General features: G+C 48.4%; 42 protein-coding genes and 2 tRNA genes (1 of these 44 running past the window's edge). 22 read left to right on the top strand and 22 right to left on the bottom strand.

Annotated elements, in window-relative coordinates:
- The 3 genes from ABXR35_RS18675 to ABXR35_RS18665 form a co-directional block, all read left to right on the top strand.
- A protein-coding gene (locus ABXR35_RS18675) for a glutathione peroxidase (protein WP_367063554.1) crosses the window boundary here: on the top strand, positions 1–41 show its 3' end. Its footprint begins 454 nt before the window's first position; only the last 41 of its 495 coding nucleotides appear in the window; its start codon lies beyond the left edge, outside the window; it ends in the stop codon at positions 39–41.
- A gap of 89 nt (positions 42–130) precedes the next feature.
- Positions 131–526 (top strand): rhodanese-like domain-containing protein, encoded by a 396-nt coding sequence (locus ABXR35_RS18670; RefSeq protein WP_367063553.1) that lies wholly within the window; start codon positions 131–133, stop codon positions 524–526.
- Between the two features lie 542 nt (positions 527–1,068).
- A complete protein-coding gene (locus ABXR35_RS18665; RefSeq protein ID WP_367063552.1) occupies positions 1,069–2,679 on the top strand; it encodes an alpha-amylase in 1,611 nt (536 codons plus the stop codon).
- A gap of 211 nt (positions 2,680–2,890) precedes the next feature.
- Here ABXR35_RS18665 and ABXR35_RS18660 read toward each other — a convergent pair whose 3' ends face one another.
- Complete coding sequence (locus tag ABXR35_RS18660; protein WP_367063551.1) at positions 2,891–3,853, bottom strand: quinone oxidoreductase family protein; 963 nt, start codon at positions 3,851–3,853, stop codon at positions 2,891–2,893.
- Positions 3,854–4,170: 317 nt separating this feature from the next.
- Here ABXR35_RS18660 and ABXR35_RS18655 point away from each other — a divergent pair, with 317 nt between their 5' ends.
- Positions 4,171–4,605 carry a MarR family winged helix-turn-helix transcriptional regulator gene (locus ABXR35_RS18655; RefSeq protein ID WP_367063550.1) on the top strand — a complete coding sequence of 145 codons (435 nt, stop codon included), beginning with the start codon at positions 4,171–4,173 and terminating at the stop codon, positions 4,603–4,605.
- Positions 4,606–4,730: 125 nt separating this feature from the next.
- The gene (locus ABXR35_RS18650; protein ID WP_367063549.1) at positions 4,731–5,816 is read left to right on the top strand and encodes a DNA alkylation repair protein; all 1,086 of its coding nucleotides are present in this window, start codon (positions 4,731–4,733) and stop codon (positions 5,814–5,816) included.
- Positions 5,817–5,974: 158 nt separating this feature from the next.
- On the opposite strand, the gene ABXR35_RS18645 is transcribed toward ABXR35_RS18650, so the two are convergent.
- From ABXR35_RS18645 to ABXR35_RS18635, 3 genes are all read right to left on the bottom strand, one after another.
- Positions 5,975–6,577, bottom strand: coding sequence for a nitroreductase family protein (locus ABXR35_RS18645; protein WP_367063548.1), 603 nt, complete (start codon positions 6,575–6,577; stop codon positions 5,975–5,977).
- 527 nt (positions 6,578–7,104) lie between these two features.
- Entirely contained in the window at positions 7,105–10,284 is a 3,180-nt protein-coding gene (locus ABXR35_RS18640; protein WP_367063547.1) for an S-layer homology domain-containing protein, read from the bottom strand.
- A gap of 426 nt (positions 10,285–10,710) precedes the next feature.
- Positions 10,711–15,030, bottom strand: coding sequence for an InlB B-repeat-containing protein (locus tag ABXR35_RS18635; RefSeq protein ID WP_367063546.1), 4,320 nt, complete (start codon positions 15,028–15,030; stop codon positions 10,711–10,713).
- A 399-nt stretch (positions 15,031–15,429) separates the two neighbouring features.
- On the opposite strand from ABXR35_RS18635, the gene ABXR35_RS18630 reads away from it, so the two are divergent.
- A complete protein-coding gene (locus tag ABXR35_RS18630) occupies positions 15,430–16,275 on the top strand; it encodes a DUF72 domain-containing protein (RefSeq protein WP_367063545.1) in 846 nt (281 codons plus the stop codon).
- A 194-nt stretch (positions 16,276–16,469) separates the two neighbouring features.
- On the opposite strand, the gene ABXR35_RS18625 is transcribed toward ABXR35_RS18630, so the two are convergent.
- The 3 genes from ABXR35_RS18625 to ABXR35_RS18615 form a co-directional block, all read right to left on the bottom strand.
- Positions 16,470–18,101, bottom strand: a complete 1,632-nt coding sequence (locus tag ABXR35_RS18625; RefSeq protein WP_436669392.1) for an alkaline phosphatase — start codon at positions 18,099–18,101, stop codon at positions 16,470–16,472.
- 352 nt (positions 18,102–18,453) lie between these two features.
- Positions 18,454–19,785 carry a cryptochrome/photolyase family protein gene (locus tag ABXR35_RS18620; protein ID WP_367063543.1) on the bottom strand — a complete coding sequence of 444 codons (1,332 nt, stop codon included), beginning with the start codon at positions 19,783–19,785 and terminating at the stop codon, positions 18,454–18,456.
- 301 nt (positions 19,786–20,086) lie between these two features.
- Positions 20,087–20,740, bottom strand: coding sequence for an HAD family hydrolase (locus tag ABXR35_RS18615; RefSeq protein WP_367063542.1), 654 nt, complete (start codon positions 20,738–20,740; stop codon positions 20,087–20,089).
- Between the two features lie 197 nt (positions 20,741–20,937).
- Here ABXR35_RS18615 and ABXR35_RS18610 point away from each other — a divergent pair, with 197 nt between their 5' ends.
- Complete coding sequence (locus tag ABXR35_RS18610; RefSeq protein ID WP_367063541.1) at positions 20,938–21,123, top strand: CsbD family protein; 186 nt, start codon at positions 20,938–20,940, stop codon at positions 21,121–21,123.
- A gap of 183 nt (positions 21,124–21,306) precedes the next feature.
- Here ABXR35_RS18610 and ABXR35_RS18605 read toward each other — a convergent pair whose 3' ends face one another.
- Both ABXR35_RS18605 and ABXR35_RS18600 read right to left on the bottom strand, forming a co-directional pair.
- Complete coding sequence (locus tag ABXR35_RS18605; RefSeq protein WP_367063540.1) at positions 21,307–21,978, bottom strand: NAD(P)H-dependent oxidoreductase; 672 nt, start codon at positions 21,976–21,978, stop codon at positions 21,307–21,309.
- Positions 21,979–22,390: 412 nt separating this feature from the next.
- Complete coding sequence (locus ABXR35_RS18600; RefSeq protein WP_367063539.1) at positions 22,391–23,323, bottom strand: hypothetical protein; 933 nt, start codon at positions 23,321–23,323, stop codon at positions 22,391–22,393.
- A gap of 348 nt (positions 23,324–23,671) precedes the next feature.
- Here ABXR35_RS18600 and ABXR35_RS18595 point away from each other — a divergent pair, with 348 nt between their 5' ends.
- From ABXR35_RS18595 to ABXR35_RS18580, 4 genes are all read left to right on the top strand, one after another.
- Positions 23,672–24,475 carry a VLRF1 family aeRF1-type release factor gene (locus ABXR35_RS18595; protein WP_367063538.1) on the top strand — a complete coding sequence of 268 codons (804 nt, stop codon included), beginning with the start codon at positions 23,672–23,674 and terminating at the stop codon, positions 24,473–24,475.
- A gap of 352 nt (positions 24,476–24,827) precedes the next feature.
- Positions 24,828–25,247 (top strand): hypothetical protein, encoded by a 420-nt coding sequence (locus ABXR35_RS18590; RefSeq protein ID WP_367063537.1) that lies wholly within the window; start codon positions 24,828–24,830, stop codon positions 25,245–25,247.
- Between the two features lie 58 nt (positions 25,248–25,305).
- Positions 25,306–30,375 carry a DUF4132 domain-containing protein gene (locus ABXR35_RS18585; protein ID WP_367063536.1) on the top strand — a complete coding sequence of 1,690 codons (5,070 nt, stop codon included), beginning with the start codon at positions 25,306–25,308 and terminating at the stop codon, positions 30,373–30,375.
- Between the two features lie 237 nt (positions 30,376–30,612).
- Positions 30,613–31,086: a DinB family protein gene (locus ABXR35_RS18580; RefSeq protein ID WP_367063535.1), complete on the top strand. Its 474-nt coding sequence runs from the start codon at positions 30,613–30,615 to the stop codon at positions 31,084–31,086.
- 453 nt (positions 31,087–31,539) lie between these two features.
- Here the strand turns inward: ABXR35_RS18580 and ABXR35_RS18575 are convergent, their stop codons facing one another.
- From ABXR35_RS18575 to ABXR35_RS18565, 3 genes are all read right to left on the bottom strand, one after another.
- Complete coding sequence (locus ABXR35_RS18575) at positions 31,540–32,742, bottom strand: ROK family protein (RefSeq protein ID WP_367063534.1); 1,203 nt, start codon at positions 32,740–32,742, stop codon at positions 31,540–31,542.
- A gap of 115 nt (positions 32,743–32,857) precedes the next feature.
- Positions 32,858–33,283, bottom strand: coding sequence for a DUF3139 domain-containing protein (locus ABXR35_RS18570; protein WP_367063533.1), 426 nt, complete (start codon positions 33,281–33,283; stop codon positions 32,858–32,860).
- A 352-nt stretch (positions 33,284–33,635) separates the two neighbouring features.
- Positions 33,636–34,271 carry an NAD(P)-dependent oxidoreductase gene (locus ABXR35_RS18565; protein ID WP_367063532.1) on the bottom strand — a complete coding sequence of 212 codons (636 nt, stop codon included), beginning with the start codon at positions 34,269–34,271 and terminating at the stop codon, positions 33,636–33,638.
- Between the two features lie 363 nt (positions 34,272–34,634).
- Here ABXR35_RS18565 and ABXR35_RS18560 point away from each other — a divergent pair, with 363 nt between their 5' ends.
- On the top strand, positions 34,635–35,513 hold the full coding sequence (locus ABXR35_RS18560) for an NAD(P)-dependent oxidoreductase (RefSeq protein WP_367063531.1): 879 nt from the start codon (positions 34,635–34,637) through the stop codon (positions 35,511–35,513).
- A 318-nt stretch (positions 35,514–35,831) separates the two neighbouring features.
- Here the strand turns inward: ABXR35_RS18560 and ABXR35_RS18555 are convergent, their stop codons facing one another.
- The gene (locus ABXR35_RS18555) at positions 35,832–36,380 is read right to left on the bottom strand and encodes a guanylate kinase (protein ID WP_367063530.1); all 549 of its coding nucleotides are present in this window, start codon (positions 36,378–36,380) and stop codon (positions 35,832–35,834) included.
- Between the two features lie 202 nt (positions 36,381–36,582).
- Here ABXR35_RS18555 and ABXR35_RS18550 point away from each other — a divergent pair, with 202 nt between their 5' ends.
- The 3 genes from ABXR35_RS18550 (at position 36,583) to hisS (ending at position 39,862) form a co-directional block, all read left to right on the top strand.
- Positions 36,583–37,347 (top strand): ABC transporter ATP-binding protein, encoded by a 765-nt coding sequence (locus ABXR35_RS18550; RefSeq protein ID WP_367063529.1) that lies wholly within the window; start codon positions 36,583–36,585, stop codon positions 37,345–37,347.
- Positions 37,344–38,102: an ABC transporter permease gene (locus ABXR35_RS18545; RefSeq protein WP_367063528.1), complete on the top strand. Its 759-nt coding sequence runs from the start codon at positions 37,344–37,346 to the stop codon at positions 38,100–38,102. Before ABXR35_RS18550 ends, ABXR35_RS18545 begins: the two co-directional genes overlap by 4 nt.
- Positions 38,103–38,539: 437 nt before the next feature.
- Positions 38,540–39,862 carry a histidine--tRNA ligase gene (hisS, locus tag ABXR35_RS18540; RefSeq protein ID WP_367063527.1) on the top strand — a complete coding sequence of 441 codons (1,323 nt, stop codon included), beginning with the start codon at positions 38,540–38,542 and terminating at the stop codon, positions 39,860–39,862.
- Between the two features lie 173 nt (positions 39,863–40,035).
- Here hisS and ABXR35_RS18535 read toward each other — a convergent pair whose 3' ends face one another.
- Positions 40,036–40,959: a stalk domain-containing protein gene (locus ABXR35_RS18535; RefSeq protein ID WP_436669391.1), complete on the bottom strand. Its 924-nt coding sequence runs from the start codon at positions 40,957–40,959 to the stop codon at positions 40,036–40,038.
- A gap of 257 nt (positions 40,960–41,216) precedes the next feature.
- Between ABXR35_RS18535 and ABXR35_RS18530 the strand changes: the two genes are divergently transcribed.
- From ABXR35_RS18530 to ABXR35_RS18500, 7 genes are all read left to right on the top strand, one after another.
- Complete coding sequence (locus ABXR35_RS18530; protein ID WP_367063526.1) at positions 41,217–41,672, top strand: PTS sugar transporter subunit IIA; 456 nt, start codon at positions 41,217–41,219, stop codon at positions 41,670–41,672.
- Complete coding sequence (locus ABXR35_RS18525) at positions 41,672–41,989, top strand: PTS fructose transporter subunit IIB (RefSeq protein ID WP_367063525.1); 318 nt, start codon at positions 41,672–41,674, stop codon at positions 41,987–41,989. Before ABXR35_RS18530 ends, ABXR35_RS18525 begins: the two co-directional genes overlap by 1 nt.
- Before the next feature lie 55 nt (positions 41,990–42,044).
- A complete protein-coding gene (locus tag ABXR35_RS18520; RefSeq protein WP_367063524.1) occupies positions 42,045–43,160 on the top strand; it encodes a PTS fructose transporter subunit IIC in 1,116 nt (371 codons plus the stop codon).
- Positions 43,161–43,220: 60 nt separating this feature from the next.
- Positions 43,221–46,007: a mannosylglycerate hydrolase gene (gene mngB, locus ABXR35_RS18515; protein ID WP_367063523.1), complete on the top strand. Its 2,787-nt coding sequence runs from the start codon at positions 43,221–43,223 to the stop codon at positions 46,005–46,007.
- A gap of 221 nt (positions 46,008–46,228) precedes the next feature.
- The gene (locus ABXR35_RS18510; protein WP_367063522.1) at positions 46,229–48,205 is read left to right on the top strand and encodes a BglG family transcription antiterminator; all 1,977 of its coding nucleotides are present in this window, start codon (positions 46,229–46,231) and stop codon (positions 48,203–48,205) included.
- A gap of 290 nt (positions 48,206–48,495) precedes the next feature.
- A complete protein-coding gene (locus ABXR35_RS18505) occupies positions 48,496–48,786 on the top strand; it encodes a DUF6509 family protein (protein ID WP_367063521.1) in 291 nt (96 codons plus the stop codon).
- Positions 48,787–48,911: 125 nt separating this feature from the next.
- Positions 48,912–49,664 (top strand): NAD(P)-dependent oxidoreductase, encoded by a 753-nt coding sequence (locus ABXR35_RS18500; protein WP_367063520.1) that lies wholly within the window; start codon positions 48,912–48,914, stop codon positions 49,662–49,664.
- A gap of 15 nt (positions 49,665–49,679) precedes the next feature.
- On the opposite strand, the gene ABXR35_RS18495 is transcribed toward ABXR35_RS18500, so the two are convergent.
- From ABXR35_RS18495 to ABXR35_RS18460, 8 genes are all read right to left on the bottom strand, one after another.
- On the bottom strand, positions 49,680–49,841 hold the full coding sequence (locus tag ABXR35_RS18495) for a hypothetical protein (protein ID WP_367063519.1): 162 nt from the start codon (positions 49,839–49,841) through the stop codon (positions 49,680–49,682).
- A 115-nt stretch (positions 49,842–49,956) separates the two neighbouring features.
- A complete protein-coding gene (locus ABXR35_RS18490; protein WP_367063518.1) occupies positions 49,957–51,141 on the bottom strand; it encodes a response regulator in 1,185 nt (394 codons plus the stop codon).
- The gene (locus tag ABXR35_RS18485; RefSeq protein ID WP_367063517.1) at positions 51,116–53,206 is read right to left on the bottom strand and encodes a sensor histidine kinase; all 2,091 of its coding nucleotides are present in this window, start codon (positions 53,204–53,206) and stop codon (positions 51,116–51,118) included. The genes ABXR35_RS18490 and ABXR35_RS18485 overlap by 26 nt, the downstream gene beginning before the upstream one ends.
- Before the next feature lie 508 nt (positions 53,207–53,714).
- Positions 53,715–54,539 carry a carbohydrate ABC transporter permease gene (locus ABXR35_RS18480; protein ID WP_367063516.1) on the bottom strand — a complete coding sequence of 275 codons (825 nt, stop codon included), beginning with the start codon at positions 54,537–54,539 and terminating at the stop codon, positions 53,715–53,717.
- A gap of 17 nt (positions 54,540–54,556) precedes the next feature.
- The gene (locus tag ABXR35_RS18475; RefSeq protein WP_367063515.1) at positions 54,557–55,447 is read right to left on the bottom strand and encodes a carbohydrate ABC transporter permease; all 891 of its coding nucleotides are present in this window, start codon (positions 55,445–55,447) and stop codon (positions 54,557–54,559) included.
- Between the two features lie 329 nt (positions 55,448–55,776).
- Entirely contained in the window at positions 55,777–57,108 is a 1,332-nt protein-coding gene (locus ABXR35_RS18470; RefSeq protein WP_367063514.1) for a sugar ABC transporter substrate-binding protein, read from the bottom strand.
- A 353-nt stretch (positions 57,109–57,461) separates the two neighbouring features.
- Positions 57,462–57,535: transfer RNA gene (locus tag ABXR35_RS18465), tRNA-Pro, on the bottom strand.
- An 11-nt stretch (positions 57,536–57,546) separates the two neighbouring features.
- Positions 57,547–57,623 (bottom strand) — tRNA-Arg (locus tag ABXR35_RS18460).
- Positions 57,624–57,671: the final 48 nt, after the last annotated feature.

Genomic DNA, 57,671 nt, shown 5'->3' with positions numbered 1-57,671 from the left:
CTGATCTGCAAAAAGTACTCGCTGGCGAAGCCATTTCCTGACGATATTTCCCAGATTAAGGGTAAATATAAAAGGATGCACTTTACGAAATTCCCAATATAACAACCACAATTCAGGAGGATGATGAACCATGGCATTGACATTTACAGATATGGTAACGCAAGCAAGAAACAACGTACCGGGCGTAACTTCCCAAGAAGCACGCGAGAAAATCAACGCAAACCCAGACACGTTCGTTATTGACGTACAAGATGCCAAAGACGCTGGCGCATGTGGTCTGATCCCAAGCAGCGCGAACATCTCCCTTGGTATGCTGCCTATCCGTGCCGATCTTGGTCTGCCGGAAGAACTGCGTGACGAGCGTCTGAGCGATCGCAATCGTCCAATCCTCGTAACATGTGGCGCAGGTGGTCAAGCGGCACTGGGCGCATACGCGCTGAAGCTGATGGGCTTCACCGATGTAGCTTACATCGATGGCGGTACAGCAGCATGGAAACAAGCTGGCTTTGACGTAGAAGAAGCGTAAGTATTCCCCTATACTTGCGTGCGATAATTGCAACACCGCATATCCTTGTGATTACCCCTTTATACCCCAAAGCGTGATCATACTATGTAACCCTCGGAGCATGTCTCCGGGGGTTTTTGTTTGTCTATCGCTTGTGTTTGTTTATCGTGTACGCCCGCCTCTAAGCTATGCGGCTCATTCATCATCCGTACCGCTATCTGCAAACATGTAAGCCTTTTTATAAAAAGATTCCATCTTTATTTTCTGAAATTGGTTGTTATGTGCATTATATGTACCAACAAATATGTTTAGCTCCGATAACTAAATGGGTAATGTTCTTCACAGCCGCGTGCCGCTGCGACAGATGTGTATGATGAGCATAAGACTCTCCGTATCTGGCCTGATCGGCAGGTCGTTTGCTTGCATGCAGGAGGGTCATATTCGTATGGCTCTCGTTTGAATGACCAAACGCTGGAGGTCGCAATTGATTTTGCGCTGTTACAATCGCTCAGTATGAAGCCTCACGTTTGGAATTCACCATCGCTAGAAAGGGAGATGTATACATGAATCGCAATGTGACAATGATGCAATTTTTTGAGTGGCATGTGGAGGCTGACGGTTCACACTGGAAACGGCTGCAGGATCTGGCACCTGAACTGAAGCGCGCAGGGATCGGTACGCTATGGATTCCACCAGTAACCAAAGGCAATTCGCCGGAGGATACAGGATATGGCGTGTATGATCTATACGATCTGGGCGAATTTGACCAAAAAGGCTCGGTTGGCACCAAATACGGAACCAAAAAAGAGCTGCTGGATGCGATTGCCGTCTGTCATCGTCTCGGTCTGAACGTTTATATCGATCTGGTCATGAACCACAAAGCTGGTGCAGACGAAACCGAGGTATTCAAGGTGGTCGAGGTCGATCCGAACAACCGTACCGAGGAAATCTCGGATGAACCGTTTGAGATCGAGGGCTGGACCAAATTTACATTCCCCGGACGTGGTGATACCTATTCGCCGATGCAATGGAACTACCACCACTTCAACGGAACCGACTTTGATAACCGCGAAGGACGAAATGGTATTTTCCGCATTGCCGACGGGGACAAACAATGGAATGAAAATGTCGATAACGAATTTGGCAACTACGATTACCTGATGTTTGCCAATATTGATTACAATATGCCAGAAGTACGCGAGGAAATGGTCAACTGGGGCAAATGGATGATCGATACGACTCGCTGCGATGGCTTCCGTCTGGATGCGATTAAGCACATTAACTATGAGTTTGTACGCGAATTTGTGAATGAGATGATCAACAAACGCGGACAAGATTTCTATATCGTGGGCGAGTTCTGGAATCCAGAGCTGGCAGCTTCGCAGGAGTTCCTCGATACCGTCGATTACAAAATCGATCTGTTCGACGTCTCCCTGCACTACAAGCTGCATGCAGCATCCACATCGGGCAGTGCATTCGATCTGTCCACGATCTTCAACGATACACTGGTACAGACGCACCCAACACATGCCGTTACCTTCGTCGACAACCATGACTCCCAGCCGGATGAAGCGCTGGAATCGTGGATTGAAGATTGGTTTAAACCACTGGCATACAGCCTTGTTTTGCTGCGTCAGGATGGGTATCCTTGCGTCTTCTATGGCGATTACTTCGGCATCGGCGGCGAGAACCCAGTACCGGACAAGAAGGATATGCTGAACTGCCTGCTGTATGCGCGTTACCACAAATCCTATGGCGAGCAGGATGATTATTTTGACCATCCGAACACCATTGGCTGGGTACGCCGAGGCAGTGAAGATATTGAGCGTTCCGGCTGTGCGGTCGTGATGACCAACGGTGAGGAAGGCGAGAAACGCATGTTTGTCGGTGAAGAACGTGCTGGACAGATTTGGATCGACCTGACTGGCAACCGTCGTCATCATGTGCAGATTGAAGAAGATGGCTGGGCGAACTTCCCAGTTAACGGCGGCAGTGTGTCCGTCTGGACATTGCCGGAAACCGATCTGACCGAGGATGAGGTTGAGGGTTACTACGAATCCGGTCAGCCTTGTCTGGCTCTGCCGGAAGAAGGCATTTTGGAAGAGGGTTCTGACTTGCTGAATATCGAAGCAGCAGAACCAGTTGAAGAAGACAAAGAAGCGGACAAAGAGTAAGCATCCGCTGATCTTTGGACACTCCTTTCATCTTTGGATGATCCTTCTAGCTTCTAGACAGCAACATCCCACTAGCATTCACTCTGTAAACAAAACCGGTCGCCGGAAGCGATTCTCCTACGAGAATGCAGCTTCTAGCGACCGGTTTTTTTATATAACATGTCTTATCGTCGACTCATGAAATGAATAGGTACATCTGCTTCATACCAACTTACATAGGAACGAATACGATACGTTTCTGAGGATCAGTAGGTGCAGTCCAGACTTCCTCCACATCGGACAATGGACAAGCTTGCGTTGGAATGTGCAGTGTCCCAGATGCTATGCAGTCAATCAATGCCGGAAATTCCGCCAGATAACCAGCAGTTGTGATGGAACCTTGCCCACTTCCCAATAAGCGAACATTGGCAGATCGTAGCGCAGCGGAAGGAATCTGTGCATGGGCGCCTGCCATGGAGCCGATCTGAATCCAATCCAGCGCACGGCTACGATCTTGACGGCGGGTCAATAGGGGCATAATCGCTTGTTCTGTCGGTGCTCCCCACAGATAGTCAATCACGACATCCACTTCCGACGCCGCTTCACCTAGACGTTCCGCCACTTCAGCCGGCTCCCCTTCTAGCGATACGATCGTGTCAGCACCTAGCTTCGTTAGTCCATCCAATCGCTCTCGATTGCGTCCAGCGCCAATCACCTGATCCGCTCCGAGTAGCTTGGCGATTTGTACCGCCATCTGTCCCGAATTACCAGTCGCCCCCATCACCAGTACCCGACTGCCCGGACGAAAATCGATACGACTGCGCAGTGCCACCCAAGACGACATCGCAGGATTCATCGCTGCCGCAATATGCACAGGATCGGCATCTTCTGGAACGACCACGCTGCGGCGTATGTCGATAATCGTACGTTCCGCCATCGAGCCAAGTACATCATCTTCCATCGCAAAATAAATCTTACGTCCATCCTCCAATCTGCCTACGCCATCGACACCCGGAATCAGTGGCAATTGCCCCATGCTGGTATAATGCGAACCCTCTGCCTGAGAGCGAACCCGCTGATGCAATCCAGCGGCAAGTACATCCACATACGCTTCATACGGTTGCTGCACGCTACGAAGTTCAAAATGGTCATATTGTGGCGGTTTGCCAAAATCATATACAACTGCTGCTTTCATTCCAATCTCCTCCATATTGAATAGAATGATTTACTTAGATTCTATTTTTGCTTATCCATCTATTTAGTTAGTTACACAAACTATTTTAGTTTGTCATACCAACAAATTAGTTGTTGGGTATAATATAGTTTGTGACACAAACAAAGTCAATAAAAAGTTTGTACCGCGTACTACATTGTTTTTCTATGCTATACTACACACATCCATATCTGCACATATACGATCACCGATAAACATCTTCAATTCTTTTCGGCAATCGTCATCATACAGAGTTCCAACTTCATCATTACATTTTGCTATTACAGGAGTGAATAAATATGCACTATAATATGTCACCACAACCGAGTGAGACGCCGTTAGTGGATCATTTGGTTCAGCTTACATATTTGATTCAAAGTATTCTGCTAGAGGCAGGTACTGAGCATGATTTGTCCTTTGTACAGATTCGTCTGCTCGGTATATTGCGTGATCGTGAACCGGGTATGCAGGAACTGGCGCATCATCTGAATCTGGATAAATCCAGTGTGACCGGGCTGATCAATCGTGCCGAGCGCCGTGGACTCGTAGAACGCGTTGCTTCGTCCACTGACCGGAGAAGCTTCTCTGTTCGTCTCACTGACAGCGGACTGCATATTGTTCATACGGTCGGAAGTGAGATTGAGCAGCGGATCGACAAAGCCGCCGAACGACTCACACAACAAGAACGAGCGCAATTGATCAAGATTGCTGCCAAAATGATCCACCGTACATGATATTTGGCATATCGGTGTCATGCTGTACGTACAGCATGACTTCTTTTTTGCCAATGGTGACGGCAGTTGTCACCATTGTCCGTTAATCTGATAATGTACATAGCAAGCGACGGGAGTGAGTGTGAATGGAGACATTCAAGGAACGGTATAGCGAGCATTTTTTGCAGCGATTTGTAGAGATTGTGAATGAGCATACAGATGATTTTGACGAGAAGGTATTCCATGAACAGGTGTATCGCAGCGATTGGACAGAACTAGCATTCAAGCAGCGCATTCGGCGGATTAGCGAAGCGCTGACGGCTGCTCTGCCGCTGCCGTATGAGCAGGCAGTACAGCTGTTGATGCAGATTGCGCCACATTGCCGAGGCGTAGAGTATTTATTTTTCCCAGACTATGTGGAGCTGAACGGATTGGAGCAGGTGGAATGCTCCATGAAGGCGCTTGAAGTGTTGACCATGTATTCTAGCGCGGAGTTTGCAGTGCGTCCATTCATCGTGCAGGACCCCGCTGGAATGCTACAACAGATGAAGATCTGGGCGCAGGACGATAACGAGCATATCCGACGGTTAGCAAGCGAAGGCTTCCGTCCGCGCTTACCGTGGTCGTTTCAGCTCAAACAATTTATGAACGATCCAGAGCCGACCCTTGCTGTGCTGGAGCAGCTCAAGCAGGATTCGTCACTGTATGTGCGCAAAAGTGTCGCTAATCATCTGAACGACATCGCCAAGGATCACCCGGAGCGGATCGCGGAGATTGCTCGCCAGTGGTATGGGCAGCATCCGTATACGGACTGGATCGTCAAGCATGGCTGCCGAACGCTGCTCAAGCAGGATCATCCGCAGGTGATGGAGCTGTTCGGTTACATTGCCAATGAGGCGGTCCGTATCAGCGATTTGGAGATCAGTGCGCAGCAGGTAGCAATTGGCGGCGAGATCGACATTTCCTTTGTGCTGCATAATGAGGATACATCCGCTCAACATGTACGCATCGATTATGAAATGCAGTTTATGAAAGCAAACGGGCAGCAGGCGCCCAAGCGGTTCCGCTGGGTATCACGCAACTTTGCCCCCGGGCATCATCCTATGCGCAAAAAGCATTCGTTTAAGCTGATTACGACGCGAAAATATTACGCAGGAACGCATCATATTCATCTGTATGTAAATGGCGTGCAGGTGGGCGAGGTTTCCTTTGAGGTAATCGATGCACCGTAATCGCTAAACGAAAAACAACCTTCACCCTCACCGTTATCGGTGAATGTGAAGGTTGTTTTGTATGTCCTTGTATGCAGCGCATGGCATCTCCCTGTATCTGTCGATACGATTTGTCGAGGTCGCTCTCGCTGATACGGTACGGATGGTTCACTTGTGTATTAGCGCAGTGTACGGATACGCTCTTCCAGCGGCTTGAACTCTTTGTCACCCGCAGGTGCAGTCGGCTTACCAAACGGCATCTGAGCGATCAGGGTCCAGCTTTCTGGAATATCCCATTCTGCTTTGATTTTCTCGTCGATCAGCGGGTTGTAATGCTGTAGCGATGCGCCATAGCCTTCCGCTTCCAGCAGCGTCCAGATCAGATACTGGTGCATTCCGTTTGCTTGCTGCGACCATACCGGGAATTTATCCTGATAGGCTTGGAACTGATCCTGCATACCGCGGATTACTGCTTCATCCTCGAAGAACAGGATCGTTCCATACCCGGCTTTGAAGCTGTCCATTTTTTGCTGTGTTGGCTCAAAGCTGTCGGCTGGTACGATTTCTTTTAAAATATTCGTGGTGTAGTCCCACAGCTGATCATGCTTCTCACCCAACAGGATGATGATGCGCGCTGTCTGGGAGTTAAATGCGGATGGGGTGTGCAGCACAACCTGCTCCACAATTTCTTGAATTCGCTCATCCGATGTAACGGCTTCCTTGCTGATGCCATAGATACTTCTTCGTTTCTTCATCGCCTCAAAGATTGCTTCTGTACTCATTGTCATTAGCCCTCCTCTAGATAAAGACTGCATTCAAGATGTCTTACATGTCTATTTAACCAGAGTTGCTATAAAAAAATCAGTAACTTGGGTGGGGATGCAAACTTATCTGCTTGGAGTTTATCCACGTTGAGAAGGAATAAGCGGGCGGACTCAGTGGAGCCGCGGGAATCTACGGATTAGGAATTCATTGTAGATTCCCACGCTCAAAAGCTGTAAGATATTTTGCTTTGCAAAAATCACTTTTCATTGAACCACGTGTTAGAAGATCGCTAACACTGTAAATCATCCTTTCCCCTTAGTTCCTTCTCTCCGTTCCGCATTGCTCGCAGACACAAGCGTTGCCATGCCTGCCAGTGCATTGGGTCAGGGTAAAACAAGAGCGACTTTTCCCTTTAATTGAATTGGGAAAAGTCGCCTTTGTATTGTGCATTTTTTTATTTTTGTAGCTGGGTGTGTGGTATAGGATGTGTAGTTGTTTATTTTGTCACGTTTACTTTCGTACACGTATCACATATGGATCTACATTATTTCGTGGATTGGGCAACTGCCAGTTCGATGAATCGTTCGACTACGGCTGCGGCTTCTGCACGGGTTGCGGTTTGTTTTGGCGCAAACAGGGTGGCGCTGCGACCGTTGATGATGTCGTTTTGATCAAAGAATTGTACGGCAGGTTTTGCCCATGCTGCCATGCTGCCTGCATCGGTGTATGTCAGCTGGTGATCTGGATCGATTGTATTGTTCATCTGCATAAACGATGCAAAACGGTACAGCAGCGCTGCCATTTCTTCGCGTGTAATGTTGCGATTCGGGTCAAACGATGTTGCACTCATGCCTTGGATGATGCCATGTTGCGCCGCCCAGTTGACGTAGGTGCCGTACCAGCTATTCGCGGATACGTCTTTGAAGGTATTCGCACCACTTACACTCAGGCTGCCATAGCTGCGCTCATACAGTCGTCCAATGATTGCAGCAAACATAGCGCGTGTCATCGCTTGGTTCGGTGTAAATTGGTCATTACCAGTACCGAGGAAAATGTCACGATCTGCGACAAAGCTTACTGGGGCGACTGCCCAATGTCCGCTTAGATCTGAGAAAGAATGTGCATTCGATTGGAACAATACCTCTTTGCCTGCTGGCGCGATATATTTCATCGTTCCATTGATCAATGCTGCGAAGCCGATCCATACTTTTTTGTTACCGTTCATATAATACGGCAAGCCTTCACTCTTTGGTGAAGTATTACTAGCGACTGGAGCAAATGTAACGTTGACCGTATGAGCTGCGGTCACATTGGTAAACGTATACGTGCTGACAACACCGATACGTTTGCCGTCAATCTGTACATCCGTAATGGTGTAGCCTTGATTCGGTGTAAAGGTGAACGTCTGATTGCTGCCTTTTGGTACGCTTGGCAGGCTGGACGGGCTAATTGATCCGCCCGCAGAAGGTGTCACAGTGATCGGATAAGAAGCACCTGTCGTAAAGCTGCTTCCTCCCCCTCCTCCACCGTTGCTAACGACGGGTGTCGTTGTTTTCGCGCCTGAAGCGATAGCGTAGGTTGAGAAGTTTTGCGACCAGATCACGACCTCGTTATTGGTTGGATTCAGCATATAGCCTTCTTGATTGGGAGAAATGGTGCTATACGGCAGAGCTGTCAGCTGCTGCGCCACTCCATTGTGATAGCGATAGATGATTACATTGCTTTGACCTGTTGAATCGTAAGGTACTACGATCTGTAGCAAGCTGCCTACGGTCGGAATCGTTGTGGTTGATGATACATTGGCTGCTGTTGTTCTGATTTTGAATAACGTCATATCCAGATACAGATGGATGGTCTGTCCACTGGCAAGCGTCTGTAGGGCTGCTATGCCTTCGGCGTTCGTCGCATCCTTCTTCTCGACCGCAAGCGCGATATTTACCTTACCGCCGTCATTGATCAGCTGCTGATCGGCTGGCAGGAAGCTGAATTGTGTATCCTGAAACAGATTGTTTAATCCGCCCACGGTCACTTTCGGTGTATCGCCGCCATTGATTTGTACCTGACTATTCGTATTGCCTGCTGACAAAACGAATATATTGTCACCAACCTGATAATCCTTATCGTTAATTGTGATCAAATAGGTGACGATACGATCGCCCTTGGTCACCGTCAAGTTGTACGTTCCATTGCTAATGCCGGATAGGGAAAAGGTACCGTAGGCATCCGTTGTCACTGACGTTCCGATGGCTACTTTGCCTTGATACAATTGGACATTCGCATAGGTGACTGCCACCACTGTCGTTCCACTCGATTCCACCACAGTTCCATTCACTTTATATGTGGTAGCAGGGTTATTTGGTGTTGTTGGTGTTGTTGGTGTTGTTGGTGTTGTTGGTGTTGTTGGTGTTGTCGGCGTTGTTGGAGTAGAAGCAGTAAATGTAAGCTGTGTTGCTTCACTTGCTAATGCTGTCGGAAGAAATGTTGCTGCATATCGTACCATCACCGTATGCGCACCACTCAACTGTGGCGGGTTGCTTGGCGAATAAGACAACCATTTCGCTCCGTCTATGGACAACTGCATAGCGCTAGTAACGCCGATTATCGTATCCAGTGTATCATCTGCCGTTACGCTGGGCACCGCTGGACGCGACGGAATCGTGATCAATTGAGGCGTACTGTCTAACGACACTCCATCAGTGCCTTTCTTCACAACGCTCAGATTGGAACCGATCCAATTGCCTTGTAGAGCAATCGTACCGTTAGCATCTGCGGTATACGTGTCTCCGTTTACCGTATACGTCGCATCAGGAACAAAGCTGATAAGCCTTTCATTCATTGGATTCAAGAATGCCGCAGGCGTATCTTCTTTACTTAAAAAAGAAAGCTGGTACAGATATGCTGTGGAGCCTGATAACGACTGTGTTTTGGGTGGATTCAATGTAACCAATGTTCCTGTTTTCGCAAAATCAGTAATTTTGTGAGTGCTGGAGTCAGTATAGGAATCTGAGGTAAAGTAGCCTCCGGTCACACTCCAATACTTGGTGCTCAATGCAGATGCACTATAGATCATCGCGGAAGCTAGATTTCTCGTACCGATATATCCACCGGAGATGCTACCATATACATTTGTCGTAGCAGCAATCCCTTCCGAACTGCCTGTATTAGCGCTGCCGTAAACCATACCACCGCTAATATCAAAGTGTGCACCAGATTCATACGCAAATATTCCTTGTCCATCACCAAGCAGTGAACCGGATTTCAAATGAAGCATACCGGAGGAAGCGATATTCACAGCAGAACCTACGCTATTGTTGCTATTTTGTAACTGAACCGAGCCTGCTTGCCCTGTGCTACTATCCTGAATAGTCAGCATACCTGAGCTGATTTGAATCGTCGCGCCATCGCCACCATCCAGCATCCCTGCTGGAGCCTGACGAATCAGATTGTATCCATTCAGATCAAATGTCACGTTTACGGCTGGGTTGTTATACACAATGGCACTGCCGGACGTGCTAATCGTAATATCCCTTAATAATCGAATCGTATCTCCGTCACTCGCTGAATTGAAAGCAGTTTGAAGATCACTATAGTCTGTTTGTGTATCTACATTAAATGCGACCGCAACAGGCAGTGCATATGCTTGATGCAGTGGTATTAACCCTATCATCAACAGAATCACTAAACTCATCATAGCTATCCGATTCCCGATTTTGCCTTGCTTCATCTTATCGCCTCCGCCTACAATTATGAATCCGTTCTCTGTTTGCCTCATGTTCCGGTCGATCTGTGCCGTTTCCACCGCATGGGCATCTACCCTTTTGACTAATACAGTCTGGTTCCTTATTTGGATCTAATTTGTAGTCTCGTGCGTCCCTTCATCTCTAGAGCGATCGAGCAATCAAACTATATAAATAATCGGTTGTTTGACGTACTTTCATAATAGAAAGCCAGAGTGTATATTCACCATCCCGTATACAGATCATGAGTTGTTGACCCTACTCATATGCCGCCGATCAACCAGCGATAGATTCCCTGCAGCTAGATGATATAAAATCAGCGACTATCTCTAGAGATAGCCGCTGATTTCGGTACATTATCTTGTTACTATAGACAGGAATTGAGTCTCATTTTACATCTCATTCCCAGCTCACTATTGATGTGCGCGCATCAGCACCTGTGCTGCTTCCGCGCGTGTGGTTACTGCGGATGGATCAAAGTCTCCGTTCGTGCGTCCATTCATCCATCCAGCTTGCTGCATGTAAGCCGCCGCTTCGTTTGCCCACGTTGGGATCGTTGCTGCATCGGCGAACGTCACATGAGCCGTCGTACCCGTCAATCCCAGCGCACGACTAACCATAACCGCCATCTCTGCGCGTGTAATGGATGCGTTCGGGCGGAAGCCGCCATCGGCATTGCCCTTCACCCAGCCCAGCGCACTTGCTGTCGCGATATCATCACGTGCCCATGCACCAATCTGACTACTATCTGTAAATGCTGGCAGATCGGTGCTTCCAGCTGACGTTGCTGGCTTCAGCATCCGAATCAGCATTACGGTAAACTCAGCGCGTGTCACCTGTCCCCCCGGATGGAAGGTACCATCCGCATAGCCCTTCACAATACCAAGCGCTGCGGCTTCGCGAATACTCTCTGCTGCCCAGTGATTGCTAATATCGCTAAAGGTAGTCGATACCGGAGTTGGAGTCGTATCGCTATCGCCACCTGTAGATGGTGTAGTCGGCGTCGTTGTCGTTACTGGAACAGCCATAACGGTAAAGCGTGTAAAGTGATTCACACTCGCGCTAATCGTGTTACCGCTGACGGTACTACCCTCCACCATCGTCCACGGTGTATCCGCCTCTGTCTGATAAAAGACAGCCAGCTTCTCATCGCTACGAAGGGTAGATGGATCAAAGCTCAACGTCAGCTTCACCGGAATCTTGAACGTACCCTGCGTGTTTTTGAGGAATTCATAGACTGGGCTTACCACACGCTGATCGCTACCAAGCCCAGTTGGCGGTGTCGTCATCATACTTGCCTTAATTTCCAGTGCTTGATCGGCTGCGCCTGCTGGAACTTGCAGCCATACACCAGAACCGATGCGAAGCTCGCCCGCTTGCCCTGCCGGAATAGTCACTTGTGCTTGTGTGGTATTGATATTGGTATTGCTGGAAGTTGATCCTCCACTTCTGCCATTTCCACTACTGGATTCAGAGATTTGGTTCCAACCCGCATACAGCGTCACATCCGAGGTCACGGTAACCTTGGCAAAGTCAAAACGCTGACTTCGGGCGCTATCACTGTACCAGCCGTTAAATGTGTACCCGCTGCGTGTTGGATCAGTCGGACGTGACAACGTCGCACCTTCATTTACCGTCTGATTCGGTACTGTCGTTCCGCCATCCACATCGAAGGTTACCGTATGAACCGTGATCGTCCATTTGGCATACAATGTCAGATCGGCAGTCACTCGGTCCGTTGCAAAATCAAACGATTGGGTATGTGCCGCATCCGTATACCAGCCTGCAAAGGTATAGCCTGCGCGCTGTGGATCAGCCGGACGCGATAGACGATCACCATAAGCAACCTTCTGCCCAGCGATCGTTGTCCCTCCATCTGTATCGAAGGTAATCTGCTGGACGCGAACCGCCCACTTGGCATACAGAATTACATTCGATACAATCGGCTGGCTAAAATCAAAGGGCAGATTGTGCCGTGAGTCGGCAAACCAACCTGCAAATATGGAACCAGCATCATCCGCTGTCGGTGCATTTGGTATCGTCAGCAAATCTCCATAGCCGATATACACATCCCGAACAACCGAGCCACCATACGTATCAAAGCTCACCGTATACTGATTGCGTTCCCAACCTGCATACAGCTGTATATCGCTACGAATGACTGATGATGCAAAATCAAACCGTTGCTGCAAGCCAGCATCACCATACCAGCCGGTAAAGGTATATCCAGTACGTGTCGGCTGCTGCGGATCGAATAATGGACTGCCGTAATCCAGCCGTTGGTCGCTCACCGCTGTACCACCGTTACTGTTAAACACAGCAGTATATTGATTGACCGACCAGCCTGCATACACTGTAATCGGAGTCATAATGACCGTCTGGAAGTCAAATGGCTGCGTATGCACCGCATCCGTATACCAGCCTGTAAAGGTATGCCCGGCTTGTACCGGATCAGCCGGACGTGTAATCAGCGTACCGTATGGTATCGTCTGATTCGGCATATTCGCTCCGCTGTAAACGTTGAATGTGACCGTATACGATTGTAGTACCCAACCTGCATACAGCTGGATATTTGCCGTTACAGGTGTAGCTGTAAAATCAAACTGCTGGGTATGTGCGGCATCACGATACCAACCGTTAAACGTATAGCCCGTACGTGTCGGTGCAGGCGGCTCGCTAAGAAGCGTATTGTAACTAATCGCACGATCGGCTACCGCTGTTCCGCCCCCACTATCAAAGCTAACGGTGTACTGATTAATATTCCAGCCTGCATACAGCTGTAGGTCTGCTGTGATAACTCTATTCGTAAAGTCGAACAGCTGCGTATGTGCAGCATCGCTGTACCAGCCGTTGAACGAGTAGCCTGTAAGCGTAGGTGGAGTTGGAGGACTCACCAGTGAGCCATAGTTCACGGTCACAGGTGCGATTGCTGTTCCCCCATCAGTGTTAAAGCTGATCACATACTGATTCATACTCCAGCCCGCGTACAGCTGCGTACTCGCCGTTACTGCTGTATTGGCAAAATCAAACGGTTGCGTTAGCTCTGCATCACGATACCAGCCGGTAAACGTATAGCCCGTCCGTGTTGGTTTAGCCGGCTCAACACTAACGTCGCCGTAATACAGATTTTGTGTAGCTACGCTCGTTCCGCCATTACTGTTAAAGGAAAGCAAACGCGGCGCATAATAGCTGAATGTGATCGTGGAGCTATTGTTAGCTGTGTCCGTAACGATCAAGGTATAATTCCCTTCCTGACTGATTGACCCTCCGCTTGTAAATGCCATACCATTCAGCTTAGCTGTACCCTCGTTAAACGAAATGGTAGGTGGTACGGTGTAACGTCCACCGTTCGTCACACCGCTTACCACGGGTGGTGTGGAATCAAGGGTAAACGTGATCTGTTGGGAACCATAAGTATTCGTTGCCAGTAGCGTATAGCTACCGTCTGCAGTGATCGGCGTTCCACTTGTAAAGGGTTGACCATTGAGCGTTGCTAGACCGCTGCTGATTACAGGCGTTACTGGCTGATTGTATACTCCGCCATCACTCACACCTGTTATTACCGGAGGCTTCGGCGATTCTACATGAATCGAGATCGTTGAATACCCTTGGGCAAATCCGGTAGCATTATACGTCCGAATAGTAAAATGATCTGCACCTACATAATCCGCTTGCGCTGTATAGGTCAAACCACCACCTGTATCGACAACGGTTCCATGCTGTGGCTGTGTACGAATAGATACTCCTGTTCCATTTGAAGAAGACAGCAAATCGGCTTTGCTATAGTCTTTTGTACCACCTGAACCAACTGTAGCTATTTCACTTGTACCTGCTAGAGAGGAAGGTACAGCGCCCGAGGAATCTCTACTCGGAAACACTCCATGCATAAACGTATAATAATAAAAGGAGTAGGGATTGCTCGTCAGATTGGGCAGATTAAAGTTCCGCATACCATCTCCACCAAATGTATTACCAATGAGGGCAAATAACGCCTGATTCGAAGCGATCGGAAGCGTACGTCCATCTGTCGCAGATGCTGTTGTCTGCATAGGCACAACAAATGGGATCGTTTCCCCTAGAAATTCATTTCCTGTTCCATCCTCGATATTTCTTCCCTGTTGATTGGAGTTGCTAGAGGATAGAGCGATAGCAAAAAATGGCCGCTGTCCCGGCAAAGGATTACTAATATTAGGTAATGTGAAGGTTGAACCGTCACCGCTATCCGATTGCGAACCAAGTATACTATAAAGCAAAGGAAACTGTGACTTTGACAGTGAGGAACCATCGAGGCGCGCCCAGCCATTTGGAGCATAGCCATATGGAAATAAACGTACTTCCCCTGCTAGCGCATCAATACTGTTATCGATACTAGCAACGCCATCACCTCGTGAAGGGTATATTCCGTTTAATGCGATATAATAGCCCATACCATCAGGAATCGACAATGAAGTTAGATTAGGCAATGCAAAGGTCGTTCTTCCATCTCCACCATACTGCGTTCCAAGTAGAGCAAATAAAGCTTGATTCTGCGAGATGGTTAATGTCTGACCCGCTGCAAATACCCAGCCACTTGGTGCATAATTATATGGAAATAGCTGAATTTCTCCTATGTATGGCTCAATAGCGGCTGCATGGGCTGATCGCGTCGTGTTTGACCCTGTCGATAACGTGGCAAATACCAGTACAAACACCAGCGCGATTTTCCAACTGGCACGATAGGCATTAGAAATCACTGATCTAGCTCCCCCTTTTATTTTATTTGTATGTCCTCATGTTAGATGCAGTTTATCCGATCGTCCGTATCAACATGCGGGTTTCCACGATACATAACACGATTCTATATTACCTAGTTTACTGTATGAACCATTAAAAAAGTATAGTTCACATCTAGCTATACAGCTTATTTTTTGCATATTTATACATGGATCATGAAAAGAATCATGTTGCCTTCGTGTCTGCCATAATCATATCCTGCTTGATTCCATGATATGCAGATTTCGGATAGCATGACTGAGGGTCTGAGCTTGTTAAGCATGTATTCGGATACAGCAGATTGGTTTAATACACTGTACGTATGAAAGTCAGGCGGAGACGGTGATTCGAACGAAGCCGCCATGAAGGAGAGATGACCTATGATTGAGATCGGTCTGACCGGCTTTGGCGATCACCCAGAGCTGTACGGCAAGATCAAGGCGCCAGAGCGACTGCCTACTTATAGCCAGCATTTTCCGATTGTCGAAATTGACAGTTCCTTTTACGCGGTACAACCGGTGAAAAATGTAACCAAATGGGTGGAGCAAACACCGGATCATTTTGGTTTTGTGTTCAAAGCATATCAGGGCATGACCGGACATTTGCGCGGTAAAAAGAATTATTTTGATACCAAGGAAGAGATGTTCGAGGCATTTCATGTATCCCTGCAACCTGCTATTGATGCTGGTAAGCTGCGAATGGCGCTGTTTCAATACCCGCCATGGTTTGACTGCAACCGTGATAATGTGGAGACGCTGCGCGAAACGCGCGAGCTAATGAAGGATATTCCGTGCGCGCTCGAATTCCGCAATCAGTCGTGGTATATGCCGGAGTTCCGCGAGCGTACATTGGAATTTATGCGTAAGGAAGATTGGATTCATACGATTGTCGATGAGCCGCAAGCGGGTTCAGGATCGATTCCGATTGTAGCGGCTGCCACCTCGCGGCAAGCAACCTATGTGCGGATGCACGGCCGCAATGTGGACGGCTGGCATAAGAGCAGCCATCCTGATTGGCGCAAGCTACGCTACCTGTACAACTACAGTACCGAAGAGCTAACCGAATGGCGCGACCGACTGCTGGCGTTGCAGGATCAGAGCGAGCATATCTATGTGGTCTTTAACAATAATTCAGCTGGCGATGCTACACCGAATGCGAAGGAATTGATTGGTATGCTGGCGGATAAGAATGTGCTGTCTGAGAAGCATGATGTGGGGAGTTCCTAAAGAGCTATCAATGGCTGATCGTCTTCATAGGATGGTCAATTGTGCTAGCATTTCGTTTCGCAAAAGCGTACGTTTATATGTACAAAAAAGTCACTTCCTGTTTAGAGGGAAGTGACTTTTTGTTCTATTCTTACAGCTTTAACCGCCCCTTTAGTCGCAACAGTTCAAGGTGGCTCCTTAGAATCTGTTGGAACTTAGGACAACAGATCAATCGCAGATTGTGGGACAAATACCTGCTCGCCGTTGTACACCACATTGCCGTTTAGTCTTACCATTTTGTCATTCAAGGTCACAGTGCTTTTGAATACAGGCAGGCGCAGGGTATCGTCGCCTTTGGTTACAACCAGCACTGGATTTTTCTCATCGCTCTTATCCCAGCTGACGCTTGCGCCGCGGCTCGTGAAGGCTTGCTCTGCTGGCACGAACAATTCCTTGGTCGTTTCGTCCAGATTCACGCCGAGTGCAGCTTCCATATAGCGTGCAATGTCGCTATTTTCCACCAGACCGCTCAGTTGCTTGCCGCCCGGTGCGTACGAGTACAGCACCACATCGCCGCCGGTATGCCCGCCGCTTGTCCAGCCGATATGGGCGCGCTTGCTGATGATCGGACCTACCGCGTAGTTCATGCTGCCGGATTTGGCAGCTTTGATCGCTGCAATCTCGTCAGCAGTCAGATCGGTAATGCCGAAGTTGTCGCTCATGACCTGCTCAATATTGCTGCGGTCGCTATTGAACAGCTTTTCCAATCCTTCGCCAGTGACTTTCGCCTTTTTCAGTGGCTCGATAAAGGTAGAAAGTGGCAGTTCATCGTATGTGGTCGTCGTATCACGGTCGCCAATTGTCAGACCGCCGTTATGGTGATCTGTGGAAGCGATCACGAGTGTATTCTGATCTTCCTTGGCAAAAGCGAGCGCTTCGGCAACCGCTTTGTCAAAGGCGTTCACATCGCTGATAATGCCGATCGGATCGTTGGCATGTGCTGCCCAATCGACTTTGCTGCCTTCCACCATCAGGAAAAATCCATCCTCATCCTTAGATAACACGTCAATCGCCTTTGCCGTCATTTCCGCCAGACTTGGCTGCTTTACTGGATCGCGATCCATATCGTATGCCATCGCTTTATCGGCGAACATCCCCCATATCTTACCTGTGTTAGCGGCTTTTAGCTCAGCCGTATTGGTCACAACATTGTAGCCAAGACTGTGGATGTCACCGATCAGATCTTCGCCATCCTTACGCCCAGCAGCTGTAAAATACTGTGCGCCGCCGCCCAGCACCACATCGATACCGGCATACACCTGTTGCTCGCTCAGTGCATCATAATTGCTGCGATCCGGGTAATGCGCGCTGAATGCCGCAGGTGTTGCGTGCATAATCTCTGATGTGGCAATAATGCCAGTCGATTTGTTTGCCAGCTTGGCTGCTTCCAGAATGTTGGCAACCGGCTTCTTCTGATCGCCTGCTGCAATGGCGCTCAAGCCCGGCATCGTATTTTGATCCGGCAACACACCGACATAGCCGGTATGCGATTTATGCCCTGTTGCAAAAGCTGTGCCTGCTGGTGCAGAGTCCGCAATCGCCGCATCTGCGGAATACGTGCGCACCAAGCCGCTCGCCATCTCATCCAGTGCCAGCATCTCGCCGCCGTTGTACCAACGCGCCAGTGCCGTTGCATCCTGCGCCATACCGTCAGGAATGAGCATGATTACATTTTTCGCCTTAATCTCCGGCTGCTGCTTGGCTGCTGCCGCTCCCGTACCTGCTGTAATGCCGAATAGCAGCGCTGCGGTCATGACGCCCGCCACCGTGGGTGCCGCTTTTTGCATACCGCGCTCGATCATGTTTGTCCAATCCATCCTTCATCTCTCCTTTATGTGTAGGCATGATGAATATCCGAATGACCTCGCATATTCTATGTAAATTCCGCTTTGCCGAGATTCATCGTACCAGCCAACAATCAACGCTATGTACGGTGAAATAGGGGCAAAATGTAAAAAAAGAGCCGTTTTGTCAACGTAATGTCAACAAAAACGACTCTTTATCGCTATATTTTCATAGGGGTTAGGTCATTTTTTACAAAAGTCATCATGATGTAGCCTTCTGATCATTGTAGCTTCTGATCATTGTAGCAGCTGGTCTATCGTCAGCATAATGCTTGTCTGTCAGAATGAATGTCCTTTATTTTTTGCCATTCACAATCTGCTTGTACGTCTCAATCGCCGCTGCGCGTGATTTCTTGAGATCGACGATGGCATCAGGGCGCGGCTGATGAATCTCTTTTGCCGACAAATCTTTCAGCTCTGGTAGCCATTGACGAATATAATCCCCATGCTCATCATACTTCGCAGACTGCGTAACTGGATTGACAACGCGGAAGTATGGCGATGAATTGGCACCCAACGACGCACACCACGTCCAGTTGCCGCGATTGATAATATTATCGTAATCCAGCAGCTTCCGGCGGAAATACTGCTCGCCCAGCGTAAACGGACATTGTAGATTTTTGGTCAAAAACATCGCGGACAGAATGCGCAGACGATTATGCAATTGCCCCGTTTCGTTCAGCTGACGCATCGCTGCATCAATAACCGGAATGCCCGTTTCTCCCTTGTACCATGCTTCAAAATGCCGATCATCCAGCGGCGACAGATCAAATGTCTTTTCGTATTGAAAATAATCTTCATCGTAAATCGCCAAATACAGATAGAAATCGCGGAAGGCAATCTGCCGCACCCATTCCTCGCTATGCTTGTGCCGAATTGCTTCGTTGTACATCTGCCGAATCGAGATCGCGCCAGTGACCAGATGCGGATTCAGCTCACTCGACGGGTCAATGGCATAATAGTCGCGCTCCTCGCCATAATCCTGCACCTTGTCCTTGAGAAACGCATCCAGCTTCGGCTCTGGATCGTCAGCAGGCTCGTAATCATCCAGCTGGAACGGTACCTCAAAGCGGGATGGGAAATCGATCTGCTCCTTGCTGACATGCAGCTCCTTGAGCGATACGGGCGACACCGGATGCGGCTGCTGATCCAGAAAATCGAGCCATTTGCGATGAAATGGAGCGAAGATTTTGTAATATCCATTTTTGCCCGTAAAATCAGCAAATGGCTCCACATCCAGCATCATATGATCAACCAGCAGCGTAAACGCCACATCGCGATCTTCCGCCACCTTACGCAGCTTGCGATCCCGTTCCTTCGCATACGGTGTAAAATCACGATGCGCCACCACCTCGTCGATATCCAGCTTATCCAGCACGTATTCCAGCACTTCCTCCGGCTTGCCGTAGGCGATCTGCAATTCGCGTTGATGCTGTTGATACTGGCGAATCAGCCGCTGTACATGACGCATGAAATTGACGCCGCTATGCTCCTTTTCCCGATGCTTTTTCAACAAAAATGGATCAATAATCAGCAGATGGATGCTTTCATCCCCGGCTTCTTTTACATAGTCAAAGCCTGCCAGATCGTGGGTGCGCAGGTCTTTACGATGAATAAACAGCTTCAATTCGTTGTCCTCCCGATGATAGGAATGGTTGCCGCAGCAGTGTATTCGCTGCTGTAAGCAGACACGTCAAAGGTACGTCTGCTTCTATTGCTTGTCTTGTATATATACACCCTTTTTGCTGCATTGCCACTCGCTTTGCACGCGCAAATGTGTTCATATCCGCATCGAGTGTGCGAAGGAATGTGTGCATACATCACGATACACACAACAAACAGGCGATGCAGCCTGACAACAACTGAATCGCCCATTTCATTCATCTATTGTAGTGGTGAGCTATATCGTACAAGCCATATCGGATAGTCTATATCGCCAGCTTGCCCAGCACATCCGCCAGCGACATATCCTCCATCGAATCCAGCCGCAGATCGTGATGCTCAAATGGCAGCAGGGCAGTTACTGGATTCGGCACAATCGTACAGTGCAGACCCGCCGCCTTCGCTGCTCGCAAGCCATTCAGCGAATCTTCAAAAGCGACCGCTTCGTTCGCTTGAATCCCTAGCTCATCCACCACGCGCAAATACAGCTCTGGATCAGGCTTTACCGCCGATACATCATCACTCGTCTTGATCACTTCAAAATAATGACGCAAGCCCAGTCGGTTGAGATAATATTCAATCCATTTGCGGTCTGAGCTGGTCGCAAGCCCAATACGCAGCCCAAGCTGCTTCGCCTCTGCCAAATACTCCGCCACCCCGCCACGTGCCTGAATCAACTCTACCCGTGCTGGAATCATCTCCGCCACTTCACGTTCGATTTCTAATCCAATGCCCGGCTTGCCCAGCGTCGTCTCGACATACTGGCGAAAATCATCGCTGTGCGTACCAATGCTAGGCGCAAATCGTTCTAATGTCAGCTCCAGCTGATGACGTGCAAGTACTTCCTTATAGCATTCAAACCAGACGGTTTCTGTATCCAAAATCAGTCCGTCAAAATCAAATACCACCGCTTTAATCATGGGTATGAAAGTCCCCTTCCTGTGTCTACCGTTTTCCTGTTCCTACTGTTCTGGCTATTATTGTGGAGAACACCGCATGGCTTGTCAACCAGTGTTAGCTTTTGTTTAATAACTGAAAAGTCAGGGTAATAATGATCAGGCTTCACTCAACAACCGAATATCAAATGATTCAATCATATGAAGAGGAGATGTTCAACATGACAAACCATAACGATAGCGGTCTGGGCGATAAAGTAAAAGGTGCAGTATCCAAAGCAAAAGGCGAAATCAAGGATCAATACGGTAACGCTACCGATAACGCATCCCTGCAAGCTGAAGGTAAGCTGGATAAAGCAAAAGGCGAAGTACAGCAAAAAATCGGCGAAGCCAAAGATCGTCACTAATTGCGCAATACTCAATCTAAACTCTACACAGACCATCGCATGATCTCATGTGCATTCATGTAAAATGACATCACGCATGGTTCTGCCTAAAGCATACAGAAAAAACCGCTCTTGACCTGCAAAGGTAAGAGCGGTTTTTTTGCTGTCATCTATCATAGGATGAAACTTGATCTCATCAGAAGCTTAGTTCAGCCATTCTACCACTTGCTCAACTGTTCTTCTTGCTTTTGGACGCAATTCTTTGTCTGTGCGATAGCCAAACGCCGCCATCACGCTCACACCAAATTCGTTCGCATCCATGACACCTTCTGCTGCCAGCAGCTTGTCAACTTCGGCGAGGTGGAAGCCTTCGATTGGACAAGAATCAATGCCAATCTCAGCAGCAGCGGTCATCATATTGCCCAGTGCAATATAGGTCTGCTTGGATGCCCAGTCAAACAGGCTACGCTCGCTTTCCAGAATGTTCAGATCGCGCTCTTGGAATTCGCGGTAGCGACCCAGCACTTGATTGAATACCTCTTCGCTCATTTGTTTCACTTCCAGCATTTGCTCACGCAGATACGCGGAATCGTAACGAACATTTTTACGCGCCAGGATGATGACAAAATGGCTCGCTGTCGGCAATTGTCCTTGTGCACCCCAAGTTACTTCACGCAGCTTGCTGCGCAGCTCTGGATTTTGCACAACGAGGAATTTCCATGGCTCTGAACCAACCGAACTTGGTGACAGACGTCCTGTTTCCAAAATAAACTGGAAGTCCTCATCGGAAATTTTGCGATCCAGGTCAAACGATTTGGTCGCATGTCTGAATTCATATGCCTCTAGAATGTCCTGTTTTCTTTGCTCTTTGTTCATGTATGGTTCCTCCTATATATTCAACGATTGATAACATACTTACTTTTAATAACAATTGTCAGTATAAGATAGACTACTTAGTATCGTCAACTATTTCCTGCACACTTTCCCTATTGTTTTATATGAGTTGGCTCCTTCACAAGAGGAACCGTTCTGATCTAGCCATACCTCTCCAAGATACAATCAGCAAAAAAGCAGCTTACACCAACGCTTCATTCCTGATGCGTCGGCTCAAGCTGCCTTCCTCAAAACCGATATCGTAGTGCTTTATGATATAGCGGTACTTTCTTGCTGTCGCTATACCTCGGTGTTATCCATATACTTCATTTATGATAGATATACTTCATTGTTCATACAACTATCACACTGGATCCTATGCACAACTGCACGACCAATGTGTCAATCCTAGCTGTTAGGATGCAGGCAGCACAATTGTATATCCACCGGACTCTGCAACTTCAAACTGTAAACCATATTTGTATTTAGCATCATACGGAGTAACGGTTCCAGCAATGTAATGCTTCGTCCCATCTGCAAGCTGTACCAGCATTTTCAGCTGCTTCAGCTGTCGGGCAGTCAGATTATTATCTTCGATTGGCAAAATAATACCAATCGGATCATTCAGTTCACCACTCATATCCACGCTCAGTGTTAATCCCTGCGCACCTGCAGGACGAGCAATCGTCGTATCGATATGAAAAGATACATTGGCATCTTGCTTCACTTTTTGCAGTGTTGTAGCAGGCAGAAGGAGTTTGCCGTACAATCCGTCAATGCGCAAGCCAAAATTAGCGCTGGACATCAGTTGCGCACCACGATTGGTGAGGGTTAGCGACAGATCCGCCGTCTTGATCGGCTCATCATTGGCAGGCATGTTAAAGATACCTGTATCGCCTCCATCTTTGCGCAGCATGTCCGTTGTCAGAGCTGCTTCCTTCGTACCGATAACCACACGATCACCCAGCCACTCATCTTGGCTCAAACGCCGTTCTACCGATAGATTCACCGGACGCGTCCCGCCGGGCTGGTTGCTGACGACAACAGCAGGTAACACCGCAACTGTCGGATCACTCGGCGCATTAGGAAATAAATCCACTGAAGTTGGCGGAGTGGTCGGAATGAATACGGACGAATCGTTTGCAGATACCGCATCATTCACATGATCCGCTGCGGGCGCATGAGCCACTGGATAACTAGCGGAATATACTGTATCCGTACGTTGAAATGCCGAGATGAATGTAGGAGCTAGCACGAGCCCTACCAGCAGAACAGTTGCACTGATGATTTTGCCGGTATTGGTGTTCAATTTCTTACCTGCTGTCTTCAGCTTTTGCCAGATGTTCATACCGTTACTCTCCTTGCTGACCGTTTCTAATATCCGGTCCGGTAAAATATGAATGGTAATTGACAGAGGGACGGGTGGCAAAGGCTATAATCAACGCAACCCCAGAAGGCAAGCGCAAAGTACATCCATGTTATCGCTATCATTATACCCTACTTTTAGTAAGTATAGTGGTAAAAATGTAATAAATAGTAATTTAGTCCCAATTCCTTTTTTTAGGATATACTTATATTATTTATACGGCTAATTTATACGTTTGGTTGATAGTTTTTGTGGAATTTGTAAAAATAGTTTTGAGCCTTTTGTGAAAGGGTAAAAACAGAAGGAACTCTCTTTGAGGAGGTACTGCTAATGGGATTTATGGAAAATTGGAAAGCACTTCAGAAGTATTCTGCCAAATCGGCGGAACGGTTTTTGACCATCTATCTGAACACTGAGCCAACTGCCAACACCCAGCCGGAATGGAAAATACGCCTCAAGAATGGTTTTAAGAAACTCGCCGAGTACACGGAAGCAGGAGAAGAACGCAGATATTTGGACATGCTGCTAGAGCTTCAAGCCAAGGTGGAAGAACGCATTGAGAACAGCAGAACCGAGATGAAAAAAGGCTTGATCATCGTAGCCGACTCGTCAGGCGGACTGTTTTTCTGTGAAAAAGTGCAGACTGGCGTACCCAATGCTTTTTATTTCGAGTCAGAGCCGCATCTGGAAGAACTGGAAGAGCTCATGTCACGTTGCCCCGCTGCCGGTATTGTGCAGCTTAGCAATGACACCGTGACGGTACTCGATAGCTTACTATGCGAAATTAACGGCGAGACGTATTATGAATGGGATCTGGTGCATGATGAGTGGCGCGAGCGTGCGAGTCAGAACACAAGCGACCTGAAGTCAGCAGTCAATAAACAACGTGAAAACTATCCAGAGCAATGGGAAGTCATCCGTCCACGCTGGATCAAGCGACTGGTGCCGATTATTGAACAACTGGCACGAGAGCATCAATGGGAAGAAATCATTCTCAGCGGTGAGAAGCAGCTGGCTTTTCAAGTCAAAGAAGCGCTCAATGCGCGTATTTCCGTCCACGTTGTACCGAAAAATCTTAGTAATATGAAGCCGCGTGACGTACTGCAAGAAGCCTACGCTGTATTGCAGAACTGATATGCGCCTATCTCCAACGATCATTCCGACAGACTCGGCATGATGTTGTATGACAACATTGAACGCAACAGCTCTCCGCCAGATTGAAGCTCACTTCGGTCTGGTCAGGAGGGCTTTTTTTGAATACATGTGCGCAGAATCTACCTCTACCCCCTCGCATACAATCGATACGCTCGCGCAGAGCGTGATGATCTATCATTAACTAATACAAAAAGGAACACTTGTTCCCTTTTATATATTTGTGTTATGTTACATATAACAGTAACATGAGTGTAGAAGGAACCTACATTTAGAAGCTTGATACATACACGTATACCCTCATGCCTGCTTTGACCATGGAAGGAGGAATATGATGAACATCCAAGTCACAGTCAAAAGCCCATCGCGCCGTCGCAGCAGCCTGCATCAGCAGACGATTGCGCTGGACAGTAAACCGACGACAGTGCGAGAGCTGCTAATTCTGCTAGTGCAATCCAGCGTCCGTGCATTTATCGAACGACAGAGCACAGGCAGTCTGTTACCGTATTTGACCGAACAGGAAGTACAGCAGAGTGCGGACACTGGCAAGATCGGATTTGGACATGTGGAGGATACCCGCACACCGGATGAACAACAGGCAATCGACGCCGCACTGCTTGCGTTTGAGGATGGATTGTATCGCGTCTTTTGGCGTGACGAGGAACTGACAGAGCTTACCCAGCCACTAGAGCTGCAAGAGAACGATACGCTGGTGCTGATTCGGCTGACAATGCTGGCTGGACGTCTATGGTAATCCACGAACACTACATCGGGCGTTCGATCCATTACGCCTACCTGAAGGGAGCATTCCAATGTCTAACTGGTATGAAATGACGGTAGATCTCAACACTCGATTCAATGCCATCACAGAAACGATGAAGGGTGAGGAAAAGGAAATTGCTGAACTGTGTGCACAGCTTATACAGGATTTGTATGTGTACAACAACAAAGCATACACAACACTGTGCAACAAGCTAGAGGCAATGAGTAACGGAGACGACAGTCGTTTATTTGATCCGCTGCTGATTGCGGCGAAGCATCTTGTCGGTGAATCGGCAGTTGCGACATTGCAGTATATGATTCAACATGCTGCCGAGTATCCGTATAGTACAGGCTATTTGCGCCGACCGTATCACACCCGCAATATACGTTTACATACAGGAAAAATTATTCAAAAGTTATGCTCCGTGCTTCGGCTGTACGGTGCCAACTTTGATTTGCATGAATATTTGAAACGACCAGATTACGAATGGCATGATATGCCCAATGAGTCAGCCATCGAAGATATGATTGCACAATCGCTCGACGAACGCGATGAGGTCGTATACGAGCTGCTGATGGACATTATACATGGCGAGAATCAGACTGCCCTGCTCAAGCGTTCCATGCTCAAAGGGATACTGATGTCGCATCGTACAGAGTGTTATGACACCGTCGCCGATCTGCTCGTTGCGGCGCGACTGCAAGAGGGGCTTCGCCAGACCATTGCTGAGCTGATGGACGAAGGCACGATCCAAGCGATGACTGTGCTGCTCGGTACGATTATCAAGCACGATCTCATCCGTTACAGCTCGATTGTACGGGCGCTTGATGTATGGACAGGCATGAGTCTGGAAACATCGCAGCAGCGCGTTGCCAAGCAGGTGCTGCAATATGTATACGACGCGTTACAGGACGCAAACATTCGTACCGAATGGCTGGACAGTGAGAACGCCAATCAAATCTATATCAGTCTGTGGGCAACTGCTGTACACGAAGAAAATGACTTGCCTGCACGCTTGCAGCAGGTGGTACAATCTGGCATTCGTTATCGCAAAATCGTCGCGTTGTATGTACTGTCCAATAGTCAGCATAACGAGATACGCTTCGCTATGGCTAGGAAGCTGCTGCATGAAGAGGATTTGAATCCGGCGACCGATCCAGAGCTGGTACATAGTGTGATGGACAATTACGTCTATTGCTGTGAATTTGTATGGGACTTTGTGAACGATCTGAACCACTCTCAACAAGTACTTCGCATCCCACATACCCCCGCATTGGATGACAAGGTAGAGCGTGAGCGCGATTTTGCCCGTATCCATGCACTGCTAGAGATGATGCCATCCTCCGAGCTGTCCGGCACATCGAGTACACTGGCATTTTCGACGTACAACGTAGCGGCAGATGATCTGATCAACCGCTTGCTGTATCTGGCAAGCTATGAGCCTGACCCGGCGCGCGTCGCTCAAGTGTTGGAATTGAAGGATCGCATGTCGCCCGATCTGCGTGGGCGTATTTTAGAACACGTCATTCAGAATGGTGACGATCCGGCACAGCGCCAATTCGTATTGGACGCATTATCTGACAAGAGCATGAGCAATCGGGAAAAAGCCCTACGCTGCGCTTCCAGCTTCACACTGAACGATGAGGAAATTCAGCGTATGGAAGACCTGTTCCGACTGAAAACAGGCTCGCTGCGCCAAAGCGGTATCCGTTTGCTGTTATCCCAGTCAGAGGAACGTTTGGAGCCGGTCGTGCCGCGTCTGCTGAATAGCAAAAACGAATTGCAGCGTCTGGCAGGCTTAGAGCTGCTAACTGAGCTGCAATCCGAATCGTCCAGACAAGAGCAATTCACGCGGCTGGTGCAAGTGATCGAATCGTTCACCCAGCCTACTGCCAAGGAGCAGGTGCTGCTGGACAAGCTGAACAGTCAGCAGGAGGAATATACGCCACAGAACGGGTTTGGATTGTATGATCCGCAGCATCAAGAAGCAGCGCTCAATGAACCGATGAATGTTGACAGTTTCAGCATTGCCGACGATATGCTGATGATGGATACGGAACGGATCAAGCGTATATTCCAAGAGCTGAACGATCTGGTGCATGAGCATCGGAATGTGGAATACGAAGTGATCTATTCCAATAGCTACAAGGCACAGATGCTGATCGGTAATAGCCTGCAAAAAATACATTATCATCCGCAAAGCGAATGGGATGACGAATACACAAGTACGCTGGATGACTATCCACTCGCCGATGTATGGCGCGCGTACTTTGACGAACAGAAGCTAACGGCAAACGAACTGTTGCAGCTGCAATTTTATATTCGATTGGAAGCCTTGAATGGTACGATGCGCGATATTAGCTATTTTTGGTATCACAGTCATTACTTTGCGGATAACGAGAAGCTGCTGGACGGCTGGCGCAGCGAGTATATTCGCTCTGTCTACCCGCTGGATCAGATTCTAGATATTCAACAGACGATAAAAAAGCTTACCTATATGAATCAAGCAGAATCACTACTGCAAGCGATGGCGGACGAAACACAGGATCAGCAATCGTTCCATCTGTGCAATCTGGTTGTACACAAGCTGCTGCAATCGTTCCCGCAAGAACGTCTGGAAGAAGAGTCTCCCTTGCTTAGTCTGCTGATCAATCCGTGGGTGCGTGTATTGCGCGAGCGTCAGACGAACGATGAGCAATTCAAGGAACGCTTCCGTACACTGGACGCTATCGAACGAAGAAGTATCGGGCTTGACCATGCACTGTACGGCTCCAATACGCTGGAAGACTACGCTCGTGCGCACCAGATCGGTTATATTGAAGATCAATCGATCTATCGCCTAATTATGGCAGACCCAGACAATGGCAGACAGATGATGCACGAGCTAACGTCCACCTATGCACGCAGAAACATCGTGGATCGTTTCCCGAATTTGCAGCCGCTGCGGGAGGCACTGCTTGTCCGTGTGCTGGACATCGAAAGCAAGCGTGGTGAGCTGCCTACACCAGTATCTCAACTTGCTGCCAATATTATGCGCTTCTATGGTATGCACTACTTCGTGTCTATTTTGAATCATTTGCAAAAAGAAACCTTTGTGCGCGGCTACATTTACAGCTATGGCGGTCAGCTGACCAAAAAGGAAATGTTCAGCCAGTTGCTGAAAAATTGTTATCCGCTGGAAGGCGAAGACGAACAGCTACTGAAGAAGCTGCTTGAAATGCAACCGGTAGCCGAACGCCGTCTACTGGAAGCGGCAATGTATGCACCGCAATGGATCGAAATCATTGCCAAGCATCTGAATTGGAAAGGGCTACGTAGTGCCGCTTGGTACTTCCATGCGCATATTAACGAAACCTTTTCTGCGGAAAAGGAAACCATCGTCGCCCACTATTCACCGATCACGCCCCAGCAGTTCAACGATGGCGCCTTCGATCTGAACTGGTTCCAGCAGGCGTATGAAGAAATCGGAGCCGAGCGCTTCGCCATCCTGTACGACTGTGCCAAATATATATCCGGTGGCGCCAATCATCGCCGCAGTCAGCTGTTCGCCGATGCGGTACTTGGCAAGCTGGATCTGGAAAAAACGCACAAGCAGGTAGCAGATAAGCGCACCAAGGATCAATTGCTGGCGTACAGCCTGATTCCGCTGGCTGCCGGCGATGCGCGCGATACCGATCTGCGCGAACGCTATGAGTTTATCCAGCTTTTCCTCAAGCAGAGTAAAGCATTCGGTGCACAGCGACGCGCCAGCGAGAGCACATCCGCAGCTATCGCGCTGGATAATCTGGCACGCAATGCAGGCTATGCCGATGTGACGCGCCTGACTTGGGATCTGGAAGCACGTAAGCTGAACGATCTGTTGTTCTATTTTAACGATTATGAAGTGGAAGATGGCTTGCTTGTGCGTCTGAGTATCGGTAACGAGGGTCAGACTAGCATCAACGCCTCCAAAGGTGGCAAGCCGCTCAAATCCATCCCTTCGAGGCTGAATAAGGACGAATATATTGTACGACTCAAAGAGCTGAAAACCGAGCTGAGAGATCAGTATAAGCGTGCAAGGCAAGAACTGGAACGCTCGATGATCAATCAGACCGCTTTCCAAACGGAGGAAATCGTGAGACTGCTGGACAATCCAGTGTTGTCCCCATTATTCCAATCGCTAGTGTTCCGCAAAGTAGCGGACGGCAGTCTGGGCTATCTATCCGTGGATGGCACAAGCCTAGTGACCTCCTTCACACCAGAAGCAGTGAGCCTGCAAGCTACGGACGAAGTAACTGTTGCCCATCCACTGCATCTGTTCCAGAGCGGACAATGGCACGCATTCCAGCATGATGCGATGGAGCGTCAATTCCATGCGCAGCAAGCGGATCGTGAAGATGAGGTTCGTCGTGAGCCGTTCAAGCAGGTGTTCCGTGAGTTGTACCTGCCGAATGCCGATGAGAAAGCGAGCGGTACCATTTCTCGCCGTTATGCGGGGCATCAGGTACAGCCGAGCAAGACCAGCGCACTTCTTCGCGGACGCGGCTGGACGGTCAGTTATGAGGAAGGATTGCAAAAGGTCGATTATCGCCATAATCTAATCGCCAGCATCTACGCGCTCGCTGACTGGTTTTCACCTGCCGATACCGAAGCGCCAACACTGGAGACGATTCAGTTCCACGATCGTTCCACGTACAAACCAATTTCGCTGGAAGAGGTTCCACCGATCGTCTTCTCTGAAGTAATGCGCGATATTGATCTGGTCGTCAGCGTTGCTCATGTGGGCGGCGTCGATCCCGAAGCCAGTCTTACTACCGTGGAACTGCGCCGCGTCATCGTCGAGGAAACGATTCGTCTGATGAAGCTGGACAATGTTACTGTGGATCGCAATCATGCGATCATTCAAGGTAAGCTGGGCGAATACAGTGTGCATCTGGGCAGCGCTATCGTTTACCAGCAAACCGTCGGAGCGATTCATATCGTTCCCGTACACTCGCAGCATCGTGGACGACTGTTCCTTCCGTTTCTTGACGAAGACCCGCGTACAGCCGAGATCGTCTCCAAAATCCTGCTACTAGCACAGGATCACAAAATCAAAGATCCACAGATTTTGGAGCAAATTCATAAGGTATCGCAATAGTCGAAGGAATCTAGAAGGAATTATAAGGAGCTAGAAATATCTAGCAGGATTTCACGGAATTTGAAGCGATTTAGCGAGATGTAACGGCACATATCTGCATGTACCATGCGTTTATTGGTACCTATCCAAATGCTGCAGCATGCACTAGCATTTACTGACTGTTATTAGCACTCAAGAGTAACTTTCGGTGACTTCTCAACTTAGGAATAGATCTCATTTCAAAAAAGGAGCGTTTCTGTGAATCTATATTGTCAGGGCATTTTCAACCAAATGGATATGGCTATTCGCTCTGTACTCGATATCATCGAGACATTGCATGATGACGATCTGCACATTCGACCGACGCCGGATAAAATGTCCATCGGCGAGCTACTTGCCCATATGTCTGTGCTGTGCGAAGCCGACTTTCGGATTGGAGCAGGCGCTTCCGAGGAGGAGATGGATCGCTTTTACTTGGATAGCGAACCAACAATGAACAAACAAGCCATTGCCCACTCGCTTTCTCTGCATTACGACATGTTACGGCAGGGAATTGAGGCATTAACGGATGAGGAACTGCTAACGACCACAACCGCTTATTGGGGCGGTGTTCACTCCCGTTATGAATGGTTGCTGGACACTCAAGCGCATTTTTATCATCATCGTGGACAGCTTCATGCGATGCTCGTTCATGTCCTTCGCAAGGACCCGAAGGTACGGTTGTTTGAATGAATACGCACTACTAAATAACGCCTACTAACTACTGAATATTCATTATTAAATACTCACTGCGAAATATTCGCTTTTAATACTCACTGTGGAATCGTATAAAAAGGCAGAGCGTCTACTTCAAGACGGCTCTGCCTTTTTCGCGATCATATATTAGATTGTGTACTTTGTATTGGCATGACTCAAACCAGCGGATACGTATCCCACTATATTACCAAGGGTTGCTGCGCGAATCTTTTCTCGCTATGTTTCCACGAATCTCTGGATGAATACTTATCTTGCTGCGTTGTCACGAATCGCTGGACGAATCACTTGTCTCACTGTGTTGCCATGCATCACTGGACGAATCACTTGTCTCGCTGTGTCGCCACGCATCGCTGAGGAAATACTTGTCTCGCTGTATTGCCACAGATCGCTGGATGGACACAGTTTGCTTACCTACAAGTACATGCCAACTTACAGCTCATACTCATTCCACACCATCACCGCTGCACCTGTTGATACCGCCGTTTCCTGCAAAATGCCTTTGGAAAACTCCGGCTGGTAGCTCGCGGAATAATAAATATTTTGCTCTGCCACAGCAATCGCCGTATCGTAAAACAGATCATGCGCGCTGATCATCACCCCGCCCAGAATAATCCGCTCAGGGTGCAGCACATTGATCAGATTCGCCAATCCAATGCCCATATACGCCGCCGATTGCGCAAAAATCTCACGCACATACTCATTACCGGATTGCATCGCCTGTACAATGGTCGCAAAATTAATCGCTTCCGGCTTCAATGCCAGATTACCACCCGTCCACTGTTCACGGCTCATCTTGCTACGCGCGCGTACCTGCTGCTCCACTGCCTGCACCGATGCAAAAGCTTCCAACGCGCCATAGTTACCCGTGCCATGCAGCCGCGGTCCATCCGTCTGAATGATCATCTGCCCAATCGAGCCTTCCATATCGACCGCTCCATGTACAATCCGCCCGTTGGACATCATCGCTGAACGCAAACCTGTACCGATGTGCACATACAGCATATGCCGAATATTATCGCTACGCACCATCCAGTGCTCACCAGTGAGTGCTGTATTCGCACCATTTTCCACAATGACCAACAGCTTGGTCGCTTCCTCCAACCAACTGCGTAGCGGCACATCATTCCAGCCCGGCGCGGCAAAATATAGCGGATTCAGAATCCGCCCCTGTTCCCGACTGAGCGGACCTACCGCCCCTACGCCTAGACCAAGCACGAGATGCTTGGGAATTTCATGACGCAGCAGCAGCTCGTCAATCTGCTGCGACGTATGCTCCACCAGCCGCTGCGGCGTCATCTGCTCATCCATGCTCCAGCGTACCATTTCCAATGGTCGCATCTCCATATCGTATAGACCAAGCACCGAATAAATCCGCGAAATATCTAGCCCCAGAATATACCGATGCCCCGGATTGATTTGATATAAAATAGGACGTCGCCCACCTGTCGATTGCCCAAAGCCGGATTCCATAATCCAGCCCTCACGCGTCATTTCATCCAGCAACCTCGTTAGACTGCTGCTCGTCAACTGAAATTGCTCCATAATTTCAGCCTTGGAAATATTGCGCTGCGCAGCGATGCGATCATACACCGCTTTTTTGACCGAAGGCATCCCTTTGATATGTTTTGCCATGTCGCTTCACCATTCCCTATAATTCTTATCGGAATTATTTTTTTCATTATATCCGTTTTTGGTAGGGAATGCTATGTATTTATGTGAATTGTTGATATTTGGGAAAGGAACCAAATCAATTGTCTTCTATATGCTTGAGTGGAGTCGTTCCAATGGGATCACGAATTGCTCCGGTAGTCGGTCGATGCTGCATCTGTTGAATTTTATCATGAGCAAAGTACACATACGTTATATTCGGTTCATCCGCAAACACTACATCCACGTAAAAGCTAGGTAGCATCACTCCCCAAAACCCTTCTACTGACTGCAAATCCTCTAGAGTATAATTCTGTTCTTGTACAAGATAATTTGTCACCCGCTGCGCATAGCTCCATTTGTTATATTGAACATATCCATATGGCGTACCGACCAGCAGTGCAATCAGGATGAGTACTATAATCAGTTTTCGTTTTGATCGAGGACTCATTTTCGGTGGTGGTGTACCATTTCCATTTCGTCCCGGCGGGAATCTACGATCATATTGTGGATGTTGCACTTTCATTAGGAAGCCTCCTTTATCTCGTCATTGAATAGTCTAGTTCGCTCCGACATCAAACTTGCATCGTCGACTTGCATCGGTAACATGTATTTGCTTACACGTCACAGACTGTCGATAGATTCAGCATAATATGTAACGTTGTAAAAATCCATTTTATACCAAAAATAGAATACACGGTATCTTTTATATACTTATATAGCTTTTTTGTAAACAAAAAACGCCTTACCCAATTGATGATGGGTAAGGCGTTTGATCATTCGATTCTCGGTACATCTTTGCATAATGGTTCAACTAGCCATTACCAATACGCTAAGCGCACGCTCGAAACCGATCTGTGTCGCTTTACAATTGAGGATTACTTCGCTTCTGTTACGACGCTAATACGCTCGTTCACATGAGCTGCTTTTTCCGCTTCATCCACGATGGCGATTGCATAGTCAGCATAGCTGGAATAACTGTTGCCTTCACTGTTGACGGTCAGCTTCTCGCCTGCCAGCGTATAGGAACCAGTGCGTGGACCGTTTGGATCGAAGAAAGCGCCTGGGCTAACGAATGTCCATTGGATACCAGACGATTGCTTCAGGTCTTCCAGATTTTTGCCTTGATTGGATGCAGTCGGTTTGTAAGCATCTGGGAAGTCCGGTGTGTCGATCAGACGCGTCGTTTGTGCATCATCTACATACAGACTACCCGCACCGCCGACCACGATCAGGCGAGTGGTTGGATTTTGTTGCAAAATATCGATCAGGTGACGACCTACTGGTACGTGCTGTTCTGCGTCACGGGTACCGAATGCGTTCACCAGTACATCCACGCCTTGCAGATCGCTGGCAGTCAGATCGTTGACTTCTTTTTCTACAACATGCAGCTTGTCATTTTGTACCTTGCTCGCGTCGCGCACAATAGCGACCACTTCGTGACCTCTGCTCAGTGCTTCCTCGGCGATAAGAGAACCTGCTTTACCTGTTGCTCCAATAACTGCGATTTTCATAAAAATAGCCTCCTCGTGATATGGGATGTATATAGGTTCCAACTTGTATACATGTAACGTCTTCCTGTAACAATAATAGTTACATTATGTACGAATGTCAAATTGCACTCATTCATTCCGGTCATATTCCCATTTTGGTACTAAGCTTACTTCGTATCGAATCGCTGATACCAAGGTCTGGTGAAACGGGTAAGGTATATGAGGTAAAATAAATGACGAGAGCCACGTTGTTTGTTAAATACACACGTTTGGGAGCCAATGCGTAGATTGTCGTATCTCAATAACATCGCATTGCCTCTATCTACCATGTATACCCATTCGTTGAAGATGAAACGCCATTTTATGGAAAAAGGAGTTTTGATTATGAGCAATCTGGCATGGATTGGCACCGGGCATATGGGGCTGCCGATGGCACAAAATTTGCAAAAATCGGGGTATTCGGTACACGTCTACAACCGCACCGCTGACAAAGCGGCAGCACTGGAACAGGCGGGAGCCACCCTGCATTCTTCACCGGGCGCAGCGGCAGCCGAAGCAGATGTAATTTTCATTATGCTAACCAAAGGCGATACGGTGCAGCAGGTGCTGGAAGGCGATGACGGCATTCTGAGTCATGTGCGTAAGGGTAGTTATATCGTCAATATGAGTACGATTAGCCCGGGCGAAGCGCGGGAGTTTGCCCAATCGGTTCAGCAAAAGGGCGCTATCTATCTTGATGCTCCGGTATCCGGTTCGGTCGCACCTGCGCAGCAGGGACAGCTCGTTATTCTGGCGGGCGGTACGGCAGAAGCGGTGCAGCATTGTCAGCCGTATTTTGATGTGCTGGGCAAGCATACGATTCATTTTGGCGATGTGGGCGCAGGCAGTTCTGCCAAGCTGTCGATTAATCTGATGCTTGGTATTACGATGCAGGGGATTGCCGAAGCGCTCGTGATTGGGGAACACGCTGGTTTGAAACGCGAGCAGTTGATCGAAATGATCGGTCAATCGGCTGTCGCTACACCGATGCTGAATGCAAAAAAAGATTCCCTGCTGCAAGAGGAATTCCCATCCGCATTCATGATTAGCCTGCTATCCAAAGACCTCGGTCTGCTGATGGACGAAGCACGTCGCGATGGCGTCGATCTGCCCCTCGCCGCAGCCGCCGACCGGACGTTTGCGGATGCGAAGGAGCATGGTAAAGGCGAGCTGGATATGGCAGCGATTTTGCTAGAGCTTCAGGAGCGTAGCCAGCGGAAATAGTCATTAGTGAACGAAGCAGTTATAGATGTAAAAAATGTCTACAACACGTAGAAGAATACAATACGTATATGTGGCTTCATCTGTATTGAGTTTACTACGCATATTAATGATCCACATTCATAAACCAAACAACCGATCATTCCTGTTACGGAACAATCGGTTGTTTGGTTTGAACGCTGTATTGCCATAGTTTGCATTCCATATCAATACTTATATGTTTTATCCACATTTACTTTTTTACGTCATTTTATCAACAGTGAACCAAATGACTTTTATACGTGTTTCCGTCTATCGCTTCGATATTCTCCACGAATGTATTCAGTGCGCCACAATCCCGGCACGAATATAATCCACAATACGCTCCGCCGTCCGCAACTGCCCTTCCCCATTGCGAATCACGACATCGCATTGGGAGAGCGCCGCAATCTCCTCGTCAAATGAAGCCAGTCGTAGCTGCTGCTCCTCCACGCTCACCTTGCGGTCAAATAACCGCTGCGCTAGCTGTTGGCGGCTAGCACTAACACCGATGAGCAGCGCCTTGTCGCCCAACTGCTTTTTCACCAGCGCCGCTCCCGGTGCATCCATCACGCTGGAACGCGGCTGGTGATGATGTACTGCTTCATCTAGTGAGCTTCGTGCCGTTCCGTACAAATTGCCGCGATATTCGCTAATTTCCAGCATCAAGCCCTGACGGTTCATGACCTCCATCTGCTCGCGTGTGGCGAAGTGATAATCCACCCCATCCTGCTCGCCTGCTCTGGGCGTGCGCGACGTCCATGTGACGATCTTGGGCAAGCCAAGTCGCGCTTGTAGCGTACTTTTCCCCGAAGCGCTAGGTCCCTGAAAAATCACGATGGAAAATGACATGTAATCCCCTCCTGTAAGTATGCCCATTATACAAATGCACTTCCTTTTACACAAGTGCTATGAACGCAGCCATGAGAGAACCATTCCCATGCTCCCTCACTCCTTTCTGCGATGGTATAATATGAACGATTCTGCTAGGATCGACTACCCTATCGAACGAGAAACGAGGGCTACATACAATGAAACATGAGAGCATACTGCCATGTCATTAACTTCCTTTGACACTGCCGCCATTGAATGGAAACAAGTATATAAATCCTTTCCCACATCGACAGACCAACCGCCTGCACTCATTTTGAATAACATCAGCGGCAAGATTCAGCAAGGCAGCATCACGATGCTGATCGGTCCTTCCGGCTCCGGCAAAAGCACGCTACTGTCGCTATGCAATCTGCTTCTCACCGCCGATGAAGGCGAGGTATGGGTGCAAGGCAAACCGATTCATGATTGGCAAATGAACAAGCTGCGGCGAACCGTAGGCATGGTGTTTCAGGATTCACCGATGCTGCCCGGCACGGTACGCGATAACATCCTGACTGCTAGCCGTTTGCACCAGATACCAACAGACGATCCGGTACAATGGCTGGAGCGTGTTGGTCTGTCCGCTGATTTGCTAGAGCGGCAAGCAAGCGAGCTATCTGGCGGGCAAAAACAGCGCGTTGCACTGATACGCACCCTTGTCAATCAACCAGAAATCCTGCTGCTGGATGAGATCACCTCCGCGCTTGATCATTCCTCTGTCCAGCATATCGAGCAATTACTGATGCAGCTGAATCGTGAAAAGGGTACTACTCTGATCTGGGTAACGCACCATCTGGAACAGGCAAGGCGCATGGGACAGCAGATCTGGTATCTGGAACAAGGTCAGCTTGTCGAAACAGGCAGTACTGACAAGATGCTATCCAATCCGCAGACAGAGGCGGCACGACAGTTTATCTTATCTGCACAGGAGAACCCTACTCCATGAGTATTCTTGCGCTAAGCTTTTCGCTGTCGTTTGTATTGCTTGCGGTCGTTCTGTCGCGCTCTTTCAAGCTCGGTTTGGAAAAGGATGTCATGATCGCGATGCTGCGCGCCGCCGTGCAGCTCATTGTGATCGGCTATATTTTAAATATGATCTTCGGCTTGCAGCAGCTGTGGGTGGTGGCATTATTCGTGCTGCTAATGATCGGTGTAGCGGCTGCAAATGTCGCCAGTAAGGGCAAACGACTACCCAGATTTGCCATCAAAGTATTCGCCACATTCGTCATTGTGGAGTTGCTAACACAGGCGATCATGCTTGGACTTGGCATCATCCCGGCAACGGCACGCTATATCATTCCGATCAGCGGCATGATTATCGGTAATTCGATGGTACTCGGCAGTCTGCTGATCAGCCGTCTGCGCTCCGAGGTGAGCCTGCGGCAACGCGAGATTCAGGTGATGCTATCGCTCGGAGCCACGCCAAGGCAGGCGATTTTGCCAGTACTGAAAAGCGCTATTCGCTCTAGCATGATCCCAACTATCGACGGACAAAAGACGATTGGACTCGTACAGCTACCCGGCATGATGACCGGCCAGATTATCGCCGGAGCCGATCCGATTACGGCAGTGCGCTTCCAGCTTCTCATCGTATTTACCTTGATGACGTCCGCCATTGTTACTAGTATTCTGCTCGGTCTGCTCATTGCGCCTAGTCTGTTTAACAAGCACCAGCAGCTACAAATGGAATGGCTAAAATAAGTGATTTCTGTTCATCTGCATGTGATATATCAGCTTATCATTATTCCGCGACATGAACTATGGTCCGCAAATCCGGTCTTGCATTTTGCGAATGACGGGCATATAATGGCTAATAATTCAAACGGAAGCCCTCTGCTTCCGACTACAAGGATCGAAGGAGGAGATTGTATTATGCAACAAGCGGAGACTATCATTTGTCGTCTTGACCCATCGTTAATGATTCCATCATACGCAGTCTCTTCCATCGGTCTGACCGGAAAGCTGTATCATTTTCATAGGCGTTAGCCAAACTGTTGAGTTATACAACAGGGTGGCTAGCGCTTTTCGCGTTGGCCTCCCTGCGGGATATGAAACGCGCAGGACCAAGAGGTCCTGCGCGTTTTTTGTTTGATACGGCTGAATCGGCACATTCTAACAATCCCGAAGGAGAGATTCCCATGCAAACCTTATCCATGCAAAATGTCAAAGGCACATCCGATTACACTGGCGGCGAACAACGGCTGCGCAGATACATTCGCAATCTGCTAGAGCAGCAATTTTACTGTTTCGGTTATGAGGAAGCGGAGACGTCTGTACTCAGCGAATTGGAATGGCTCACCTCCAAATACGGCGGCGGTGAGGAGATCACCAAAGAAATCTATCAGTTGAGCGATCAACGCGGTCGTGAGCTTGGATTGCGTTATGATCTGACGATGCCGCTGGCGCGTTTGCTGACATTGAACCCCAGTCTGCGCCTGCCGTACCGCCGCTTTGAAATGGGCAAAGTGTTTCGTGACGGTCCCACCAAGCGCGGACGACTGCGTGAATTTTGGCAATGCGACGCCGATGTCGTCGGTATCGCTGGACCCGAAGCCGAATTGGAGCTGTTCCAGCTGGCGATGCAGTCGTTTAACCGATTGGACATTCCGGTGATCCTTCGCTGGAACAATCGTCGCCTGCTGGCAGAGGTACTCACCGCGCTAGATGTACCGGAAATACTGCTCTCCTCGGTCATGCTAACACTGGATAAATTGGCGAAAATCTCCCGCGCAGATGTAGCTGCCGAGTTAAAGGGCAAAGGTCTGAACGAAGCCGCAACGTCTCGTCTGATGGAGCTAATCGACCGTGATCCGCAGCAATTAACGCTCCTTGCTCTTGCTGCTGCCTACAACTTGGAGAATCTACCGGGATGCCAAAAAGCGCTGCAATTGCAGCAATTACTGATGGGATTGGACATGGATCAGGTGTGCGTATTCGATCTATTTCTGTCGCGAGGATTGTCCTTTTACACCGGAACCGTATACGAGATTTTCGATGCAACAGGTCAATACTCATCTAGCCTTGGCAGTGGCGGACGATATGACGGCATGATCGGCAAGCTGTCCGGCGATCCAGAATTGGAATTGCCCGCGGTCGGATTATCGTTTGGATTGGAATCGGTAATGGAACTATATCGTCAGCAGCCTCAGGCGGAAGCTATGCTACGGAACTCTGCCCCTATTCATGTGGCAGTTATACCGATTGGCGGAACGCTGGTGGAAGCTGTCCGCACCAGTGGCTTATTGCGTGCTGCTGGTATTTCCGCGGTTACCGATACCAGCGGACGCAAGCTGGGCAAGCTGCTGAATAGCCTGTATACGCGTGGGATTCGTTTTGTGGTACTGATTGGTGAAGATGAAGTACGTGCTGAGCAAGTGAAGCTGCGCGATCTGGCGGAAGGTGTGGAAGTAGCAGTTTCTGTAGAGGAAGCAGTACATCGACTGACGCAGGTGTACTTGTAATTTGTCAGTGGAAGTCATCTACAAAAAGCAGTGCAACAGCTATAATTCACTCTGTTGCACTGCACGGTTGTTATCCGTTTGTTTGACACGCTGTTCTCTAGTGCCATTACGTATCATTACGTATCATTCCCTACCCATTGCTTTATCCGTATATGCTATGGGTTTGTTGTGTATCACAACGTTTCATCCAATACACGAAGTACTGTACTGTCTGCGGATGCGTCTGTAATTGTGATTCTCAGCGCATAGCTGGAACCATCACAGGACAATTGCATTGCAGCCGCTGTATGCCGATCTTTCCATTCTGTTTTATATTGAAAAGACCGATACTGCATCGAATAAACTAGACGTGTGAATTGTTCATTTCCTTGCGGTTCTTTAAAGGATCGATCGCTTGTAGCTTTCCCTAAATCAAGACTGAGCTCATCTTTTGCTCCCATATAAACTCCAAGCATAGTAGCCACATGGTAAGGATCAGCAGCACTGTATGATGATACATCCCCATCTCCTACAATCCGTATCAACGCATCCTTATAGAAAATAAGATAGAGTGTAAGTGGAATTTCATCAATGGTATCTGTGTATTTCATAATGGTTACGTCATTGTTGGAGGATTGTTCAACAAATGTCCCATAATCCACACTAGACTTTACTTGTTCTGTTGTCGCTCCCCACAAACCGTCAAACGAATTTAAGATCGGCTTTTCACCAAGCCAGACTGCAGAGCGGATGTTGTCGATACCAAATGTTTTATCCGTAATCTGACCAAGCGATTTCATTGAAATATAGGCGGTTCCGCTTATTTTTTGCGGAGCGGTTAGCAAGGCTTTTTTGCTGCCATTTACCTTTGCCGTTTTACTGTTGATAGTGAGTACAATCGAACGACCTTCATCATTTTTCATACTCCATACATTGGATCGGATGATTGTCGTATAACCAAGCGCAGTAAATACAGTTTGCATTGGAACCATCATCGTTCCATTTTGTACAATAGGTACAGATTTGGACTTGGTATTCAGTTGAACCTGATCCACATATAGCCGATAAGACGGAGTGGCTGCTGCAGACGCATGAGACGGAATCAATATACCACTCATGGATAAGAATAGGATAAACGCTACACTTGCTAATACAAACTTCTTCATTCTATTGAACCCCTTTTTTATGTAGTATACAAAGATTATATCATTGATTCTGACAATCCATTTCCGCAAGTAACGGAAATTTTATAGATTAAACCCTTCCTCGTCATCGTCTACAATGATCTTGTAAGCGCTTATCTTAATGAAAAATCACACCACACCCTACTTACCATCACATACAGAGAGCTTCACCGAAAGGAGGAGAGACATCCATGATTACCAGAGAACATATCTACCTAGACCAGCCGTTACCGAGCAAACAAGCGGTATTTGAATTTATCGCAGATCGTGCGGCGCAGCTCCAGATTACGTCAGAGCCGGAGCAGATCATTCACGATCTGTGGGAGCGGGAACATGTCTACTCCACTGGCTTACAGGATCAATTTGCGATCCCCCACACTCAGAGTGCAGCCGTCCAGCAACCAGCGGTGCTGATCATCCGACTGGCGCAGACGATCGACTGGGAATCCCATGACGGACAGCCGGTTCGGTACGTATTTGCCATTCTAGTGCCTAAGGAACAAGTAGACATGTCGCATCTACAAATCATTTCCTCATTAGCAACCTTATTATTAGAAGACTCATTCAAAGCTTCCATGGCGCAAGCCAAGCAGCCGGACGATGTATACGGCTTGCTTCATCAATCTGCGGAAGGACTGGTATCATAATGAAAATCGTAGGCGTTACTTCATGTATTGCAGGTCTGGCACACACCCCTATGGCAGCCAAAGCATTGGAAAAAGCAGCACAACAGCTCGGTTACGACATCAAGGTAGAGCAGCAGGGCGCAATGGGACAGATTAACGAATTATCGACTACTGATATTGCAGATGCTCATTTTGTGCTTATCGCTTCTGACCAGACAATCAAGGATATGGAGCGCTTTGATGGCAAGCAAATTGTCCGTGTGAAGATTGGTCATGCCGTCAACAATGCAGAAGCCGTACTGACCAAAGCTGTCGAAGCCGTATCTTCGCGTCAATAATATCCATGCGCCCCGGTTCGCCGGGGATATATCTTCCTTATGAGGAGAGAGTCCGATGAAAAAGTGGCTTAGTGAAGCAAAAACGCATCTCATGACAGGTATCTCTTATTTGCTACCCGTCATTATCGCTGGCTCGTTAATCGTTGCCGTTTGTAAAATTATCGGTCTGTCTATGGGCATTACCGATTTCAGTCCGTACAAAGATGGAAGCGGATTCTTGCACATTCTGTACCTCGTTGAAAATGTCGGCTGGAGCGGCATCGGTCTGCTGACGATTGTACTGTCTGCGTATATCGCCTATTCCATCGGAGACAAGCCTGCACTCGCTGCTGGTCTCATCGGCGGTGTACTTGCCCAGCAAACCAACGCTGGTTTTCTCGGCGCGCTGATCTCCGGTTTCTTTGCCGGATATATCACGCTTTGGGTGAAAAAGAAGGTCAAAATCACCGGCGCAGCTGCTGGTTCTGTTCCACTGATCATCCTGCCGCTCATTACGGTTGGATTGACTGGTATTCTAATGGCGGTGATCCTCGGCGGTCCGCTTAGTGCTGTGAACACGTTTCTGGTCGGCTGGATTCAGCACATGAGTCAGAGCGGCACGAATGCCGTACTGCTGGCGATTATTCTCGGTGCGATGATCGGCTTTGATCTTGGCGGTCCAGTCAACAAAGCCGCTTGGATGGCGGGTAACGCTCTGTTTCTGTCTGGCGTATATCTGCCGAATATTTTCATTAATATCGCGATCTGTATTCCGCCGCTCGGTTACGGTCTGGCAACATTGCTCATGCGCAGCCGCTTCTCGCAGACCTTCCGCGAAGCTGGCAAAGGCTCCGTCATTATGGGTATTATCGGCATTACCGAAGGGGCGATTCCCTTTACACTGCGCAATCCAGCAAAAATGATTCCGATCAATATGATCGCCTGTGCCGCTGGTGCCGCATTGACTGCACTGCTTGGCGCCCACGTTATCATGCCGCCGATCGGTGGATTGTATGGCGCGATCTCGGTCGGTACGCCTATCGCTTATCTCGCTGGCGGCATCGTCGGTGCACTGATTGTCGCAGCAGGCACAATGCTGGTCAATTTCAAAGATGAAGAGGAAAAGAAAACCGCAACTCGCGACGCATCCGTGAAGCATAACGGTGAAGAAATCGAACTGGTTTTCGACTGATCTCACATTCGTTCTGCCGTCCTGTCTTACAACCTGATTTACCGGAGGGAGCATATAGAGATGAACCATACTACTAGCAATACCCCCAACACAACAGCCCATACTGCACAGTCCACACCGGACAACCATTCTGCTGCCAATACACAAAGTACAGTTCACGTGATTCCGCATACACACTGGGATCGGGAATGGTACTTTACCACCTCCCGCTCCAAAGTGTATCTGGTCAAGCATGTCAAAGAAGTGCTGCACGCCTTGGAGCAGATTGATGGTTTCCACTATTATCTGCTCGACGCGCAAGGGTCGCTGCTGGATGATTATATCCGCTGGTGCCCCGAAGACGAGGAACGGATTCGCCGCCTCGTTACCGACCGTCGCCTGATGACAGGACCTTGGTATACACAGACCGATCAGCTAGTCATTTCGGGAGAGTCCATCGTGCGCAATCTATACTACGGCATGGAAACCGCCAATCGCTATGGTCATGCCATGAAAGTAGGCTATGTGCCGGACGCGTTTGGTCAATCCGCTCAGATGCCGCAGATTTATCGCGAATTCGGCATCCAGCATTTCCTGTTCTGGCGTGGTGTCGCTGACAATACGAATCCCCATACCGAATTTACATGGGAAGGCTCGGATGGCAGTACCGTATTCGCTGTGCAGATGCCATTCGGCTATTATTACGGTGGCAATATTCCTGAGGAGGAAGAGGAACTGGCAACCTATTTGAACCGCCAGATTTCCGCCTTGGAAAACAAAGCCTCCATCCCCCACCTGTACTTTCCAAATGGCTTTGACCAAGCGCCGGTACGTCAGAATCTGCCACAGCTGGTGCGTCGTTTTAATGAGTTGGACAATCAACATGAGTATGTCATCGACGAACCGGAGCGTTTTATGCAGCAGGCGGAACAGGCAAGTCAGCAAGTGGAACTGCCCATACTACGCGGCGAACTAATGGAAGCCAAGCATATGCGCATTCACAAATCCATCTTCTCCACCCGTGCCGATCTGAAACAGCTGAACAATACGATTGAGAATTTAATCGTGAATACGCTGGAGCCTGTATTGGCGATTAGCCATTCGCTTGGCAACGACTATCCGCACCGCATTGTGGAAGACATTTGGAAGCTTATGTTTGAAAATGCCGCTCACGATAGTATTGGCGGTTGCAATAGCGATACGACCAACCGCGATGTCGCTTTCCGCTACAAGCAGGCGCACGATATTGCGACCAATCTGCTCGATCTGCATATGCGTCTGATTGCTTCGCACATTCAGCAGGAGGAGACATTCGCTTTTACCGTATTCAATACATTGCCTTATCCGCGTTCTGGTGTTACTGAGCTGGATGCCTATTTGCCCGAAAAGCCGTTCGTTATCCGCGATTTGCAAGGCAATATACTGGACTATGCGATTGTCGAGAAGATTGAGCAAACCGACTATGTGCTCGGTCAGCATATCGATCTGAATCCAAGCCGCAAGGTGTATATGCCGGAGCGCGTATTCCGTGCCACGCTGCTGGTCGATTTAAGCGAAGTCCCAGCGATGGGCTACACACAGATTGTATTTGATTGTAGTGAGCAAGCGCTAAGTGAGCATACACATAACCAGCGCAGTAATGATACCATCATTGAAAATGAACATTTCATCATCGTAGTCCAATCGAATGGAGCGCTCTCTATTACGGACAAAGCATCCGCACGTCTGTATACCGATCAGATGGTATTTCAGGACAATGGTGATGATGGCGATTCGTATAATTACTCGCCACCAGAGCTGGATCTGATCGTTTCGTCGCGCGGTAGCGGTGTGCAGGTAACCACGACGATCACCCCTGTCTCGCAGGAGTTGAAGTTACGGTATAACTTGAGCGTGCCTGCGAATCTGGAAGAGCGTGCGAGTGGAATCTGCACGGGCACACTTCCCATTGAGGCTCACATCAGTCTACGTCGTGGGGAGAAGCTGATCCGCTTTGCTGTGGACGTGGATAATCATGTTCTCAGTCATCGGCTGCGTGTACTGTTCGATACGGGCATCTCTTCCCAATTGTCGATTGCTGACCAACCCTTCGGTGTGATTCAGCGTCCTACCTCGCTACCAGAAGCAGCAATTTGGGAAGCCGAGCAGTGGCAGGAGAAGCCGATTACCATCGAAGCGATGCAGAGCTATGCCGGGCTGAATGATGGTACGCACGGCATGATGGTTATGACCGAGGGTGTACGCGAATACGAGATTGTCGGCGAGGATTACACGACCATCGCTCTCACCTTGTTCCGTACCTTTGGCTATATGGGCAAAGAAAATCTGCTGTATCGCCCCGGTCGTGCCTCAGGTGAGAAGATCGTAGAAACACCAGACGCTCAGCTACTGGGCAAGCTGTCCTTTACCTTTGCCCTGCATGTGCATGAATCCAGCTTTGACGACGCCCATATTGCTAAGGCGGCGCGCGAGTATTTGACGCCATTTAGCAGCTATCAGCTGTGCGATTTCCTGAATGGTCGCCTAATCTTCGCCTTCCGTGACGAAGACCGTGTACTGCCACCAAGCTACAGCCTGATGTCATTTACACCGGAATCCGACGCCATACTGAGCGCTTTTAAAAAGGCAGAACACGAGGATGGCTACATTGTGCGCACCTTCAATCCATATGTACACAAGTCAGCTCAAGCGTCATTGCAATTTACCGTACCTGTGGACATTTGTTTGACTAGCTTACAGGAACAGCCGATTCCCGGAGCACCGATTCCGTCTACCTCTACTTCTGATTCCAATGTGGTGCAATTGCCGGAATTGAGTCATGCCAAACTGCAAACCATTCTGGCAAAGCGATCAACTACCGTTCAATAATAGGTTAGCGATCAGTATGCAGCATTCCCATAACAGGACGGGGAATTTCCATTCAGCATTCAGCCTATACCATCCTGCTTCAGTCGATATACAGCCTCAGCGAATTTGTATATTGGCTGAGTAGTAAGCTACAATATACAACAACTTACTTTTGAATAATGTATAAACGAACGTTATTACGTAATCCTTAACAGCCTATCGGAAAGGAGGTCTGATGCCATATGTCATTTCCATACCGTCGATTGAAAAAGCTGTTCCTGCTTCTGCGCGATAGCTCTGCCCGCGAACAAGGCTGGACAACCCGCGCACTTGCCGAGATGCTGGATGTCACCGAACGCACCATCCGCGATGATCTGAAAAAGCTGAACGAGCTGCTTCAAAACGGTGGCGCTCATCTAGAATCACAGCGCAATCAAGGTCATCTGATCGTCGTGGATGATGAACACCAATATGCACGGTTATGCGGCGAATCTGCCGAAGAAGCAGCAACCGAGCCTGTACTGCCGGACACACCGGAAGAACGCATCCGATATGAGCTATTCACCCTGCTCAATGCCAATGACTATATGCGCATGGAAGACCTCGCCGATTCGCTGTTCATTAGTCGCGCTACCATGAACAATGATCTAAAAATATTGCGTCAGATCATCGAAAAGTACAGTCTACAGCTATCCATCAAGCCAGCACACGGAATCCGATTATCCGGTTCAGAGACTCATATTCGCTACTGTCTAGCAGAATACGCCGATACCCGTGATGAAGAACACGGCTGGTCTGACTGGTCAACAGAGCAGGAGCATTTGCTACAGCCTGTAGACCTGCGTCAGTTGCATAAGCTGGTGACCGCTCATTTGCAGAACCATCATGTGCAGATGGCAGACCTCGCACTCAAGGATCTGATCACCCATCTGGCAGTAATGATTTTGCGTATTCGTGCTGGGCATGGGCTAGAATCGTTTGACGAGATGCCGCCTGCGGATCATCATGAGGAGCTGGTGAATGGACTGCTGCGGGAGCTGGAACAGCAATATGAACTGCAATGTCCACCGGGCGAGCAGTACTATATACAGCTGCATATCGCCAGCAAATGTATGACCAGTGAGCAGTGGCAGGAGCTACAATCCGACCGTTTGCTGCTGGCAGTAAAGCAAATGCTGGACTATATTCATGAACGGTATGCGTACGATCTGCGCGACGACGAACGATTGCCACGCGATCTATATGCTCATTTGAAGCCGATGATGATCCGTTTGCAGCATGGGATGAATATGCGTAATCCTCTGTTAGCACATATTCGTCGCCATTATCCACTTGCTTACGAGATTACCATCGGTGCTGTCAAACAGCTGCAAACTCTATTTCCCTACGATATTAACGACAATGAGATTGGTTATCTGGCACTTCACTTTGGTGCAGCCTTAGAACGCAAGTACCATATTCCTTACAGCCGTCGCAAAACCGTTCTGCTTGTGTGTGGCTCCGGTTATGGCACCGCTCGTATTCTAGAATCACGGCTGCGTTCCCTATTTGCCGAGTTGGATGTGACGCGGGTCGTATCGCTGCGCGAATATGAGCAGATGTCCACGATCCGTGAAGATATGGTCATCTCCACCATCCGTCTACCGCAGCAGAAAAACAAACCGACCACCGTTGTCGCTCCTATTCCATCCGACCGCGATATGGCATCCATTACACGGCTAGTGCGTACAAGCGATCAGCAGGAGGAAAACTCATGCCTGCGCTACTTTCAACCAGATTGCTTTGTCCGACTGCCATCAGCGACTGACAAGTTCACGCTGCTGCGGCAATTGAGCGAGCATCTGTTGGAAAAGGGTATTGTAACGTCGAACTTTTTGCCAGCTGTATTGGAGCGCGAGCAGATGGCATCCACTGCACTTGGTCAAGGCATGGCAATCCCGCATCCATTGGAGCTAAGTTCGACTCGTACCGCCGTCTATGTGTGTCTGTTGGATGAGCCGCTGCAATGGGATGACGAGAACCGTGTACAAGCGATTTTCATGCTGTCCATTTGCAAAGAGGATTACGAGCAAGCAATGGGTATTTACGATCTATTTGTCGAGCTAATCCGTCAAGAGCCGCTGTTTGCACGATTGCAGCAATGCCGCAGCTTTGACGATTTTCTGGACATTGCCCGTGAAACGATGACACTTCGCAGTTTGGAGCCATATGGCAGTTAACCTAGATCATATGCGAATGATCGTATATGGAACTTGCAGACTATCCTATAAAAACGTAAATGTATCCAAGCGCATCATCATATATCATCCCTCAATCTCAATCCATGCCCAGACTTTCGATAACAGAGAGTCTGGGCATTTGTTCTGCCTAGCAGCATTTGCATATCCAACTTCATCCCCTGTTTACAACCATGGTATAATAGAGCAGGCACTACGCGGCTCATTATGCGCGCCTGTGCACATACATTAGGATATAAGTGCAGCATCGTCTGCGCAGGAGGTATATAGCTATGGATATGACAAGTTATCAGGTGGAATGGATTCGTGATCCATTTGGCATTTTAGCGGGCAAGCGTTATGAGTTTAGAATCGATCTGGATGTGGATGCAGAGGATGATTTGTACACGCCGAATGGTGTCTATATTCGTGCCGTTTATCGAGTAGAGGACGGACAAGGCAAGCTGGTCACTTACGATCTAGTGGAAAAAGGAACAGACCGTTTGCTCGAATTTGATCTGGAAGACGAGGAAGAGGTTGAACTAGCAGCGTTTTGCGAGCAGCATTGGCAGGACGCAGAATAATCATTTCGCTCTTAATGTTCTTCGCTGCATGATAGCGAGTGAATGCGCAACAGAACCAAGATGGCTTCCTATACGGATACGCACAATACGGATGTGCCATACGCATTTCGCAGGAGGAATGGAACATGAAGATTGCTTTACTCGGTGCCACAGGTCGTACTGGTCGGCTTATTTTGCAGTATTTGCTGCGTACCGGACATGATGTCACCGTGCTAGTACGTTCGCCCGAACGGTTGCAGGAACAGCTGTTTACGACCGACATTCCTTCGCTGGATCAGCAGGGCGTGCCGATTCGTGGCGAAATGGAGCGGTTGTCGCCTTCTTTTGCCGATCAGATAGAGAGCATACAGCCTGATACCGTTGGGGTACGTCGCTCAGATGCACGGCTGCATATTTTAACTGGCGATACGCGTGACAGTAACCACCTGTTTGCTACTTTGCATGGAACAGATGCCGTTATAAGCGCCATTGGTACCGATAAATCCGATGCGCTGACTGTTACGATGAACGCCTTGATCCCTATCATGCAGCAGCAATCCATTGCTCGACTGATCACCATCGGTACAGCAGGCATTTTGCAGAGTCGTACTGCTGCCGATCGATACCGCTATGAAACGACCGAATCTCGTCAGCGCAGTACCCGCGCCGCTGAAGAGCATCGCAAAGTATACGAATGGCTGCACCAATCGTCGCTACAATGGACTATCGTCTGCCCTACCTATTTGCCAGATGGCGAATATACAGGCGGCTACCGAGTGGAACGAGAGCTGTTACCCGAAGGCGGTACGCAAGTGTCCACCGGAGATACCGCTTATGTTACGTATCAGCAATTGAAGGATGATCGTTATATCGGGTATCGAGTCGGATTGGCATACTAACCGAATCTCAACCCCTTATACCCGCCATCCTTTCGCATCTTTCGCATCTTTCGCATCTTTCGCATCTTTCGCATCTTTCGCATCTTTCGCATCTTTCGCATCTTTCGCATCTTTCGCATCTTTCGCATCTTTCGCATCTTTCGCATGAGCAAGTATATGCGTTTCTCGATCACACAACAAATACACTCATCCTCGGCACATCGCCACAGGATGAGTGTATTTCTTTTATCTATTCCTAAAAGATGACCAGCACCTCTGCTATGTCGCTTCCACACCGCTTATCTCTGTTCCATTAATGCTCCAGCACATGTTGCTGCTGCCGATACTCTGTTGGCGTGAGCATATACTTCTTACGAAATACCTGTGTAAAATGCCGCACACTGCCATACCCAATCTGCTCCGCAATATCCACCAGCCGCAGATGCGGATTCAGCAGCAGCTCACGCGCCTGATCCAGACGCAGCGAGATCACATATTCCTTATATCCCTGCCCCGTTTTTTGCTTGAACAGCTGGCTAAAATACACCGGATTCAAAAACACCACCGCCGCCACTTTTTCCAGTGATAACTCCTCCTGAAAATGCGCCTGAATATATTGCAGTGCCATCCGAATCGCGGTATCGCTTCCTTTGCCTTCTGGCTGTTCATATGCCGTGACAGGCGCGCGGTGACGAAGTCGCTTTACGTCCTCCGCCATCTGTTCAAATCCATGATGAGGACCGGAATGTACCGTGTAAAAGGGCTGCATTTTCAAGCAACGCTGTAGCTGCTCTGTTGTACGCTCCTGTAATTCATCCATACACGCATCTGCACGCAGTGATACGAGCGCCAACAAGCTATGCCGATCCAAACTCACTACAAAGCCGCGCCCATACTCCTGTATCAGCTCAGTCAGTACATTTTCCACGATAAAATGCTCCAGCGGACCATTAGCGCTGCCCTGTTCCAGCTCGGCAGAGATCAGATAATATTCTGGGTAATCGTCCAGCAATTGCTCCAAGCTGAGCTTGCCTACACTTAATCCTGCCGCTAACCGTTGAAATGCTGCTTCGCGCAAATAATTCAGCCCTTCGCGCAGCGTTTCCTCCTCCTGCACATGATTACGCTCCTGCATAATCTCTGCCGTCAGCGTCTGCATCAGCTCCGTCAGCTTCGCTTTACCGATTGGCTTGAGCAGGTAATCGCGTGCGCCCAGATGCACTGCCTGCTGCGCATAGCTGAATTCGGAATGCGCCGAGATCACCACCCATTTTGCCTGCGGCTGCTTCTTGCGAGAGATGCGCATCAGCTCTAGCCCATTAATACCGGGCATCAAAATATCTGTCAGCACCACATCCATCCGATAGCGACTCATCAGCTCTACCGCTTCCTCCGCTGATGCCGCCAGATGAACATGATATTGTGGAAAGGCATTACAGATCGTCCGCTTAATGCCCTCCCGTATAAAATTCTCATCGTCGGTGATCAAAATATGCATGATCCTGTCCTCCTTCATGATATTTCCGATCTTGTTGCTTGTCTGCTGTGGCTGACTGGTTCTCGCCTGTTTGAACAGATTCCACATGGCTTGCCGCTGCTGTTCCAGTGCTTCGTTCCACTTTTCCATCACTATCCACTATGTCAGCATGATCCGGTCGATCTGGATCGTCATAATCCATTGCACCAATACGGCTTTGCTCAGCGTGATCGTCCTCGTTTACCTGACCAGCATCCGTATGCTCCAATGCCAACCACGGCGTTGACCATTCTACTGGTAAAGGCAATCGTAGCGTTACTGTCGTCCCCTGCCCCGGGCTGCTCTCGATGCCAATCCCGTATAGCTCGCCAAACATATATTTCAGCCGTTGATGCACATTTTGCATGCCAATCCCCTGCCGAATCTTCATCTCCGGCGTACCCTCTTTAACAGACTGACTCTGTGCCTGATCCGATACATGTAGAGAACGACGCAACCGATTCAGCGTCTCCGGTGTCATACCTGCCCCGTTATCCTGCACGCGGATATTAAGATATTTCTCGTCAGGCACTGCCTTCACCAGCAAATGCCCTTGCTCCCGCTGTGCCTCCAATCCATGCTTGACCGCATTTTCGATCACTGGCTGCAATAGCATTTTCGGCACGATCAGATCCAGCCAGCGGTCATCAATAGCAATCTCCACCGTCAGCCGATCCTCCAACCGCATCTGAATAATGGTCAAATAGTGCCGAATCTGCTCCACTTCCTCACGCAGCGTCACCTCAGCATTACCTTCCCAGTGGCTGCTGTACCGAAACATTTGCGATAACGACAGCACCACCTCACCCAGTCGATCATTGCCCTTTTCATCCAGCATCCAGTAGATCATATCCAGCGTGTTATATAGAAAATGCGGGTTCACCTGCGATTGAAGGGCATGTAGCTCAGCATTTTTCTCACTCACCGTGGACAGCTTCACACGTTCAATCAGCTCCTCCACGCGCCGAACCATATGGTTAAACGAATCCACCAGCCCATTAATCTCCTCATACGACGTCACATTGACCATCCCATGGAAATTCCCGTTTTCCACCTGCTTCATCTGCCGCACCAGCCGACCCAGCGGTGAAGAAATCGTCCGCGACACAATCAACGCCACTAGCGCCGAAAACAGTAGCAAAATCGTGACCACAATGAGCAAATACCGCTTTGTCTGTGCCAACTCCACATTCAGATCCTGCGATGGTGTCATACTCACAATCGTCCAATCGATCTTGTCGAGCTTCGAAGCCGCCACTAGCGTACTGCCATCCTGCCGAACCGTGACTTCACCCGGAATATCCGGCAGCTCCAGATGCTCTGGTAAACGTGTAGGCTGCGGGTTCGGTTCCAATGAAACGGCTACTGGCTGTCCTGCCCCATTCACGATATTCACCTTGCTGTTCGGTCCCAGCTTCAGATTGTTGACCGCAGCAACGACCGTATCTGCCTTCGCTTCAAACAACACAATCCCAATCTGATGCTGCTCATTCAGATCGAAGATCGGGCGCCCAAATGCAAACACTGGTGAATCCTCCATCGTATCGATTAGCGAATGCGAGAACACACCGAGCCAGACCATTTTGCCTGTTGATGCGTTAATCTGCTTGTACCAGTCAGAGGAAGCATAATTAGGATCAGGCACCGTCGTATAATTGCCATAATCGTAGATTTTACCGTTTTCCCCGATAATATGAATCCCAACGAGATCGTCACGGGAAAAATAAATCGCGCCCATCATATTCGTAATATTGTGCTGATTCACATACTCTACTTGTGGCGGCAAAACCCGCTTCTCCGCTACAAGCCGCACAATATCTGCATTCGTACTGATCGACTTGGACAAACTGTCATAGCTGGCAAGCAGCAAATCCAGCAGCCCTGCCGTTTGCGATACATTTTTACGGGCAATCTCGCCCAACTTATCATGAAACTGTGTAGTTGTCCGGTTATAAAACAAAACCGTCACAATCAATAGAATCGCCGTCATACAAACCAGAAATAGCACAAATAACCGATGATGAATCGACCGAAATCTGCGCGGCATACCAGCCCCTCCCCCATAAACCGCTACGTATAGCCTCCTTGCAACAAGCTACACCGTCTTCAAATGAAACAACGACAGTAGCAGAAGCCTATTTCCCCTGCTCCGCATACTGTCGCCCACAACATATCCCCTCGTCTCCAAATCATACCAGATCGCATGAAGATAGAGGGTTTATTTTACAAAATAATATATAATTGTGCTTACATTTTCATCAAACAACCACACTGCCATCTGCACAAAATAGACGTCCTACTTTAGTACAATATATTTCTCTGTTATTTTTGTTATTCTGAAAAAATACGAGAGTAGGCAGAGTGAACTTCCATCCATTGCTTCTTTTCAACTGCAACCCACCCTCTACTTCTGCTGCACTTATACTGTAATATCTTGCTCATACAGTGCTTATACTGTACTCATATCATACTTATATCATACTTATATCGTACTTACACTGCATTGCTATCGAATCTCTACCGCACCTATCCATTACCTGTCGCTTGCTCCACACTTATCCTTTGACTGCTCCGGCAACCATACCCTTCGTAATCCGCTCGGACAGGATAAAGTAGATAATAATAACCGGCAACGCCCCCATAATCAGAAACGCCCCGATATTACCGTAATTGACCGAATACTGGCTGACAAACGTGTACACCCCGAACGGCAGCGTCTTGAGATTCTCTGACGAGATAAACGTAGCCGCCACGATATACTCATTCCAGATATTGATAAAGGTCAAAATACACACTGTCATCACCGGCGGCATCGAGATCGGTAGAATAATACTACGGAAAATCCGATACACACTCGCCCCATCAATAAACGCAGACTCTTCAATATCCGTCGGGATCGCCCGCATGAACCCACTCAGGATAAACACCGCAATCGGTAGCGCAAACGCCGTATACGGAATAATAATCGCCCAACGCGTATCCAGCAGATGCAGATTTTTGAAAATAATCATCAGCGGCAGCAGCGTCGCCTGCATCGGAATCATCATCCCAAGCAAAAACAGCAGCAGCACATACGGCCCATATTTCCATCTAAAGCGTGAGATCGCATACGCCGTCATCGCACTCAGCAAAATGACCGCAATCAACGTCACACCCGTCACCAGCACACTGTTGCCCAGATACTTGAGGTAACTACCCGACGTGTATGCTTCCGCATAGTTATGCCACTGCGGAATCTTCGGAAAAGAAAAGAAACTGCCGCTCAAAATTTCCTCATTCGTTTTCAGCGAGTACATGAGCAGCCAGAACAACGGATAAATCTGCGTAACGACCAGAATGGCGAAGAGCAGATATACAAAACCTTTTTTCACTTTTAACATCGTATATGCTCCTCCCCTTAGGTCACTTTACGTTCAATCCGGTTAAAGACAAAGTTAATCACTACCGTAATAATCAGACAGAAGATAACGAGGAACGTCGCCACTGCACTACCATATCCATACTTCTGAGACAGGAACGACATATTGTACATATGCGTCGCAATCGTGTCAGTAGCATGTGCAGGTCCACCGCCCGTCATAACCATAACCAACTCAAACGCTTGCAGCGAACCGATAAACGCCAATACGATTGAGATTTTGAAAATAGGCACAATCATTGGGAACGTAATATACCGATCTGCCTTAAAGCCTTCCGCGCCATCAATCTTCGCCGCTTCATAAATCTCATCTGGAATATTCTGCACCCCAGTAAACTGAATCAACAGATGATAGCCAAAGTACTGCCACAACGATACAAAATACAAAGCATACATCGCATACGCCGGCTCAGTCAGCCAGCTATGCGTCCAATTTTCCAATCCCAGCTGTATTAGAATCCCGTTCAACATCCCCCCCATAGAGGTTGGATTGTAGATTGTTTTCCACAGCTGACCAAGAATAACATTGGACAGAATAACCGGTACAAAATAAATCGTCACCAGTCGATTCCCCTTACGCACATACCGATTTAACAAAATCGCAAACAACAGACAAAACGGAATCTCGATGATCGAGAAGACCGCATACATCACCGTCCGCTTTACCGATGGCCAAAAGTTATTATCCGCAAACAGCAGCGTATGGAAGTTCGCCAGCCCTACAAACTTCGCATCCCCAATTCCATTCCAATCCAGTGTCGCTGTATAAAAAGAAACCAAAATCGGTACAAACACCGTCCCGATATACAACAACAAACAAGGCAACACAAACACCGCAATCGTCCGCGCTGGCACCTTGAGTACATTCATGGCTTCTCCCCCTCCTTTTTTCTGTATCATTGCTAATTACTAGCACAATTTTTCATAATATTCAGTAGTGAAATCGCAAAACGATTCCGATCGAACTCTTAAAAATGACAGGGACGCAACCGGCGCCCCTGTCCTCTTTTCCACTTGCGCCTATTCGTTTGCCAAGTCACTGCCCAAGCTGCAACAAGAACTTTTCAAGTCAACGATTTTGAAGTCAGCGAATGACATTAACATCCTTGTCCCTACTGAGCCGCTCCCACTAGTTAGCATTCGTTTCCGCATTCCATCCATATGATCGACATGCAAACATGCTACCTGTGATCATTTCATCAGTTCGGGTTCGCTTCCAATGCTGCTTGATGCTCCTCTGCTACCTGCTTCGGATCAACCGGCTGTACAAACAGGTTCTGAATGCTGCTCAGATGCACCTGCGATACTGCTGGATTCATCGTATTATCAAACGAAAGGTCGCCGCCCTTGATATTTTTGAACAGATCCAGTACTTCAATCGCCAGTGGAGAGTAACCCGCTGCTTTAAAGTCTCCATCCACTTTCTGACCAATACCTACCGCATTTTTCAGCTCAAACGATACTTTCGGATACTGCGTTGCAAAGTACTTCAGGAAATCCTTCGTTTCTGCCAAGTGCTCACTGTTTGCCGATACTGCAAACGCACTACCCGGTGCCAGCATGTATTGATCTGGATCGCCTTTTCCATTCACTGTTGGGAACTTGAAGACTCCTACATCCTTACCAACAGTAGACGAATCATTCGCCCCTGTCTCCCACGTTCCGATAAAGAACATCGCTGCTTGACCCGTACGGAACATGTTACCGCCTGCTGTCGCATCAATCGAAGTAGCACCATCTGGGAATGCTCCCGCCTGTACCAGCTTCTCAAATGCTTCTACTGCTTCGACAAAAGCAGGATCGTTAAACGTCTTCTTACCGTCTGCCACATCCTGCAGGAAGCCCGGACCGCCGTTCGTACGCAGCAAGATATTCATGAACAAGAATGAACCAGTCCAAGAATCCTTCTCACCAATGGCAATTGGTGTAATCCCTGCCGCTTTCAGCTTTGTAACATCCTGAAGCAGCTCGTCAAATGTAGTCGGTGGTGCAGCGATGCCTGCTTTTTCAAACAGCGCTTTGTTGTAGTAACCTACCTCGATATTATTTCCATCCGGCAGTGCGTACACTTTGTTGTCCTTACTGTAATAATCGAGCAGGCCCTTTTGATATGTATCACGAAGGCCATCTTGGTCGAGAATATCGTCCAATGGTGCCAGCAAACCAGCATCTACATACGGCTTCATTTGTGCAGCCGGATTCACAATCGTAATATCTGGAATCTCACGTGAAGCTGCTTGTGTTTTCAATTTCAGCTTTTGTTGATCCGTATTGAGTGTATCCAGTGCAATCTCCACATTCGGATGATCCTTCTGATACTGATCCACAATCTGACGAATCATTTTGTACGTCGGTGTAGTTGGATCTGGATAAATATTTTGGAAAGTGATTGTCACTTTCTCTCCGCTCGCGCCGCTACCTGTACTGCTAGCGCCTTGGCTACCTGAATCACCATTTCCACAAGCCGCCAATCCAAGCGTCAACGCTCCCGCCATTACCAATGATAAAAGTTTGCCTGTCTTTACCACCATCTGTGTTCATCCCCTTTGATGAATATCTGTTTGGTTAAACCATGTATAATCGTTTAGCCGAATATCCACATTATCATGTAAACGCTTACTAAGAACAATACAGAAATTCAAGTAATCAGGTTCGCGTTTTCAAGGTATTTATGACCATCTAAGATCAATTGAATCCCAAATGACACCATCCAAAACTAACCCCCTAAGACATATCAAATCTATAAGCCATCATTCACTATAAATACAATCTATATAAACTCAATATATAAACTTAAAAAAACACCTTTATGAGAAAGGAGACTGTCTACACAGCCACTCTTCTTTTCATAAAGGTGTTTGATGTTCCGTATTCTTCTATACAATCGGGATGACACGATTTGAACATGCGACCCCCTGGTCCCAAACCAGGTGCTCTACCAAGCTGAGCTACATCCCGTTAAAATAAAATGGCGCGCCCTAAGAGATTCGAACTCCTGACCTTTTGATTCGTAGTCAAACGCTCTATCCAGCTGAGCTAAGGGCGCAAATGGAGCGGACGACGGGAATCGAACCCGCGACCCTCGCCTTGGCAA

It is taken from the genome of Paenibacillus sp. JQZ6Y-1 (genome assembly GCF_040719145.1).
GTDB classification, from domain to species: Bacteria; Bacillota; Bacilli; order Paenibacillales; family Paenibacillaceae; genus Saccharibacillus; species Saccharibacillus kandeliae.
This window is presented reverse-complemented; position numbering and strand designations above follow the sequence as displayed.

Bases quoted from the DNA above. Each gene is read 5' to 3' on its own strand.
- ABXR35_RS18670 (WP_367063553.1), top strand. From the start codon at position 131: ATGGCATTGACATTTACAGATATGGTAACGCAAGCAAGAAACAACGTA.
- ABXR35_RS18665 (WP_367063552.1), top strand. From the start codon at position 1,069: ATGAATCGCAATGTGACAATGATGCAATTTTTTGAGTGGCATGTGGAG.
- ABXR35_RS18660 (WP_367063551.1), bottom strand. From the start codon at position 3,853: ATGAAAGCAGCAGTTGTATATGATTTTGGCAAACCGCCACAATATGAC.
- ABXR35_RS18655 (WP_367063550.1), top strand. From the start codon at position 4,171: ATGCACTATAATATGTCACCACAACCGAGTGAGACGCCGTTAGTGGAT.
- ABXR35_RS18650 (WP_367063549.1), top strand. From the start codon at position 4,731: ATGGAGACATTCAAGGAACGGTATAGCGAGCATTTTTTGCAGCGATTT.
- ABXR35_RS18645 (WP_367063548.1), bottom strand. From the start codon at position 6,577: ATGAGTACAGAAGCAATCTTTGAGGCGATGAAGAAACGAAGAAGTATC.
- ABXR35_RS18640 (WP_367063547.1), bottom strand. From the start codon at position 10,284: ATGAAGCAAGGCAAAATCGGGAATCGGATAGCTATGATGAGTTTAGTG.
- ABXR35_RS18630 (WP_367063545.1), top strand. From the start codon at position 15,430: ATGATTGAGATCGGTCTGACCGGCTTTGGCGATCACCCAGAGCTGTAC.
- ABXR35_RS18625 (WP_436669392.1), bottom strand. From the start codon at position 18,101: ATGCAAAAAGCGGCACCCACGGTGGCGGGCGTCATGACCGCAGCGCTG.
- ABXR35_RS18615 (WP_367063542.1), bottom strand. From the start codon at position 20,740: ATGATTAAAGCGGTGGTATTTGATTTTGACGGACTGATTTTGGATACA.
- ABXR35_RS18610 (WP_367063541.1), top strand. From the start codon at position 20,938: ATGACAAACCATAACGATAGCGGTCTGGGCGATAAAGTAAAAGGTGCA.
- ABXR35_RS18605 (WP_367063540.1), bottom strand. From the start codon at position 21,978: ATGAACAAAGAGCAAAGAAAACAGGACATTCTAGAGGCATATGAATTC.
- ABXR35_RS18600 (WP_367063539.1), bottom strand. From the start codon at position 23,323: ATGAACATCTGGCAAAAGCTGAAGACAGCAGGTAAGAAATTGAACACC.
- ABXR35_RS18595 (WP_367063538.1), top strand. From the start codon at position 23,672: ATGGGATTTATGGAAAATTGGAAAGCACTTCAGAAGTATTCTGCCAAA.
- ABXR35_RS18590 (WP_367063537.1), top strand. From the start codon at position 24,828: ATGAACATCCAAGTCACAGTCAAAAGCCCATCGCGCCGTCGCAGCAGC.
- ABXR35_RS18585 (WP_367063536.1), top strand. From the start codon at position 25,306: ATGTCTAACTGGTATGAAATGACGGTAGATCTCAACACTCGATTCAAT.
- ABXR35_RS18575 (WP_367063534.1), bottom strand. From the start codon at position 32,742: ATGGCAAAACATATCAAAGGGATGCCTTCGGTCAAAAAAGCGGTGTAT.
- ABXR35_RS18570 (WP_367063533.1), bottom strand. From the start codon at position 33,283: ATGAAAGTGCAACATCCACAATATGATCGTAGATTCCCGCCGGGACGA.
- ABXR35_RS18565 (WP_367063532.1), bottom strand. From the start codon at position 34,271: ATGAAAATCGCAGTTATTGGAGCAACAGGTAAAGCAGGTTCTCTTATC.
- ABXR35_RS18560 (WP_367063531.1), top strand. From the start codon at position 34,635: ATGAGCAATCTGGCATGGATTGGCACCGGGCATATGGGGCTGCCGATG.
- ABXR35_RS18555 (WP_367063530.1), bottom strand. From the start codon at position 36,380: ATGTCATTTTCCATCGTGATTTTTCAGGGACCTAGCGCTTCGGGGAAA.
- ABXR35_RS18550 (WP_367063529.1), top strand. From the start codon at position 36,583: ATGTCATTAACTTCCTTTGACACTGCCGCCATTGAATGGAAACAAGTA.
- ABXR35_RS18545 (WP_367063528.1), top strand. From the start codon at position 37,344: ATGAGTATTCTTGCGCTAAGCTTTTCGCTGTCGTTTGTATTGCTTGCG.
- hisS (WP_367063527.1), top strand. From the start codon at position 38,540: ATGCAAACCTTATCCATGCAAAATGTCAAAGGCACATCCGATTACACT.
- ABXR35_RS18535 (WP_436669391.1), bottom strand. From the start codon at position 40,959: ATGAGTGGTATATTGATTCCGTCTCATGCGTCTGCAGCAGCCACTCCG.
- ABXR35_RS18530 (WP_367063526.1), top strand. From the start codon at position 41,217: ATGATTACCAGAGAACATATCTACCTAGACCAGCCGTTACCGAGCAAA.
- ABXR35_RS18525 (WP_367063525.1), top strand. From the start codon at position 41,672: ATGAAAATCGTAGGCGTTACTTCATGTATTGCAGGTCTGGCACACACC.
- ABXR35_RS18520 (WP_367063524.1), top strand. From the start codon at position 42,045: ATGAAAAAGTGGCTTAGTGAAGCAAAAACGCATCTCATGACAGGTATC.
- mngB (WP_367063523.1), top strand. From the start codon at position 43,221: ATGAACCATACTACTAGCAATACCCCCAACACAACAGCCCATACTGCA.
- ABXR35_RS18510 (WP_367063522.1), top strand. From the start codon at position 46,229: ATGTCATTTCCATACCGTCGATTGAAAAAGCTGTTCCTGCTTCTGCGC.
- ABXR35_RS18505 (WP_367063521.1), top strand. From the start codon at position 48,496: ATGGATATGACAAGTTATCAGGTGGAATGGATTCGTGATCCATTTGGC.
- ABXR35_RS18500 (WP_367063520.1), top strand. From the start codon at position 48,912: ATGAAGATTGCTTTACTCGGTGCCACAGGTCGTACTGGTCGGCTTATT.
- ABXR35_RS18490 (WP_367063518.1), bottom strand. From the start codon at position 51,141: ATGCATATTTTGATCACCGACGATGAGAATTTTATACGGGAGGGCATT.
- ABXR35_RS18485 (WP_367063517.1), bottom strand. From the start codon at position 53,206: ATGCCGCGCAGATTTCGGTCGATTCATCATCGGTTATTTGTGCTATTT.
- ABXR35_RS18480 (WP_367063516.1), bottom strand. From the start codon at position 54,539: ATGTTAAAAGTGAAAAAAGGTTTTGTATATCTGCTCTTCGCCATTCTG.
- ABXR35_RS18475 (WP_367063515.1), bottom strand. From the start codon at position 55,447: ATGAATGTACTCAAGGTGCCAGCGCGGACGATTGCGGTGTTTGTGTTG.
- ABXR35_RS18470 (WP_367063514.1), bottom strand. From the start codon at position 57,108: ATGGTGGTAAAGACAGGCAAACTTTTATCATTGGTAATGGCGGGAGCG.